The sequence below is a fragment of the Jingyaoa shaoxingensis genome (assembly GCF_014385005.1).
Classification (GTDB): Bacteria; Bacillota; Clostridia; order Lachnospirales; family Lachnospiraceae; genus Marvinbryantia; species Marvinbryantia shaoxingensis.
The window spans coordinates 1-43,205 of record NZ_JACRSZ010000021.1 but is presented as its reverse complement, the minus strand read 5'-3'; the positions used below and the strand labels follow the sequence as shown (position 1 = coordinate 43,205).

The 43,205-nt window shown below is 41.4% G+C and carries 37 protein-coding genes, 5 tRNA genes, 1 pseudogene and 1 riboswitch; of the genes and pseudogenes, 3 read left to right on the top strand and 40 right to left on the bottom strand.

From position 1 onward, the window contains the following. Positions 1-376 precede the first annotated feature (376 nt). Positions 377-1,441 carry a P1 family peptidase gene (locus H8716_RS15410; protein WP_249309887.1) on the top strand — a complete coding sequence of 355 codons (1,065 nt, stop codon included), beginning with the start codon at positions 377-379 and terminating at the stop codon, positions 1,439-1,441. Positions 1,442-1,444: 3 nt separating this feature from the next. On the opposite strand, the gene H8716_RS15405 is transcribed toward H8716_RS15410, so the two are convergent. The 13 genes from H8716_RS15405 to H8716_RS15345 form a co-directional block, all read right to left on the bottom strand. Continuing rightward, positions 1,445-2,827, bottom strand: coding sequence for an ABC transporter ATP-binding protein (locus H8716_RS15405; protein WP_249309886.1), 1,383 nt, complete (start codon positions 2,825-2,827; stop codon positions 1,445-1,447). Between the two features lie 5 nt (positions 2,828-2,832). Then, complete coding sequence (locus H8716_RS15400) at positions 2,833-3,510, bottom strand: energy-coupling factor transporter transmembrane component T (RefSeq protein WP_249309885.1); 678 nt, start codon at positions 3,508-3,510, stop codon at positions 2,833-2,835. Next, on the bottom strand, positions 3,510-4,106 hold the full coding sequence (locus H8716_RS15395; RefSeq protein WP_249309884.1) for an MptD family putative ECF transporter S component: 597 nt from the start codon (positions 4,104-4,106) through the stop codon (positions 3,510-3,512). The genes H8716_RS15400 and H8716_RS15395 overlap by 1 nt, the downstream gene beginning before the upstream one ends. A 15-nt stretch (positions 4,107-4,121) precedes the next feature. After that, positions 4,122-5,882: an ABC transporter ATP-binding protein gene (locus H8716_RS15390; protein WP_249309883.1), complete on the bottom strand. Its 1,761-nt coding sequence runs from the start codon at positions 5,880-5,882 to the stop codon at positions 4,122-4,124. After that, positions 5,867-7,678 (bottom strand): ABC transporter ATP-binding protein, encoded by a 1,812-nt coding sequence (locus tag H8716_RS15385; protein ID WP_249309882.1) that lies wholly within the window; start codon positions 7,676-7,678, stop codon positions 5,867-5,869. The genes H8716_RS15390 and H8716_RS15385 overlap by 16 nt, the downstream gene beginning before the upstream one ends. After that, the gene (locus H8716_RS15380) at positions 7,668-8,660 is read right to left on the bottom strand and encodes a helix-turn-helix domain-containing protein (RefSeq protein ID WP_118050721.1); all 993 of its coding nucleotides are present in this window, start codon (positions 8,658-8,660) and stop codon (positions 7,668-7,670) included. Before H8716_RS15380 ends, H8716_RS15385 begins: the two co-directional genes overlap by 11 nt. Positions 8,661-8,840: 180 nt before the next feature. After that, positions 8,841-9,494, bottom strand: coding sequence for a class I SAM-dependent methyltransferase (locus H8716_RS15375; RefSeq protein WP_249309881.1), 654 nt, complete (start codon positions 9,492-9,494; stop codon positions 8,841-8,843). 40 nt (positions 9,495-9,534) lie between these two features. Continuing rightward, positions 9,535-10,236 carry a transglutaminase-like domain-containing protein gene (locus H8716_RS15370; RefSeq protein ID WP_015527132.1) on the bottom strand — a complete coding sequence of 234 codons (702 nt, stop codon included), beginning with the start codon at positions 10,234-10,236 and terminating at the stop codon, positions 9,535-9,537. Beyond that, complete coding sequence (locus H8716_RS15365; protein WP_249309880.1) at positions 10,226-10,894, bottom strand: class I SAM-dependent methyltransferase; 669 nt, start codon at positions 10,892-10,894, stop codon at positions 10,226-10,228. The genes H8716_RS15370 and H8716_RS15365 overlap by 11 nt, the downstream gene beginning before the upstream one ends. A 57-nt stretch (positions 10,895-10,951) precedes the next feature. Then, positions 10,952-11,140, bottom strand: coding sequence for a ketopantoate reductase family protein (locus H8716_RS15360; protein WP_330606658.1), 189 nt, complete (start codon positions 11,138-11,140; stop codon positions 10,952-10,954). 19 nt (positions 11,141-11,159) lie between these two features. After that, on the bottom strand, positions 11,160-11,534 hold the full coding sequence (locus H8716_RS15355; protein WP_330606657.1) for a ZIP family metal transporter: 375 nt from the start codon (positions 11,532-11,534) through the stop codon (positions 11,160-11,162). 272 nt (positions 11,535-11,806) lie between these two features. Beyond that, positions 11,807-15,013, bottom strand: coding sequence for a hybrid sensor histidine kinase/response regulator (locus tag H8716_RS15350; protein WP_249309878.1), 3,207 nt, complete (start codon positions 15,011-15,013; stop codon positions 11,807-11,809). A gap of 223 nt (positions 15,014-15,236) precedes the next feature. Continuing rightward, a riboswitch (cyclic di-GMP riboswitch) is annotated at positions 15,237-15,327 on the bottom strand. 149 nt (positions 15,328-15,476) lie between these two features. Next, the gene (locus H8716_RS15345) at positions 15,477-17,267 is read right to left on the bottom strand and encodes a flavin reductase (RefSeq protein WP_249309877.1); all 1,791 of its coding nucleotides are present in this window, start codon (positions 17,265-17,267) and stop codon (positions 15,477-15,479) included. Positions 17,268-17,443: 176 nt separating this feature from the next. Between H8716_RS15345 and H8716_RS15340 the strand changes: the two genes are divergently transcribed. Beyond that, positions 17,444-18,079, top strand: coding sequence for a Crp/Fnr family transcriptional regulator (locus tag H8716_RS15340; RefSeq protein WP_249309876.1), 636 nt, complete (start codon positions 17,444-17,446; stop codon positions 18,077-18,079). Here the strand turns inward: H8716_RS15340 and H8716_RS15335 are convergent. The 19 genes and pseudogenes from H8716_RS15335 to H8716_RS15245 all read right to left on the bottom strand — a co-directional run bounded on the left by H8716_RS15335 (position 18,071) and on the right by H8716_RS15245 (position 37,718). Continuing rightward, positions 18,071-19,498, bottom strand: a complete 1,428-nt coding sequence (locus H8716_RS15335) for a P-loop NTPase family protein (protein ID WP_249309875.1) — start codon at positions 19,496-19,498, stop codon at positions 18,071-18,073. The genes H8716_RS15340 and H8716_RS15335 overlap by 9 nt on opposite strands. Before the next feature lie 134 nt (positions 19,499-19,632). Further along, positions 19,633-20,565 (bottom strand): AEC family transporter, encoded by a 933-nt coding sequence (locus tag H8716_RS15330; RefSeq protein WP_249309874.1) that lies wholly within the window; start codon positions 20,563-20,565, stop codon positions 19,633-19,635. 232 nt (positions 20,566-20,797) lie between these two features. Continuing rightward, entirely contained in the window at positions 20,798-23,293 is a 2,496-nt protein-coding gene (locus H8716_RS15325) for an excinuclease ABC subunit UvrA (protein WP_249309873.1), read from the bottom strand. 127 nt (positions 23,294-23,420) lie between these two features. Then, entirely contained in the window at positions 23,421-23,813 is a 393-nt protein-coding gene (locus tag H8716_RS15320; RefSeq protein ID WP_249309872.1) for a pyridoxamine 5'-phosphate oxidase family protein, read from the bottom strand. A gap of 64 nt (positions 23,814-23,877) precedes the next feature. Further along, entirely contained in the window at positions 23,878-24,249 is a 372-nt protein-coding gene (locus H8716_RS15315) for a zinc ribbon domain-containing protein (RefSeq protein ID WP_249309871.1), read from the bottom strand. Between the two features lie 29 nt (positions 24,250-24,278). Continuing rightward, positions 24,279-24,938: a coiled-coil domain-containing protein gene (locus H8716_RS15310; RefSeq protein WP_249309870.1), complete on the bottom strand. Its 660-nt coding sequence runs from the start codon at positions 24,936-24,938 to the stop codon at positions 24,279-24,281. Between the two features lie 93 nt (positions 24,939-25,031). Beyond that, positions 25,032-26,048, bottom strand: coding sequence for a magnesium transporter CorA family protein (locus H8716_RS15305; RefSeq protein ID WP_249309869.1), 1,017 nt, complete (start codon positions 26,046-26,048; stop codon positions 25,032-25,034). A gap of 101 nt (positions 26,049-26,149) precedes the next feature. Next, positions 26,150-26,644, bottom strand: a pseudogene (locus H8716_RS15300) (L-serine ammonia-lyase, iron-sulfur-dependent, subunit alpha); the annotation flags it as partial. 15 nt (positions 26,645-26,659) lie between these two features. Next, the gene (locus H8716_RS15295) at positions 26,660-26,812 is read right to left on the bottom strand and encodes a hypothetical protein (protein ID WP_249309867.1); all 153 of its coding nucleotides are present in this window, start codon (positions 26,810-26,812) and stop codon (positions 26,660-26,662) included. An 8-nt stretch (positions 26,813-26,820) separates the two neighbouring features. Continuing rightward, a complete protein-coding gene (gene sdaAB / locus H8716_RS15290) occupies positions 26,821-27,480 on the bottom strand; it encodes an L-serine ammonia-lyase, iron-sulfur-dependent subunit beta (RefSeq protein WP_249309866.1) in 660 nt (219 codons plus the stop codon). Positions 27,481-27,590: 110 nt separating this feature from the next. After that, a complete protein-coding gene (locus tag H8716_RS15285) occupies positions 27,591-28,358 on the bottom strand; it encodes a sulfite exporter TauE/SafE family protein (RefSeq protein ID WP_249309865.1) in 768 nt (255 codons plus the stop codon). Further along, positions 28,355-28,825: a MarR family winged helix-turn-helix transcriptional regulator gene (locus tag H8716_RS15280; RefSeq protein WP_249309864.1), complete on the bottom strand. Its 471-nt coding sequence runs from the start codon at positions 28,823-28,825 to the stop codon at positions 28,355-28,357. Before H8716_RS15280 ends, H8716_RS15285 begins: the two co-directional genes overlap by 4 nt. Before the next feature lie 153 nt (positions 28,826-28,978). Further along, positions 28,979-30,637 (bottom strand): hypothetical protein, encoded by a 1,659-nt coding sequence (locus tag H8716_RS15275; RefSeq protein WP_249309863.1) that lies wholly within the window; start codon positions 30,635-30,637, stop codon positions 28,979-28,981. Continuing rightward, entirely contained in the window at positions 30,621-31,601 is a 981-nt protein-coding gene (locus H8716_RS15270; RefSeq protein WP_249309862.1) for a glycosyltransferase family 2 protein, read from the bottom strand. Before H8716_RS15270 ends, H8716_RS15275 begins: the two co-directional genes overlap by 17 nt. Before the next feature lie 241 nt (positions 31,602-31,842). Continuing rightward, the gene (locus H8716_RS15265) at positions 31,843-32,295 is read right to left on the bottom strand and encodes a hypothetical protein (RefSeq protein ID WP_249309861.1); all 453 of its coding nucleotides are present in this window, start codon (positions 32,293-32,295) and stop codon (positions 31,843-31,845) included. Positions 32,296-32,346: 51 nt separating this feature from the next. Continuing rightward, positions 32,347-33,798, bottom strand: coding sequence for an Ig-like domain-containing protein (locus H8716_RS15260; protein WP_249309860.1), 1,452 nt, complete (start codon positions 33,796-33,798; stop codon positions 32,347-32,349). A gap of 82 nt (positions 33,799-33,880) precedes the next feature. Continuing rightward, the gene (locus H8716_RS15255; protein WP_249309859.1) at positions 33,881-35,554 is read right to left on the bottom strand and encodes an Ig-like domain-containing protein; all 1,674 of its coding nucleotides are present in this window, start codon (positions 35,552-35,554) and stop codon (positions 33,881-33,883) included. Positions 35,555-35,579: 25 nt separating this feature from the next. Continuing rightward, entirely contained in the window at positions 35,580-37,088 is a 1,509-nt protein-coding gene (locus H8716_RS15250; protein ID WP_249309858.1) for a hypothetical protein, read from the bottom strand. 321 nt (positions 37,089-37,409) lie between these two features. After that, a complete protein-coding gene (locus H8716_RS15245; protein WP_249309857.1) occupies positions 37,410-37,718 on the bottom strand; it encodes a hypothetical protein in 309 nt (102 codons plus the stop codon). A gap of 489 nt (positions 37,719-38,207) precedes the next feature. Here H8716_RS15245 and H8716_RS15240 point away from each other — a divergent pair, with 489 nt between their 5' ends. After that, on the top strand, positions 38,208-39,797 hold the full coding sequence (locus tag H8716_RS15240; RefSeq protein WP_249309856.1) for an AAA family ATPase: 1,590 nt from the start codon (positions 38,208-38,210) through the stop codon (positions 39,795-39,797). A gap of 58 nt (positions 39,798-39,855) precedes the next feature. Here the strand turns inward: H8716_RS15240 and H8716_RS15235 are convergent, their stop codons facing one another. From H8716_RS15235 to H8716_RS15200, 8 genes are all read right to left on the bottom strand, one after another. Continuing rightward, on the bottom strand, positions 39,856-40,620 hold the full coding sequence (locus H8716_RS15235; protein WP_249309855.1) for a type III pantothenate kinase: 765 nt from the start codon (positions 40,618-40,620) through the stop codon (positions 39,856-39,858). A 13-nt stretch (positions 40,621-40,633) separates the two neighbouring features. Beyond that, on the bottom strand, positions 40,634-41,233 hold the full coding sequence (locus H8716_RS15230) for an ECF transporter S component (protein ID WP_249309854.1): 600 nt from the start codon (positions 41,231-41,233) through the stop codon (positions 40,634-40,636). A 100-nt stretch (positions 41,234-41,333) separates the two neighbouring features. Next, the gene (gene coaBC, locus H8716_RS15225; protein WP_249309853.1) at positions 41,334-42,524 is read right to left on the bottom strand and encodes a bifunctional phosphopantothenoylcysteine decarboxylase/phosphopantothenate--cysteine ligase CoaBC; all 1,191 of its coding nucleotides are present in this window, start codon (positions 42,522-42,524) and stop codon (positions 41,334-41,336) included. Positions 42,525-42,652: 128 nt separating this feature from the next. Then, positions 42,653-42,724 (bottom strand) — tRNA-Gln (locus H8716_RS15220). Between the two features lie 19 nt (positions 42,725-42,743). Beyond that, a tRNA-Gly gene (locus H8716_RS15215) sits at positions 42,744-42,814 on the bottom strand. 16 nt (positions 42,815-42,830) lie between these two features. After that, positions 42,831-42,905: transfer RNA gene (locus H8716_RS15210), tRNA-Pro, on the bottom strand. 4 nt (positions 42,906-42,909) lie between these two features. After that, a tRNA-Glu gene (locus H8716_RS15205) sits at positions 42,910-42,981 on the bottom strand. 24 nt (positions 42,982-43,005) lie between these two features. After that, positions 43,006-43,077: transfer RNA gene (locus tag H8716_RS15200), tRNA-Asn, on the bottom strand. Positions 43,078-43,205 lie beyond the last annotated feature (128 nt).

Sequence of the window (43,205 nt, the reverse complement as noted above, 5' to 3'; positions counted from 1 at the left end):
CTTAAACTCTTGTGAATACCTTGTACCTCTTGCCATAACCATTCTCCTCTCTTGATCTATGACTATCATATAATATTTATTGAAAATGGTCATGTTTATTTTGTACTATTTATATTCTAACATCAACCCTGTTACCTCGTTGTCTACGCTTCATGATTCCAGTTACCCAGAATCATGCAAGACTCACTAACGAATGAGGTGGTTATTCTCTTTTCGTGCAGGATTTCGCCTGCTCGGTGAAGTGCCCTTTACTGGGCGCACAGATCATACCCCAATATATTCTTAAACCGCTTTTTCCCACATTCTGTTTTTATTTCTCAAAAACTATGATACAATCATTAGAAATAGCCGACAAAGTTCAAGGGGGGAAAACAACGTGGAGAAAAAACGGATTCGGGACTTTGGAATTGTACCCGGAAGAGTGAAAACAGGAAAAAGAAATGCGATTACAGATGTACCTGGTGTGCTGGTAGGACACTGTACTGTGAACACGGAAGAAAATCATACCGGTGTGACCGTGATCGTCCCTGGTCCGGACAATGCATTTGCAAATCACTATACGGCGGCAGCCTATGTCCACAATGGTTTTGGAAAAAGTGCCGGTCTGGTACAGGTAGAGGAGCTTGGAACCCTTGAAACACCGATTGCCCTTACAAATACATTAAATGTCGGAAAGGTTTGGAATGCACTTGTTGATATCGTGATCGAACAGTGCCAGAACGATGGGCTGGAACCCATGAGCATCAATCCGGTCGTTGGTGAGTGCAATGACTGCAGGATCAACCAGATCCAGAAACGTGCAGTTGGTGAAGAAGAAGTGCGACAGGCTTTTGTGGCTGCTGCTGAGGAGTTCGAAGAAGGGGATGTGGGTGCCGGTGCCGGTACTATCTGCTACGGCATGAAGGGTGGCATCGGGTCTGCATCCCGTGTGATCTGTATTGGTGAAAAGGAATACACCATTGGCGTTCTGGTTCAGTCAAACTTTGGTGCAACCGAGGATTTTGTACTGAACGGAGAAGCTGTTGGTCCAAAAATTCTGGAATGGAAACAGGAAAAGAATGATATGGCTGCATCTGAAGAAGACAAAGGTTCGATCATGAGCATTCTGGCTACTGATCTCCCATTGACAAGCCGTCAGCTCAAACGGATTCTGAGAAGAACAGGAGTTGGCATTGCACGAACCGGTGGCTATACAGGACACGGAAGCGGAGAAGTCATGATCGGCTTTACAACAGCAAACCGGATTCCGTCCGGTTGCGAGGAGGAACTGCTTCAGCTATCAGCAATTCCGGAGTATGTGATCAACCGGGCTTTTCTCGCTGCAGCAGAAGCCGAGCAGGAAGCGATCTTGAATTCCATGACGGCTGCAAAACAGACTCGCGGAAGAGAGGGAGAGCTGTATTACAGCCTTGCAGAATACCTTAACGACAGGGAAGCCTAAAAATTAACTATTTATCCTAACATACCCCTTACAGGTTCGATTCAAAAATTCATAGTCATGTGTTACAACTATGATAATATATTTTTCTTCTGACAATTGTTTCATCAATTTTTCCACCTGACACATATGCCTAAAATCCAACCCACTGGTAGGTTCATCGAAAATGAGCAGCTTTTTTCTTCCCATAACTGCCTGGCAAATAGCAAGCCGCTGTCTTTGGCCACCCGATAATATCATCGGATGATATTCTGCATACTCTTCCAAGTCGAATTTTTCAAGTAATTCCCTGATTTCTTGTTCAGAGGCTTCTTCATTTGCAAGCAGACATTCATTTTTTACACTGTCTGAAAACAACTGATGATTGACTTCCTGCATGACCATCCCGAACAGTTTGGTCCGGGCCTTTTCCGACAGCTTTTTCCCTTGATACAGAATTTCGCCGCCTTTGGGCTTAAGCAGACCGCACAAGCAATTGCAAAAAGTAGATTTTCCGGCACCGTTTTTCCCTGTGATACCGATGATGTCTCCCGCTCTTGCAGATAAACTAATATTCTGAAAAATCATCTGTTTCTTTCTCTTAAAGGAAAGATTGCACACCTTAAGCTCTGCATTTTCCAAGTCACCGGAAATTTCCGGAATCTGTATCTGTTCCGGCACTATACTCCTTAATCCCAACTGTTCCCGCTCTGAATCTGACAAAGTCCTGAACTCCGATGGTGTAAATTCCCGTTCTATATGTCCTTCTTTCATATAAAGAATTCGGTCTGCAAATTGCTGAACCCAGGAAAGTCTGTGCTCCGCCACAACTACCGCATGCCCTTTTCCCTTAATTACCCTCAGTCTTTCACTCAACCGTTTGATTCCTGCCATATCAAGATTTGCCGACGGCTCATCAAGCACATAAATCTGCGGATTCATGGCATATACTGATGCAAACGCAAGAAGCTGTTTCTCACCACCTGACATGGAAAATACATCCCGGTCTTCCAGCTTCTCTATATCTAATTCATTTATTGTATTCTTAATTCTTTTTCGTATATATTCCGGTTCCACGCCTCTGTTTTCCAGGCCAAATGCCATCTCAGCATTAGAATTCGTATAAAAAAACTGGGTTCTTGGATTCTGAAAAACAGACCCTACAAGCTCTGCAATTTCATACATAGGTATCTCTGCAACATTTTTCCCGCAAACCGTAATCGTTCCATCTACGCTGACATCCCTCACAAAATGTGGAATCAATCCATTAATCAATTTTGTCATTGTGGTTTTTCCACATCCACTTTCCCCACATATCAATACGAACTCTCCATCCTGTATCTCCAGATTCACGTCTGACAGAATTCTTTTCCCTTGTATTGTTACATTTACATTTTCAAACTTTATCATTCTCTTTATCCTGCTATCACCACTATAAGAATTCCAACTGTTACCAAAATCATTATCAACCAGTCTGAAATTCCCATGTGAAGTGTTATTTCACTGGTCTTTTTTCCTGGGTTCTCGATTCCTCTTGCCACTGCCGCCGCTGCTATTTCATCCGATGTATTGACTGCAGACACGATCAATGGAACTACCGTACACTCCAAGCGGGATGCCCATGAGATATTCTGAAGTTTCATAGCAGCATTTATATGTACGAACTCCTCTTTCAAAGCTGGAAAATATCGAAGTGTCGTGGACATTGCTATGATAAAACCTTGTGGTAGATGCAGTGTATACATGGCAGCGATCATTTTCTGCATGGACGATGTTCGAAGCAGCAGCAAACCTGCCAGAACACATGGTAGCATACGTAATGAATAATTAATTAAAACTGGAAACACCATATTCATCCATGCGGGGCACTGCGGAAATACATACATTAGTAAAAGGTGGAAAGAAACAAGTAAAACGATACCTTTACCTGCCGCCTTATATAGTCCATGCACCAGCATAAGCAGGAGAAATATGCCTGAAAGCATACTCCCCTGCTCAGAATTTTTCTGACAGAACATACCAATATTTGCCATTAAAAGCAGCCACAGCCCAGCTCTTGGATCAAGATGATTGATGACTGTTATCTTATTCATCAGACAATCCCTGCTTTCTTAAAATGCTTACGGAATAAACCTTTAGCAATCAACGCTCCAATCACGCCTCCTATGACTGGAGAGATACAAAGTATAATCAGCATTGGCGTAGAAATCAATCCCGATAAAGACCGGACATATTCTGCAGACATTCCATTTTGCTGAATCTGCGCCAAAAAACTGTCTTTATACACCCATATTGCCAGTGGAGAGCCAAGCATTCCATAACAGAAAAACACAAACGATATCATCATATGTGTAAAACTGTTATCATACTTTGTCACAGACCTGTACAGTTCCGACAATATACATGCAATAGCAAATGTAATCAGTAACAATACTGTAAACTGACCAGTCACGAAATAAAGCAATGCAGTAATTGTTCCCATAATAAATACTGCCCCTGGTTTTCTCACTTTAGCTGTCATAAGCAGGAATGGGATTCCGGTCACAATTCCTGTCACGCCCGGTAACAGCAGCCACAACACTGGCACAAATCCAGTAAACATAGCTGCTAGATTGAGCACAAAATAAATTGCAGAGAAGATTCCTATTGTAATAAGATCCTTTCCTGATAGTTTTCTTGATTCTTCCATGTCTTTCGTTCCTCCTTAGCCGATTTTCCAGCCTTCCGACTGACTTCTGATATCTACAAAATCCTTATATTTTCCAAGAACAGCCACAAGCTCTTTGTGGGTTCCCCTCTGAATAATCTGCCCATCATCCACCACCAGAATCTGATCTGCCTGCTCAATTGTTGCCAGTCTGTGTGCGATTGTCACTATGGTTTTTCCTTTTGTAAGTTCCGATATAGCTGCCTGGATCAAATGTTCATTTTCCGGATCTACACTGGCTGTCGCTTCGTCAAGTATAATAATCGGTGCATCTTTTAGAATCGCTCTTGCGATGGAAATGCGCTGTTTTTCTCCACCGGACAGGCTCCCACCCCCTTCACCGATGACAGTATCGTAGCCTTCCGGTAATGCCATAATAAAATCATGGCAGCATGCTTTCTTTGCCGCTTCTACCATTTCCGCTTCTGTTGCATCCGGTTTTCCAAAGCAAATATTATTCCTCACTGTATCATGAAACAAATATACATTCTGAAATACCATGGAAATGTTGGATAACAGACTGTCACAGGTAAATTCTTTCACATCATGTCCTCCCACACGAACACTTCCACTGTCTGCATCATAAAACCGGGCAATCAAATTGCAGATCGTAGATTTTCCGCTTCCGGAAGGGCCCACGATTGCAGTCACTGTATGTTCCGGAATTTTCAGATTCACATTATGGAGCACCTGTCTTCTTTCCTTCCCTTCCCCGTAAGAAAAATCTACATTCTGAAATTCGATATCATAGTGTGCAATCTCTATCTGCTGTCCATCTGCATCAATGAAGGACTCTTGGGTCAACGCATCCAAATGCTCCAGGGCGTCATCAATGACAGCCAGTACATGAGCACAGTCTGCAATCGGCTCCAAAGAACCAAACACATGGAATGACAGCAGAATCACAAACATCATATAAGTAAAATCCAACTGTCCAGAAAATCCCAGATAAAACGCAGCGATTACGATACACACACTTGCTGTTTTTAACGCCAACAAATGCAGTGCATTATAAGGAATATATCCCCATTCTATTTTCAGATTAATGTCACGGCTGTCCCTGCATGCTTTTTTCATTGACTCCATAGAAGCTCCTGCTTTTCCAAAGGATTTCACTACAGAAAGTCCTCTCGCGTATTCCAGGGTTGCTCCGGTCAGCTCCTTGTTTGCCGCAGCAAGGATTGGTGCATTTCTTGTACTGTATTTTGAAATGATGAACAGGAATATCAGGGAAACAGCGGCACCCGTTACTGCAATCAGCCCTACTCTCCAGTTCACACAGGTGAGCCACAAAAGGATGCAGATAAAATTCAGATAACCTCCTACAAAGTTATCAATCATACGGATTCCCATTCCTTCCAGTGTATGAAGGCCTGTCGTGATGGAATTAAGAATCGTACCTGTATTCATGTTCTGAAAATATCCTAAAGATACACGCTTCAGCGCATCTCCCACTGCCAGTCTGTCTCTGGCAATCAATTCATAACTGATCGACTCCTGAAATCTTGCCCTTAAATAATCAAACAGAAAACGCAGAAAGATGAAAAGCAGCTGAATTACGATACTTTTCCCAATCCAATTCGCTGAAATAGTTTTTCCCTGCCCCTCGCATTCTACAAACTTTCCGATCGTATATGCCGCCCATATGACCGGCATTGCCGCAAACCAGCCTGAAAAAAAGGAAAAAACAAAACCGATATACAGATTCTTTTTAAAACTGCCACACCAGTCAATGATTCTTTTTACAGTGCTAAACATGAGTCTTCACCTTCTTTCTGACTTCCCACTGCCCAGTGTCTTGCTCCCACATGAGCCTGCCATATTCGCTGATAAAGCTGACAATTCTGAAGCAGCTCTTCCTGGGTTCCCGCCCCTTCTATACAGCCATTTTTCAAAACAACGATTTTGTCTGCATCTGTGATTGTGGAAAGTCTGTGTGCAATGACCAGCAATGTCTTGCCTTTTGTCAGTTCTTCTATACTCTTCTGGATCTTGTTCTCATTTTCCGGATCCGTAAATGCAGTTGCTTCGTCAAGAATGATGATCGGTGCATTTTTTAATATCATTCTGGCAATGGCAATCCTCTGCTTTTCTCCACCGGATAACCGTTTTCCTGCTTCCCCTGCAGGGGTATCATAGCCCTGCGGCAGCTTCTCTATAAACTCCTGGCAGCATGCCTTTCTTGCTGCTTCCCGTACCTCTTCATCCGATGCAGCCGGATTGCCGAGACGTATATTTTCCATGATAGAACACCGGAACAGGAAATTATCCTGTGTCACAAAACTAATCATTTCTGAAAGCTGTGACAATGGCATTTCCCTAATATTTACACCGCCTATGGTAATGCCGCCGGATGTCACATCCCAGAATCTTGAAATCAACCTTGCTACTGTAGATTTACCTCCCCCGCTCGGTCCGACCAATGCAGTAAAACTTCCTGCCGGCATCGTCAGGTCAATTCCATGCAGCACTTCGTCCTTTTCCTCACCGGTATAAGAGAAATGCACATTTTCCAGTTTCACATCATAGCTGTTGATATTTGCATATACAGAAGGCTCCGGCAATTCTTTCATCGTAAGGAAATCCTGTATGCTTTCGATGTTATATTGCATTTCACGAAGATTTTCAGAGAATACCTCTATTTTTGCAAAAGATGTCACCATGGACATGGACAGCATGACTGCCAGCACAAGCTGTGATATGGTCAACTGACCATGCATCGTCAGATACAGTCCCACAGGCAAAGTTCCAAGCAGTGTCGATGGAAACAGGGCGAATGTCATTTTCATGGTGATCCAGGTGGAAGACAGCCATTTCACAACGAATTTCTTATAATCCAGAATTGCTTTTGCATATTTCTCATAAGAGGTTCCTGCCCTGCCAAATGCCTTAATAACCTCTATGCCCTCTATGTATTCCACAATAGTACTGTTCATATGTGCATTGGATTCGTCGTACTGAGTGAAACTTTTTCCGCTGATAATCACGGTAAGTGTCATAAATACCAAAGACAATGGAACGGTTACAAGAGAAGCCAGTGCAATTCTCCAGTCCAGCGTAAGCAAAGCGATAAAGCTGATTACCGGAAGCAGGATATGTCCGCTTCCTTCCGGAATCATATGAGCAATGGGTGGTTCCATATTTTCGATTTTTTCTACCATAATGCTCTTGATTTCACCAATACTGTGCCCTTCCACATCTCCTAATGGTGCTTTCAGAAACCGGTCTGTCAGGCGGAGCCTTAAACCCTCCAATATGTGATAGGCTGCTATATGGGATATCCATGTGGATGCGGAAAAGCTTACGATTTTTATAATATAAAAGAGTAAGGCATACAGACACCATCTTAAAATTTCCTGCATAGGAGCCTGATTCAAATTTCTTATATACAAATCAATTCCACGGTAAATGCAATAATATGGCATAAGTCCACTGATAATACTGATAACAGATAAAATAACGGATATTCCAAGCCTTTGCCCGCTTCCTTCGGTATAGCTCAGTAACACTTTCAGCCAGCTGTCTTTTTTTTCTGATACTTTTTTATTTTCCATCAAAGGTTTCCTTTCTGAATCGGTACTCTGCCGGAGACAGACCCATCACACTTCGAAATGCAGATGAAAATTTCCCCGGATTTTCATATCCTACACTTGCGGCGATCTCCTGTACTTCTTTCTCTTTATCCTGTAACAGCATATTTGCAGCCAGATTCATGCGATACCTTTTCTGATAAGAATAAATAGAATCTCCATAAACATCTTTGAAGCATTTTTTCATAGTTGTCAGTGGAATCTCATACATAGAGGAAAGTTCTTCGATGGTAAACCGTGTCTGAGGATTCCCTGTGATCTGCGCATGAATCCCTTTGATTTTTTCCATCTGAGTTTTGTAATAATATGGTCTGACTTCTTTCCTGTCTTCTACGGTCATCGTGTTTAAGTACAACAATAATTCCACGACTTTTATCTGATAATATTCTTTTGCTTTTGCAAGTTCCGGATGTGCCATGTTTTTCTGGTAAAATCCGGAAAGAATTGACCCAAGTTCCTTATCTCCACGAATTACATAAGGTTTCTCTTCTGAACAATAACGGCTTCGAAGCTCCTCAATAGATACGGAAAATCCATGAAACATTTCATCAAGTGCCTTCTGAACTTCCGCAACTTCCATGAAAATACTGACTCCATGATAATGCTTCAACGGATAATAAGTCGTCCCCTTATGATTTTCTCTGTTATCCAAACGGAGTTCATTTTCCTGCATAATACTGAACACACCTGGCTTTACCTCCATCTCAATTCTTCCCTCCCGGCAGTGGTCAATACAGAATATTTTTCTGTCATTCTTCAATTCAAATTCAGATGCGCACTGTTCCATGTGCATGTCTGAAAAACAAATCATCACACCTGGCATTACTCGGTAAACCGTCATAACGCCCTCTCCTGTCGCATCATTTAACATAAGAACAGAGCAATTCTCATTCTGAATCACAGGCTTCACATTACTTCCAAGTCTTGCAATTTCATTTATATTCAAATTTCTTCTCCTTTCACATAGTGGTATTCCTTTGTGTTAGTTTTATCTAACCTTTTCTATTATCTTAACATGAGAATCGAGCATTATCCAGACCTGAACGGACAGCAATAATCCATTTAGACAAAAATAAAGTTCCAGACTTATTATCTGAAACTTTATTATAAATCCAGCATCATTGCATTACTTCACACAACGGAAATATACCATAGAACCGTCAACATGGATATCCGTTTCTTTATATAGTTTTTGAAGGATATCTCTCAGCTCTTTCTCCGTCTGAAATGGTGGAGAAAACCACCCTTTCTTTGCAAGAATATTTTTTACCAGCCAGTCTGTCCGTTTCGATTTTCCCCTGATATAAAAGCAGGCAATGAAATTGCCGCCTGGTTTCAAAACACGCCATATTTCATGAAATGCTTTTTGCTTGTCAGGAAATGCATGAAAACCATTCATACTGACAACAGTATCAACAGATTCATTCTCCATTTGCAGATTTCCCACATCACCCTGAATACATTTGATATGTGCATGACTACCAAGTCTTTTTCTGGCTTGTTCAAGCATATCCATGCTGTAATCAATACAAGTAATATGTGCATTTTTCAGAGAACTCCATTTGTTTTCCGTAAATACAGCAGTTCCAACCGGAACATCAAGAAGATTTCCTGAAAAGTCATCAGGAACATATGATAAAACTTTTCGTGCTATATCATTATCATCAGTGCCACTCCAAAATAACTTAATATACAGTTTGCTGAAAATATTTCTTTGCGTAAGAACATCGTCATATATATTTTTTGATGTTTCATAAGCATTTTGTATTTTGTCTGCCATATTACCCTCCAAATTTAATTTTAATTCTAAAAGCTTAAAACTATCGTTCTCTAATCTTCCTGACATTACGATTCATGAGGTGTCTTCCAATATGTCTATAAGCAAATGCTTTAAAGGCTGAAATTTCTTGATGATGTTCCTTCAACAGTTCATCTGGACAATCATAAACACCAAAATCCTGATTGATTCCCTCGCTCTGAATATAAGTATTGTTCCTATCAAACTCAATAATGAGATTTCTGAAATCCTTGACTGCTACTCCATAACCGCAAAATGCACCTGTACATTCCGAATTTTGTTCCTGTAACTTCTTTATGTAGGTTTTATCCAAAATGAAAGCTTCCAGTTCGTACCACTGATTTTCGAAATTAATTTCTACCCAGCTATGGAAAATACTTTTTGGAGCATTACGGTAAACAAACCCTGTCATAGCCCCTTTCTGCAATCTTTTATCAATCGTAAAACCATGTACTCTGCATGGAATATTGCAGGCACGTAAAAGTGCCATAAATAAAGTTCCTTTTGTATTACATTGTCCATAACCATCTGCAAGTACTTTTGAAGCTGAAATTCCGTCATCAATATTATATCCAAATAAAACATCATCTCTTACATAGTTGTAGATTGCCTTAATCCTTTCAAATTCACCCATTTCCTTCCATTTCATATTTTGAATAAGTTTTTGAATTGCCGGATTAGAAAAATCAACCATTCGTGTTTCCCTAAGATACTTATCTTTCATTTCCTATCGCCTTTCCCATAGGTTTTCTCACAACACAATGCATTCGCATACCTTTACGAATTTCAAATTTTTCTACTTTTAATCCTGCTTTTTTGCAACATTTTATGACCACATCTCTTGTTGGCACCTGGACATCTCCATGTCCGCATATATTTGCCAACGGCATTTCCAATGTATTCATTAGCCATACCAATACTTTGTTGTCACTGGTCACATCTCTAAGAACCAACCTTCCATTTGGGCGAAGACATCTCTTCACACTGTCAAAAAATGCCTGTGGATTCGGATAATGATGGAAACTCATAGAACAAATAATTGCATCAAATGAATCATTTTCAAAAGGAAAGTTCTCACAGTCTCCTACAACAAATGTTGCATTTGAAATATTTTTCTTTTTTGCCTGTTCAATCATTGCCGGAGTCAGATCCAGTCCTGTATAATGCCGGTCTGGATATTTTTCTGCTAATAAAGAAATCATTGGTGCAGGTCCGCAGCCTGCATCTAATAAATCTCTAAATGGCTCCTTATCTAATTCTTCCAGAATATCCGGATAATCTTTCTTGCACATTTCGTAAATGCCAGCATGGTTACTTTCATATCTTCCTGCTGCTTTTGTAAATTCTTTAATTGACAATTTTTTATATTCTTCATTTTTCATGCTTTTTCTCCAATCACTGTACCTTTTTCGCCTTGCATCCGCATTTCTTCATTTTTTTCATATAAGCATAAAACTGCTTAGTTCTTTCGGATTTATTTCCTGATTTTTCTTATATTGCAATCCATTATTTCTTAAAGCCTCAAGTCTTTTACCTCTGGCATAAATATTTGTATCATAACCGGCTTCTGCAAATAAAGCCGCATACAAGGATCCAATCACACCAGCACCATAAATCAATATTCTCATAAGAATCATTCCTCTCCTCTTACCCCAGTGCCACATCCAAGATCATCATCAAACTAAATCCAAGTGCAAAGAAAAGCGTACCGATATTCGAGTGCTGTCCCTGAGACATTTCCGGAATTAGTTCTTCAACCACGACATATAACATAGCTCCTGCTGCAAAGCTGAGTAAATATGGTAATGCCGGGATTACCAGCTGTGCGACAAGAATCGTCATTACTGCTCCAATCGGTTCAACAACTCCTGAAAGTACACCTCCTAGAAATGCCTTTCTCTTACTTTCACCCTCTGCCCTAAGCGGCATGGATATAATCGCTCCTTCTGGAAAATTCTGGATAGCAATTCCAAGTGATAAAGCAAGTGCACGTTGCAGTAACTTGCTAAGTGTTTTTCTCATAAAAAACACGCATGCTGCACCTAGCGTTGTTCCAACAAATGGAATCAATATACCTTCAAAAACATTCATTAGCATTATGTATTCCTTTCTGTATAGTCAAAAGTACTTTCACATCGTTCTGTTATTAGTTTTAACTAACCGCCATGTATAAAAGAAACCGTGCAAAAAGCATACTGTAATTTCACACGGTTTTCCTTATGTTTAAGTATATCACTTACGAAATCATATAGCAAAAGAATTCTTTCAACAATGCTTAAATTTTTCCTAGACAATTACAGCCAGCTTTCCAGAATATCTTTCAGCTTATTCATATCAAGCGGTTTTGCGATATGCCCATTCATACCTGTATTTTTGGCCAGCTGTACATCTTCTGCAAAAGCATTGGCAGTCATGGCAACAATCGGCAGTTTTCCCTGTTCACCCGGAAGGCTCCTGATTGCTGCGGTTGCCTCATACCCATTCATGACAGGCATTTGGATATCCATAAAAATAAGGTCATACAAGCCTTCCGAAGAAGACTCCACTTTTTCAACTGCAATTTTTCCATTTTCTGCCGTTTCCACTTCCGCCCCTGTCATCTGCAGAATTTCAACAGCAATTTCTCTGTTTAACTCATTATCCTCGACCAGCAGAATTCTTTTTTCTGTGTAATCTGCTTCAGACAGCTCATCCAGATAATTTCTTGCTGTTTTTTCTTTTCTGCCAGAAGTAAACTGCCGCAATGTAGCCGTCAAACGGGAACGGAACAGCGGTTTTGCAATAAAAGCATCTACGCCCGCAGCCTTTGCCTCTTCTTCGATCTCGCTGAATTCATAAGATGTCAGTACAATAATGGTAATCTCTTTCCCTATCCGTTTCCGGATCTGTCTGGCTGTTTCAATTCCGTCCATATCCGGCATTTTCCAATCTAAAATAACAGCAAAGTAATCATTTTTTAGCTCATGACGTGCATAACAGCGCTCAACGGCTTCTCTGCCGGAGAGGACCCATTCGCCTGTAATCCCAATCTCCTTCAATGTGGCAACTGTACTTTCACAACATGTCTTATCATCATCCACAACCAGAACAGGTAGATTCATCAGATTTCTGTCCTGTTCTTTTTCTTTTTCCTGAAGTTCCAGATAAATTGTTACTGTAATTTTAGTTCCCTTATGTAAGGTGCTTTCCACTTTAATATTACCATTCATCAGGTTCACAATATTTCTGCTGATTGCCATTCCCAGACCTGTTCCCTGGACTCCGGTTGTCCGATGGTCATCTGCGCGGCTGAAAGGATCAAACATGATTTTCTGGAATTCCGGTGACATACCGATCCCATTATCCTCAATCGTAAATTCATAGCATCCAAGTTCCGAAAATCCGTTTGGCTTTTCCTCTATGGAAAAAGTAATATTCCCACCATCCGGTGTATACTTGATTGCATTACTCATCAGATTCACAAACACCTGCTGGATCCTCAGGCTGTCACCACAGACATCCTCATGTTCAATGTGATTAATACGTATATCAAAATTATGTTTATGTTCATCAATTCCCTGTTTCGTAAGTGTAATAAGATTATCCACCAGCTCTGACAAGTTAAAATCTTCCTGTGCCAGCGTCATTTTGCCACTCTCAATACGTGCCATATCCAGCACCTCATTGATCAGCCCCAGCAGGTGACGGCTTGATTCTGTAATCTTGCTGAGACATTCAATAACTCTGTCCTGACTCTCAATATTTGCTCCTGCGATTGCCGTCAAACCCACAATGGCATTCATCGGTGTCCGAATATCATGGGACATATTGGAAAGGAATTCTGTCTTCGCACGATTTGCATTTTCTGCTGACCGATAAGCCTCTTTCAGTGCCTGACGGGATTCAATCTCTGCTTTCTTCTCCTGCGTCACATCCATAGATGCCAGCAATACCTTTACCAGCTTTCCATTCTCCCATTCCAGTGGAATATAAGAAGCGATTTTATAAGTCTTTTCATCCAGACTGCAGTACTCAAATTTATAAATATCATTTTCATTTTTCAGTTTTTTCCGGATATTTTCCGGTGCTATCAGGATATTGATAGCTTCCAATGGTTCCAGTGTCTTATACTGTTCAAGAACCTGCATCTGAAAATCATGATAAAATCCCAGAGGTTTATATATCATCTGGCCATTCAGGTTGTAGAATTCATATCTGTCATTTTCCAGATCACAGACAACAAAACGGTCAACCAGACGCACAATGCTCTGGATTAGCTGCTCCATGGAAGCATTGTCCGCTGCCATCTGCAGATGCCGTGCGCTCTCTACCTTAGCCTCCGTGATATCCCGCAGGAAAATCATGGCATATTCTGAATCCTCTATCTCGCCGCGTATGATCACATTACGAACCCATCGTTCTTCTCCATTCAGAGTGATGCGGCACTCTAAAGCCAATTCGGTTTCCAGACCTTTCAGCTTTTCCGCAATATAACCACGGTCGTAAAAAGAGGATACCGCCTTCTTATCTGTCTCCACAACATAGGAATCCACAAAATGCCGAATCAATTCATCCCACGTATAACTCTGTTCAAAGACGGTCATCAGGGACGGTTCAACCTTAAAGGTATCAAAAGTATTCGCTTCCAGATTCACATAATACTCGCACAAATCTGCTTTCGTAAAAGCCCGGTGGAAAGCAGCAGATTTTTGTGCCTGCATGATTTCTTTTTTCTCCGCATCAATGTTAATAAAAATCCCGGCAATCCTGCTGGCAGAACCATCCAGACGGCGTATTACTTCTGCCGATGCCCGAAACCACTGGTATTGATTATCCTTCATTCTCATACGATACTCTACCTGGTATTTTATCTGGTTCGTCTTATCCTTAATTGCCGCCTGAAGCTGCACCATTACTCTTTCTTTATCCTGTGGATGCAGAAGATCTGACCAGGATTCCAGTTTATTCGGAAAGTCCAGAGTGTCATGATAGCCGAGCATTTTTCGGAATTCATGACTCCAGTTTGCATTCACAATCTCACTGTTTTCGTCACAGTCAAAATACCAGAAGCCGGAATAGATAGCCTCATTGAGCAGTGCCAAATTTACATGATCCCAGTTGACCTGTACGGACATAACCCAGATCTGTCTGCCCGCCTCATCTGTCGCATCCTCTTTACAAAGCCGTACATTATTCACTGTACCGTCTGCTGCAAGGATCTGTGCTTCCCCTGTTCCGTGAAGCTGCAAAAAACGGTCCCGGTCCAGTATATCTTCCTCGTCATAAAAGAAGTTTCTCAATGAGCCTTTTGTCTGTTCCATGAAAGTATCGAATGTATGTCCTGTACTATGCAACAGTAGATTACTCACAGACAAAATAGACAGGTTTTGGTCATAAGATCCTGTCATTATACCTACCCCGCCATTATTTTCCAGTGTTTTCTGTATGGCCTGTGACATGGCCTGTGTCTGCCCCGTTACAGTCTCACCTAAGGAATATATTTTGTCTTCATAATTTTTCATTTTATAAAAATCCTCTCTCCGTCTTATGCCTTCTTCATCCTGCTTTTATCTGTATACAAAAAACCTGTCTCTGCTAGTTTTGTTACCCATTTTTGCATACAAAAAGGACACCTGCCCAAATTCAGCCAGTGTCCTTACTGTATCGCTTTATAACCACATATCCATATCGTATAAAAATTATCGGAATCTCTTCCGTTCTCATACCTTCTCCATATATGGAAATGGCAGCAACCGGCTGACATGGTCAAACTTTTTGACTTTAGCCCCATCTGGCTTTGCGTCCCTGCTTTTCAGCAAGTTTGCCTTTAAATATTTTTTTGCAAAGATAAAATACCATGAAGTTTTTTATACGTCAATAATGTCGGATAGAAAATCTGTATTTTTATTTGGATTTTGAATATTTTCAATAACGACAACAGAGCTGCTGCTAAACTGCAACAGCTCCACTATAGTTCATCTGATTTTACTGTATCGGTTCAAAGTCTACTGCTCCGTGTTTGCACAGTGGGCAGATGATATCTTCCGGAAGTTCATCTCCTTCATAGATGTATCCGCATACCTTGCATACGAATCCTTTTTTGCCTTCCGTTTCTGGCTTTGGTTTTACATTCTGCTGATAGTAAGTGTAGGTCATGGTGTCCTGATCACTCATGACGCGGGCTTCAGTCACACTGCAGATGAACATTCCGTGAGTGCCCAGATCTACGTACTGCTCTACTTTCAAAGACATAAATGCATTGATGTATTTGTCCAGGAATATCAGACCATTTCCGGAGCGGTTGATCTTCTGTCCTGCGAATTTGTCCACGGTTCTTCCTGACTGGAAGCCAAACTGCTGGAATACTGAAAATGGTGCATCTACGGACAGGCAGTTTACATTCAGTACTCCGGTCTGCTGGATTACATGATGAGAGTAATTTGCTTTGTTGATATTCACCGCTACACGGTATGGATTATCTGTCAGCTGAGTAACGGTATTGACAATCAAACCATTATCCTTCTTTCCGTCATTGGATGTTACCACATAGAGTCCATATCCGATACGGAACAATGCTGTCATGTCATTTTTATTTGCGAGACTGTCGTCTTTTGCAATATATTCTTTGCAAATCTCATCTGTCATGGCTTCTATCTGTTTGCGGTTTTCTTCTTTTACTGCAGACCAGATGTGTACGTTATTCTTCAGCCATTCTATTTTCTTGCAGCCTGCCATCATTTCTTTCATAATTTTTGCAGCCAGAGGTGCCCAGGTACCATTTTCAATAAGGCCTACCGTACGATTTTGATAATTATGCTCTACCAGTCTGGTAATAAAGTCATTCATAAATGGATAAATACTGGCGTTATAGGTGGTGGTTGCAAGAATCAGCTTGGAATAACGGAATGCATCACTGACTGCATGAGACATATCATCTCTCGCCAGATCATAAACCACAACCTTTGGACATCCCTTGGTTTTCAGTTTGTCTGCAAGGAGATTGACCGCCATCTTCGTATGTCCATATACGGATGTGTATGCAATAACAACGCCATCTTCTTCCGGTGTGTAGGATGACCAGGTATCATAGAGTCCAATGTAATGCCCCAGATCTTCGGTAAGCACCGGACCATGCAGTGGGCAGATCATCTGAATATCCAGTGTTCCGGCTACTTTCAGAAGCTTCTGTACCTGTGCGCCGTATTTTCCTACGATTCCGATAAAATATCTTCTCGCTTCGTCATCCCATGGTTCTTCTACATCCAGTGCACCGAATTTTCCAAATCCATCTGCGGAAAACAGGACTTTTTCGGTGCTGTCATACGTAACCATAACTTCTGGCCAGTGTACCATTGGTGCAAATACAAATGTCAACTGATGATAACCAAGAGACAATGTACCGCCATTTTCCATCTCAATCTTCTTGCCTTCCAGATCCAGTTCAAAGAAGTTGTGAATCATGTTCATGGCTTTTCCGGTAGCTACTACCGTGGTATCCGGATAGACTTTCAGGAAATTTGCAATATTTGCTGCATGGTCAGGTTCCATATGCTGTACAATCAGGTAATCCGGTTTACGTCCTTCCAGAACCTGTTGAATATTATCCAGCCACTGGTGAGTAAATTCTGCATCTACCGTATCCATAACTGCAACTTTCTCATCCAGGATCACATAGGAATTATAAGACATTCCGTTTGGCACTTTATACTGTCCTTCGAACAGGTCAATATTGTGATCATTTACTCCAACATATTTAATTGTATCTGTAACCTTCATCCTCATTTCCTCCACTTCTTATTTATTTTTTCTATTTTGTAGATGTAACCTTGTGTTCCTTAATTTTGTTAATATAATAACAGGTATTTTCAAATTATTCTGTTGCAAAAGTCACAAAATTGTTTTTTATTGTAAAAAATATGCTATAATCGTATCATACGCAAAGGAGAATCACCATGTCCCAGATTACACTTTTTACGGATATTCTTCCCGAAGAACAGGAAAGAATGCGTGTCTGTTTTCAGGCGAAAGAGACAATTTTTCAAAATGGAGAAACAATCATGGAATACTCTCATTCCATGAATAAGATCGGCCTGATTCTTTCCGGTCGCGCCGTACTGTATTGCTGCGATGAAGCAGGCAACCAGTATCTGATCGATGAATTGAAAAAAGATGCGGTTTTCGGAGAACCGTTTCTTCTTCCGGCTGATTCCCAGCACTATTATGTCAATGCGGAAGAAGAAACGAAAGTCATGTTTATAGATTATGAGCACGTTATTAAGCGATGTGAGCATGCCTGTAACCATCACAGCCAGATGGTCAGCAATCTTCTGCAGATGACAGCCCTGCAGTCCAGACAGCAGATGAACCGCATCTATGTGCTGTCCAGATCTACTACCCGTGAGAAGATTCTGGCCTATCTGAACAGTCTCTCTGCCGAAACACACAGTCAGAATATAAAGGTTCCTATGTCTTACACTGCTCTGGCTCAGTATCTCAGCGTAGACCGCAGCGCCATGACAAGGGAGCTGAAAAATCTGGAAAACGAAGGTATTCTGAAAAAAGACGGACGGATTTTAACCTTATATTAGTTCTAACAGTGAACTATAGAGTTTTTCATTCTCCATTACCACCAGTGCCAGTTCTTCTTTTGCCTGATTCAGTGTATGAAACAGCAATCTTACATCTGACATGCCATGTCCGTAGTATCTGGCTGACCTGAGATACCCGTTTCCATCATAATAATACCGCTCATCCAGAAGCACTGCCAACCGCTCTACATCTCTTACTGCTGCAATTTTCACTTCCGGGGCTTCTTCTTTACTAAGATAACCTCGACTGCTGTATCCTAGCAGCAGATTTTCTGCCTCTTTTCTGTTATTGGCGTAAACAATCTCCACATTTGGATAAGATCTGTGATTGCTTTTTCCCGGCAGATGCATCATATTCTGGATAAAGGAAGACAGTTCCGCATTGGTCCGAATACGGTTCGTCAGACGAAATGTCTGGATTGCCGGAAGTCTTTCCAATGTTTTTCCTATACTTTCCCCCAGTTCTTCTTCTGCAATCATATCCTCATAGTCACTGGAGAATATAATCGGACAAACCGCATTCGTTTCCGTAAGGAGTTTTAGTTTTTCCGTTGATAAAAGATGTGCTTCATCAACTAAAATAGCATAATAAGACCTTAAATCTGTTTTTTCTTCTATCTGAGTATCGGATAAAAAATCTATCCTGCGCAGCCGTTCATGCAATATTTTCCACTTTTTGCCGGACTCACCACAATGAATGATACATACAGACCTCCGTCTGGATAATTTCATTGCAATATCATAGAGAAGCAATGTTTTCCCGGTCCCGGGCAGACCACTGAACCAGAAATATTGTCCCTCTTTTGCTTTCATTTTTCTTAAAATCTGCCTTTCTATATCTCTCTGCTGAGAAGTAAGAAAATACTCTTTTCTGAGAAAGCGATCCGGCTCTTCCAATGGTGAGATCAGATACCATTCTGCCTGAAAAAGTTCCTCTATATCCCCCTCATAATCACGACTGTCATTTTGCAAGTCCGCACACAACTCATCCCAGCCGGCATTGACAATGTGATCATGATTCGTCAGGCGCACCAGGCGATTCTGACTGCTGATATAGGTATAAGAGCGAATCGGCCGGCCAAGTACAGACAGATAATAACGATTCTGAATCAGTTGTTTTCGAATAGCCTCATCCGATACTGTTCCACTCTTCAATTCTATATTCAATATCTGGTTTTCTTTTATCTGAATAAGATCAAATTCCTTCCCCAGTCTTGGGATCTGAAAAGAATAGAAAAAGCTAAGAACATATACTTCCTGCATATGAACTTCCAACTGTTTTATCAATTCTCTCATACTGGCCAGTTCCCATTCCCGGATCTTCAGAGGATATTCCCTGCCAGACAGATGCTGCTCTGCTTTCTGCAAAGATTTTAGATTCTGATTCCGTGTAATGGCATATACAGATACTGACTTCACTCCTTCTCCCCTCCTACATCCGAAAGATCTGTATTTCCTATACCGCGTTCTGTATTATATTTACAATTTTCAAAATTAACGCTGTAATTATTTATGCAGGAACCGTCTCCCAACATTCCTCTTTTCTCTCTATTTTACATTACTATCTGAAACAGAAATACCATCACTGGCATGGTAAGTATGGATAACAGCGTTGTTAGCACATATAAAGAACTGGCATAGGCTGCATCTCTGTCATATAACTGTGCCATCGTCGTGATCATGGCACAGGCCGGTGTAATAGATGCCAGATATACTGTCAGCAGGATGTTCTCTGTATCTGCTGCACCGCTTATATTGCAGATGATCTTCATCAATATCAGCACCAGAACCGGATAAACCAGCAGTCTGAGTGCTGCAGACAGATAACTTCTTTTTCTGGAGAATACAGACAGAAGCGACTTGTCCGCTATGACCATTCCCGCAATCAGCATTCCCACCGGTCCGATCATATTGCTCACAGATCCAAGTACATCCTGCACTCCTGAAGGGAACTCTAAACGCAGTAAAAAGAATATAATACCGACTGCTATGGAAATAATATTGACATTCAATACAATCTTTTTCCAGTCTATGGACTGTTCCGCGCAAAGCATATTTTTGCAGTGTGTCCAGAGCAGGATCAGCTGTATGGCAATAAAAGCACTGGAATAGATCACATATTCCTGACCAAGAAGTCTCTGTACCAGCGGAATGACCAAAATACCCGCATTAGGGTAAATCAAAGATGCCCGCTCGATCACATCCAGATGCAGCGGCTTTTTCAGAATAGCCGTAACCGCCAGAAACAAAATATGTACTGCTGTGGCAGCTATACATGCCAGTAACAGCCCTTTTTGTACTTCCGGTGTGGCATCCACCTGAAATGCATTAAGAATCACACATGGATTGATCAGATACGCCATAATAACGGACAGGCTTTTACTGTCTGAAGACTTCAGAAGTCCGGTTTTCACAATCACATAGCCCATTACCATTATGGCAAAAAGTTTGATTATTTCCTGCATCAACAATAAACTCAGTTCCATTTTCTCTTCCTCATAGTTATTTTTGTTTCAATATCCGAATGAATTCTTCGATCAGTCTGCGCTGAATTGTATAGAACTTTTCTGAAATATCCTTCTTTTTCAGAAACATATTTTCCTCTAATGGAATCAGAAGCTTTCTTCTGTCTCAGGTGTTCTGATCACTCCGCTGCGTACACCGATGAATGTGCGGGGTGCTTTTTCCTGCTGCTTAATGGATACCATCAAAGATCTGTCAGATATATCTTCCTGTGATACTCTCTGGATTCTTCTGTATCTGCTCCGGTGTTCCGGCTGCTACGATTCGTCCCCCGGCTTCTCCGCCGCCGGGTCCCATATCAATTATATAATCTGCATTTCGAATTACATCCAGATCATGTTCGATAATCACTACAGTAGCCCCATTCTCGATCAATGTCTGGAACACCTGCAGAAGCGTTCTCACATCCAGAGGATGAAGTCCAATGGTCGGTTCGTCAAAAACAAATACCGAATCCGCTTGACCTTTTCCCATCTCACTTGCCAGCTTCAGACGCTGTGCTTCTCCACCCGACAGGCTTGGTGTCTCTTCTCCCAGAGTCAGATATCCAAGTCCCAGCTTTTCCAGTACTTCCAGCCGCTGATGCACCGTCTTCAGATCTTCCGTCACTTCCAGTGCTGTGTGAATATCCATTGCCATCATCTGTGGCAGAGAAATCTTCTGTCCTTTTTTATTCTCATGATAAACCTGATATGCTTCTTTTCCATAACGTGATCCACCACACTCCGGACATGGCACATCTACATCTGGAAGAAACTGCACATCCAGACTGATCTCTCCTGTTCCGTCACATACCGGACAACGCAATTTACCCGTATTATAAGAAAAATCTCCCGCTTTGTATTTCCATTTCTTTGCATCTGCTGTCCGCGCATAGATCTTTCGCAGTTCATCATGTACATTGACATAAGTAGCCACGGTAGAACGGACATTGATGCCGATGGGCGTGGCATCAATCAACTTCACATGAGAAATGTCCTCTGCTATCACACTTTTCACATGCTCCGGCAGACGCGTTCCATTGATCTGTGCCTGCAGTGCCGGAATCAGACTCTCCAGTACCATGGTTGTCTTTCCGGAGCCTGATACTCCTGTCACTACGGTCAGACGTCCCTTGGGAATATGAACTTCCAGAGGCTTTACCGTGTGAAGTGCTTCAGTCGATAAATAGATCTTTCCAAGTGTAAACAGATTTTGTTCCTCTGTCTGGCTACGAACTCTCTTCTCTGCCTGATCTGATAAAAATGGTCCAATCATAGAATCTGCATTTGCTGTAATCTCAGGAATGCTACCTTCTGCAATTACATATCCTCCACCGTTCCCGGCTTCCGGTCCCATTTCAATGATCCAGTTAGCTTCTGACAGGATCTGTGTATCATGATCCACCAAAATGACAGAATTACCGTCTGCCACCAGATCATGCATCACTGCATTCAATCCCACAATATTCGACGGATGAAGCCCGATCGATGGTTCATCCAGTACATACATGACTCCCGTAGTACGGTTGCGCACAGCCCTTGCCAGCTGCATACGCTGGCGTTCTCCAGTAGAAAGGGTCAATGCTGCCCGATCCAGTGTCAGATAAGACAGTCCCAGATCCATCAGTCTTTTGGCTACCGTCTGGAAGGATTCACAGATACTCTCTGCCATGGGCCGCATCTCTTTTGGAAGAGTACCCGGCACTCCTGCCACCCATTTTACCAGATCTCCCAGTGTCATCTGACAAGCCTGATCCAGACCAATACCTCTTATTCTTGGTGCTCTGGCTTCTTCCGATAATCTGCTGCCATGACATGCAGGGCAAACCTCTTCTTTCAGGAACTTTTCTACCCGTTTCATACCTTTTTCGTCTTTTACTTTTGCCAGCGCATTCTCCACAGTATAAACTGCATTATAATAAGTAAAATCCAGTTCACCAGCCTGATTAGACTTCTTTGCTTTATAAAAAATATGCTTTTTCTCTGCCGGTCCGTGATAGACAATTTCTTTTTCCTGATCCGTCAGTTCCCTAAATGGTATATCGGTCCGTACTCCCATTTCCCGGCAGACATCCGTCATCAACGACCACATCAGACTGTTCCATGGTGCAACTGCTCCGTCATCAATGCTAAGAGAATCATCCGGCACCAATGAATTCAGGTCGACCGTACGAACACTTCCGGTTCCGCCACATTTAGAGCAGGCTCCCTGGGAATTAAAAGCCAGTTCTTCTGCACTCGGCGGTCGAACCACTGCGCCGCATTCCGGACAGATGATTTCTTGTTCCGCTGCCACCTTTAGTGTCGGAGGCACGTAGTGCCCGTTAGGACATCTGTGGGATGCCAGTCTGGAATACATCAGTCTCAGACTGTTCAGCAGTTCCGTTCCTGTTCCAAAGGTACTGCGGATTCCAGGAACTGCCGGACGCTGATGCAACGCCAGTGCCGCCGGCACATATAGCACCTCATCCACCTTTGCCTTGGCTGTACCTGTCATTCTTCTTCTGGTATACGTAGATAAGGATTCCAGATATCGTCTGGAACCTTCTGCGTACAATACACCAAGTGCCAGTGAAGATTTGCCGGAGCCTGATACTCCGGCAATCCCTACAATCTGATTCAATGGCACATCGACATTAATATTCTTTAAGTTATGTACTCTGGCACCTCGAACTTTAATACATTCGGGCACTGTCTGCCTGTCTTTCATAAAAATTTTACCTGTTTTTTATGCATAACTGTTCAGTATCTTCACGATGGGTTCTGAGCAGTTACACACTATTTTCCATTTCTGCATTAATGATATCTTCACTGCCCTGTCTGTTTATTGCCTATATCTAAAACTTTATAACTTCCGGCTCATGCGTAAAAGAACTGAAGGTTGCTGTTGCATTTTTGAAATAGAATACTTCTGTATTTCCGTCATCTGCAGAATACATTTTCTGTAAAGACGGATATGCATCCAGCATAGACTGTCTTGCTTCTCTTCTGTCATCTTCCACCAGTTCACCGGCTACGCGCAGCCATTCACCATTATGAAATGCACAGATCTCCGCTTTTGGATTGGCATGAAGCTGCTTTGATACATCCTTCACCTTACCAGTCTGGATATACAGCTTTCCTTCAAAGATATGAGCTGTTCCAAATGGTCTGACTCTTGGCTGGTCACCTTCTACCGTTGCCAGATAATAAGTTCCTGCATCTTTTAAAAAATTCACTACACGTTCCATACTTCAAATCCTCCTGCACTATTTATTATGTTTATCCAATATGTAATTGGGATAAAATCAAATTCTAGAACCGATTTCCACACTTCGGGCAATATTCAAAATCCTCCTGCGTAGTATACCCACAGTTCACACAGTGTTTCCATCCTCCCTGCTGATACCCATTCATTCTCTCCAGATCCTGTGGATGAATCTCCGGCTGTTCGCCCCGATCTATCCGTTTTCCAACTTCTGGATTCAACCGATATGTAGTATGACAGCAACTGCTCTCAACATAATACTGCTTATTCCACTTCAGGCAGGGAATGAAAAATAATGACAATACGGTATACGTCATGTATACCATGTACCGTCCATACCTTCCACACTGACTGCAAACCACTGTCTGCTGAAAATTCAGTTTCTTTCTGCCTTCTGTAATTCCCATCATGAAAAACATATGCCTACCTCAACAACTCTCGAATGTCCTCATTCATTTGCACTTTTTTCCAAAGATTCCTGATCTTTTTCGTTTTCCTGATCTTCGGATATCTCTTCTGCTTCCACGATCTCTTTTGGTGGGAGAGCAGCCAGTAATTCCATATGCTTGCGGTACATTTTCATGATCTCTGCCTTGAATCCGGTCACATCCATCAGTATCCTGTCATATTCATGCTGCAGGCTGTCACAGCGCAGTTCTGCTTCTGATGTCACACGCAAAGCTTCTGCCTTGGCATCTTCCACCATCTTCTTTCCTTCTTCTTCCTGTTGCTTTTTATCTTTACGGGCTTTCTCACGGATATCAAATGCCTTTTGCTGTGCTTCTACAATCACAATCTCACTCATTCTCTGAGCATTCAGGATCGCATCCTGAATAGTTTTCGGGTCTGCACCTTCTGCCTCCATACGATTGCGGTATTCTTCATATTCCCGTTTCAGATCCTCATATTTTTTCTCAGCCTCGTCTAAACGCTTCTGCTGATCTTCAATCTCCGTTCTCTGTTCCTGAATCTCCTCTTCCAGCTTTCTCTGCTGCTTCTCCTGATCTTCCAGTTCTATCTTTACCCGCGTTATATAAGTATCTACATCAGACTTCTGATAGCCCATAAATCCTGTACGGAACTTTACCTCTTCTGTTTCCAAACTCATTTCCGATTCTCCTTCACATCAACCGATCTTTCCGTTCTAGTATACTCAAAAAACTCCCATCCTGCAATCCGGAATGAGAGTTTTAGCAGCTATTTATAGTATCTTCCTTTTCTTGAAGATAATGATAATCACAGCGACCACCAGAAGGCTTAAACCTATTACAAAAGGATATCCATGGGTCAGCTCCGGCATGTTATCGAAGTTCATCCCATACCAGCCTGTAATTAAAGTCAACGGGAAGAAAATCGTGGAAATAATGGTCAGGAACTCCATGTTATCGTTCTGGTGCTCTGCCACTTTTCCCTGGTAGGTATCACGAACCTGACCAATGTAATCCAGCAGATACATGGTCCGGCCCATGAGACGGTCAGCCCGGTCAGAAATGGTACCGAAATAAGACAGGTTTTTTCCGGAAAAGAAATTATTCTCATTTTCCTCCAGTTGTTTTCCAAAGTCATTCATTTCATCATAATACTCTCTCAGAATCAGAAGTTCTTTTCGAAGTAATGCAATCTCTTCCGTAACCTCATCCAAATCATCTTCGTTGATCTCTTCTTCTATATTCATGATCTTTTTTTCATATCTTCCCAGATTGTCCAGGTCTTCATCCATAAATTTCGCGCAGAAATTATACAAAAAACGTTCTCTGCTCTGTCCCGGCTTGGTTCTGCTGGCTATGATCCGCTTAATGACTTTTTCGGCAAATTCCTCATCATCGATAATCACAATATTCTTCCGGTTTGCAAAAAAGTACATACGGATTTTTTCTCCCAGCACATCATTCCGCCTTGGAATATGAAGGTTCCCGCAGATACATTTCTGCTGTGACTCCACCTTACAGAACTCAATATCATCCAGATCAATTTCTCCTTCATAAGAAATACCTGCGATCTCCAGAGCCTGCAGTGCCGTATCAGATTCAGAGACAAACACCGCACGAAGCTCTTTTTTCTGTTTCTGTTCCATCATACTTTCCGGATCCATCTGCTTCTCCGGGTTCATCTGTTTTTCCAGTTTCTTCCGCTCTTTTAATTCTGCTTTCATTTCCAGATATTCATCCATGGATGATTTCATAATTGACTTTTTCAGAATATATACTTTAATTGCCATCGGTTCTCCCTCTTTATCCGTCTGCCCCGTTTTTTCAACTATTTCTTAATCTTGCCACGTTTTTCTAAACAATTTTATCATAATCCGGCCTGTTTTTTCAATTAATTCTGCATCCGATATTTTTCCCATTTTCTTGTCAGATCGCAGATGCACCACGCAATCGCCATTCCTCCGGCAATTCCCATAGCACATAAAAAAGTCTGGCTTCCATACTCCCCTGCCTGTTCCATATTTCCTTCTGCCAGTGCACTCATACAATAATATAAGGTACTCCCCGGTATCAATAACATGATATCTCCTATCATGATTTTGTCCATATGTAAGACCGGGAACATTCCTCTGAGTATCTTTTCTCTGGCAATGCCACGTTCCTTCATCACGCTTACCAGACAGCCCGGCATAATCCCACAGGAACCGGCCGTAGGTGCAGCTACAATCTTTCCCATTGCTGCGTTGTATTCTGACACTGCCAATGCTCTCGCCATGGCACCAGTCATAAAACTTCCTGTAATACCACCTGTTTTTCCATATTTCATCATTTTCCAGGCATCTCCACCGGTTAATCCGGATGTAGAGCGAAGTCTCGGATCCATACCGCTCTCTACGGCTTTTTACATCACCTGCAGGCTCTCTTCCATCTGTGCGAGAAGACGCTCTTCTGTCTGCTCCATCTGCGCAGCCTGATCCTTCAAAACAGCTTCACCGACACTTATTCCATTTTCCTTTGCAGTCTCCACCAGCTCATTGATTGTTGTATATTCCATAGCCGCACCTATATCACTTTCAGAATAATTGCACTGATTACATGAGGAAGCACTTTCAGCTGCTCCGTCAGCTTTTCCGGTGCTTCTCCGTCAATCTCAATAGTCATGATCGCTTCCCCGCCTTTTTTCTGTCTTGACAAACGGAAGTTTCCGATATTCACACCGGAATATGCCATAAAATTCGTCACCGCGGCAATAGCACCTGGGCGGTCATAATGCCGCACCAGAATCGTGGTACTCTGCCCGGTATACGATACATCCATACCATTGATCTTTTCCACCAGAATATTACCTCCACCCACAGATGCTCCCTGGATATCCACAGTTTTTCCGCTTTTTCCAAGAAGATGTATCCGCGCAGTATTTGGATGACTTTCTGGTATCATCACTTCATGAAACTCATACTCCAATCCCTGTTCTTTCGCAAGATCCAGAGAACAGCGAATCCTCTCATCAAATGAATTCATTCCCATAATTCCTGCAACAAGAGCCTTATCTGTCCCGTGTCCCCGGTAAGTCTGTGCAAATGAACCTGATAATTCAATCACTGCCTTCACCGGTTCATCTTCCAGGATCTGCCAGGCAACCCGTCCCAGGCGTACTGCGCCCGCCGTATGGCTGGAAGAAGGACCGATCATTACCGGACCAATGATATCAAATACATTCATATATATTCATTCCTCCAAATATGCGAAAAAATACTGTTCAGAATATACCAGATCTGAACAGTACTCATTTTATCATGCTTCCAAATACATGAAAAGTGTGGAATTGATTTTTACGAAAATACCATTATTGCAGCTCCCAGAATTACCAGTACCGCACCGGTTGCCCGGTTCAGTGTCTTTGGCTCTGCCTTATTGGCAAAAACAGCTGCGATTCTCGCCCAGATAAAAGTGAATACCACACACAGGATCCAGACTGTCCAGTCCGGTGCTCCTCCAATGGCAAAGTGAGATACTGCTCCGGTCAGTGCGGTAAATGTCATAATAAATACGCTGGTTCCCACTGCTGTTTTCAGTTCATATCCCAGCACACTGGTCAGAATCAGAAGCATCATCATGCCGCCACCGGCACCTACAAAACCACAGATAAATCCAATGAGCATTCCACAGATGACAGACTGTATGGCACGCTTTTTCGCAGACACCGCCTGCATACTCTCTTTCGTTGTCATAACCGGACGAACAATGAATTTCACGCCCAGCAGGAACGTCATGACTGTGGAAAATCCTCCCATGGTCTTCGATGGTACCAGGCTGGCAATAAAACTTCCGATTATCGTAAATACCAGCACACTGCACATCATAATGATTCCATTTTTAATGTCCAGATTTTTATTTTTACCGTAGGTATAGGCAGATACCGCACTTGCCAGTACATCTGATGACAGTGCGATTCCCACGGCCATATATGGATCCATATGAAGAAATGTAATCAACATCGGGCTGATGACCGCGGCAGCACTCATTCCTGCAAATCCTGTGCCAAGGCCTGCGCCCATACCTGCAAAAAATGTTACTAAAACCATAATAACCCAATTCATCTTTTCTTATCCCCTTTTTCTGTCAATTTTGCTTTTGTTTCAGTGTGTTTTGCATCTTCTATATTCTGTCGGATCGTGTCCATGCAGCGCCCAAATACTTCCATGTCAGACGGTGTAATATGGGCTGTCAGGATCTCACGGTAATTCTGCTGCACCGCTCTGCCCTGTTCAACTACTGTCTGGCTCTTTTCTGTCAGCAGGAGCTTTACCTGGCGTCTGTCTCCCGGCACCGGCTCCCGCTGCAGATATTCTTCCTGCACCAGCTTCTCCACATGAAATGAAACCAGATTCGCCTTGATTCCACGAACCCGGCAAATGTCTCTGGCAGTATCATATTCCGGATTATTGGCCAAAAACAAAAGAATGTCCAGCGCAGTCTGCGGCAGATTACAATTCCTGCATACAGGCTGGCACAGACTTTCATATAATTCCAGTGAATTATGTATCATAAAAAGCAGTTGATTCATGACTTCTCCTTTCTAATTATTTCAATATTGAACTATTCGTTTTTGAAATGATAACACTGTTTTCTTTTTCTGTCAATTGAAAACTATTTTGGGTTCTGAATCGTTAAAAAACAGGATATCCCATCTCTGAGATACCCTGTTCTATCATATCTGTTATTGAATCTGATAAATTCCTGTTTTTCCGTTCACTGCCACTTCTTCTGCCTCTGCATCTGCATCATAATAGGTATGCAGATACTCCATAGTTCTGTCGATCTCTTTATCCACCAGATATATCTTCTCATTGCCGATCATATCCCGAAACGGATTGACTACACCATATTTTTCCAGTACTTCTGTATAGACTGGTGTATTAGCTGTCCATCCGCCAAGGGGATACAGATTATCTGCCATACCTTTTGGAATCACATCAAACACGCCATAGGCTTTTGCAAAAGATACGGTTCCCATCTTTGTCAGATACAGATGTTCCTGATCACTGTGAAGTTCCTTGATGAATGCCCTCATTTTCGAATAATCTTCTTTAGCATTTACTCGTAAACGTGAAACCCAGCTGCCCTGTGACACACAGACTGCCAGTGCCAGTACTGCCAAAACAGCCCCTTCCACACAAACATATTTTCCATTTCCCTGATTATAATTCCATATAACCACCAGCGATGCCGCCAGCCATATTCCCACGTCAACTCTGTTATAGAGATATCTTCCCTGATAATACAGGTAAAAATACAACAGCATTATCATCACTGCCTCAAATACCAGCGATAATACAGACTCTCTGCTGAATGTTCCAGTCAGAAAACTGTAAAGAAATACCATCAGAAAAATATTGAATACTGCAATGGTAAAAAACTTCACCGGGAACAGATGAATATACCCGGAAATCAGTTTCTTGTTGACAGTCCTTTCCGGCTTTGCAGAAGCAATACTCTTCATTACCTCTGTAGACATCTTTTCCGAGTCGCCATGATTCCACTGCTTATAGAGCTTAAATGCATTTTCATCAATCTGTAATGCATCATAGGTCTCTTTGTGAGATTCATAATCCGGGAAACCATAATCATACAGTTCTGTTCGGACTGTATTATATGCCAGATAATCCTGCCATACTTCTGAACGGTATGCCAGTTTATCTGCCACAAACAGTCCGCCAACCACAACTGCCAGAATTGCACATCCTGTCAATCCCTGCACCAGAATGATATTCTTCTTTTCCTTTAGCTGACGGCAACAGAAAAACAATACCGGTATTCCTGCTGCTGACATAAGTGCCGCCTCTGCAAAAAACTGCACATTCCGATACATAAACCCAAAAGCACAAAGGAAAATACTGCCTAGCAGTCTCTGCTTAAATTTTTCTTTACTGATCACTGCATAACAGAATAAAAACAAACCTGCTGCTGACAGAATTCCTGCTGTTTTGGTATATTGCAGCTTAATATATGCCTCAAAGGAAAATGCGGTCAGAACCGCTGCAAGTATCCAAATCACATTCCAGCTCTCGATCTTGTTCAGGCATACATAGGTAATTGCCGTAAACGCTCCCAGAAGCACTCCATACTGGATCAGTGCATACCATGGTACACCACCTGCTGCCTGATAACACAATACCAGGAGCTTACCCAGCACATAATTGATGTATACCAGATGAGCATCTGCCCCCAGCTTCACACCGCTGACCATACAGAGAATCCCCATATCATCATTGGTCTCATACTTTGGCCTGAAAATCAGCAACAGTAACAGCAATAACGCACCATTGACCAGCAGGGAAAACCAGAACTTCTTTTTATTCTTATTTATCCAGTTCATTATTTTCCTCCATATTGTCAGTGCGCTTGCTGATAATATAGCGCGGACGGTCCTTCGTCTCCATATAGATCTTGCCTATGTATTCTCCCAGCACGCCCAGACAGATCAGCTGAAGTCCACCCATCAGACAGATAATATCCAGAGTACTTGCCCATCCCGGCACCGTCTGATGCTGAAAATACCGTACAAACGTCCAGATGATCATCAGGAAACTGAGAGCCGATACCCCCAGACCTATTGATGAAATAATACGGATTGGCTTGATACTCAGGCTGGTGATCCCATTCAGAGCCAGTTCCAACATCTTCGTCAGTGGATAATGGCTTTTCCCTGCCATACGTTCATGTCGCTCATAATATACTTCAGTACTGGAAAAGCCAATCAGCGGAATCATCCCCCGCAGGTAAATGTTCACCTCTTTGAAATTCCCCAGTTCTTCTGCCACTCTGGCAGAAAGCAGACGGTAATCGGCATGGTTAAACACAACTTCCACGCCCATCACACGCAGCAACTTATAAAACGCCTCTGCTGTAAAACGCTTAAAAAACGTATCGGAAGATCGGTCATTGCGCACGCCATACACCACATCAAATCCTTCCAGGTACTTTTTTACCATCTCATTCATAGCATTCAGGTCATCCTGCCCGTCACAGTCTATAGAAATTGTGATATCACATTTATCCTTTGATTCCATCAACCCCGCCAGTACCGCATTCTGATGACCACGGTTCCTACTCTGGGCAATGCCGGCAAAATACTTATTATTCTTCGCCAGCGTAGATATAATCTGCCAGGTATCATCCTTACTTCCATCATCCACAAACAGAATCCTGCTGCTGTCCTGCACCAGATTCCGTTCAATCAGTTCCTGTATCTTATTCAGAAACAAAGGCGCCGTTACCGGCAGTGTATTCGCTTCGTTATAACAGGGTATTACAATATATAAAACCGGAATATCTCTCACTTACTGTCCTCCTGAAATTTATCTCTTTTAAAAAATGACATTCAAGTTATGAGCCTATCTTTCTGGCAACCTTGAAAATGCCAGGAGCATTCCTTCTGCCCCTGGCATCCATTATATCGGTTTATGTAAGGTATTTCAAGTTGTCCGTCGCTTTTACTGAATTCATTTGCAGCCTATAGATAGTTCTTGTACTTACTGATTCTGCTCAAAGTAGGCATCTTGGTATAAACATGTGCATTTTTCATTTTACCTCTTCAACAGAAAAATCTCCTATTGCACTTATCAGCCATTTTCCTTTTACTTTTTCCATTTTAATCCCTATTGTTCCGGTAAACATATCTTTATACTTAAAACCTAATATTGCCTCCGAAGATTCCTCTTCTTTCGTGATTTCTACAACAGACCAATCCATTTCTGATACTTTACTTTTTAAGAACCGAACTATAAAATCTGTGGATTTAGCTGATAGTAAATTGGAGATTGCATTATCTTCCGAAATATCTTGAATATTCTTAATCAACTCTATATTCTGGTCTGTAAGATGCTTTTCAAGACCATCCATTCCATCTTTATGAACATCAATGATTGTTTCAACTAATGCCCTTTCTGGTGAATTCCATTTGTTATATACAATTACACCTATGCCAATTCCTATTAATAATGTAACTATTACAATGATACTTCTTTTAGTCATTTTTTCTCTCTGCCAATTAACACTCTTTAGATAAATCCAATTTATTTTCCATTACCAACGCAAAGATTTCATATTTTTCAAATATTTGTCAGATGATTTTATAAAAATTGCTCTTGAACACTTTTTGCCGTTAACACTATACCCCGGAACCGCAACAATACTGCTTGTCGTTTCAAAGAGCTTACAAATCAGTTTCAGTTTACCCTTTTCTATAACGTGTACATAATATGTACTACTCATAGAAGATCCCTCTTGAACGATAAGATATTTCCCTTTGACATAAATTCCTCTAAGAGTACCGTATATTAATGGCGTTACTTTTCCATTATAAAAAGTAAAAAGAGCATTTTCCTCATAATCATTATATAATAAAAGTTCTTTTATGCCATCCTTATTAATATCGTACAAACGATATCTGTTAAACCGGCTTCTATATATCGTGGTTGTCTTTCCATTTAAATACTTTACCCTGTAAGAAGAAGTGGACTTCAGAACTTTGTTATACCAATCTTCTTTTACAGTTATGCGACAGGTCTTTTTTACACCATTGCAGCTGGCTGTGATGACTGCAGTACCAGCCTTCTTAGCGGTAACCACACCATTTTTCACGGTTGCAACTTTACTGTTGCTGGATAACCATGTGATTTTTTGCGAATTTTTATTACAGGTGGCTGTAATTTTCGCGAATCCAGTAACATACATAGAAATATTGGATTTGTTTAATCTTAAAACTGTATTTGAAGTATTACTTTTTGCTACAGCGACTATTTCTACGTAATATGACAATCTTTCCCCTGTCTTTTCGTTCTGAACGATAAGTGTCAGGTAGGTATATTTTCCGTCCACCTTGACTTTCTTTGATTTGGTAAGATCCGTTTTCCCATTTTTTACAGATATCAGTTTCCAGTTCTTTCTCATTCTGATATCCATCTTATGAGTACCCTTCTCCAGTTTGAGACTTGCTGATTCATTATACTCCCGGTCGTCTCCGCCATGATCAATTGCCCCGTCTTCGTACTGTGATTTTATATTCTTATTTCCAATCTTCAGTCTTTCAAATGGATTCTCATAGTTTCGTACAATTACTTTAAATTTGTATTTATAGTTTTTCCCTCTATTTTTGAAACTTAATGTTACCGTCGTTTTTCCTGGATTCGTTGGCTCCAGATTCAGGCTGACATTGGTTCTGTTTTTCGCATCGCGAGATTCCTCAGCAAATGTTTCAACCACATAAGGATCACCAGTCGTCAGTTTTACGTTCTTCCAAGTGTCCGATTGTGTTCCTGTCTGAATGCTATAATACCACTCCAGTGCATTGTCACGTTTTCGTAAATTCCATGTTGCATTTTTCCCATTGAATTTTAAAATCTCATGTTCTCCATATGGGTAGTCTTCGCCCCAGTCCCTTGCCTCTGTTTTCTGCATCGGGCATAAACAAAATGCCAGAACCAAGCATGCTATTGTCATTACGCACATGATTTGTTTTTTTACCAGCTTCTTCATCCTCTTATTCTCCCTCGTCAATTCATTTAGCTTTATTTCCATCAGCCAATGAAGATAAAGCCTTCGCTTTGCTCATTTGGTTCTACAGATAGTTCTTGTATGTTGATGCTGAATATTTGTGCATTGGATATCCTTCTCTATTACCGGATACCTTATTTAACTGCTTCATACAATAACTTTTTGAGACAATTTTCCCATTGATACTCCAGAAGTTTGTCCCCCACCCTCCAACAGCAAATCTATAGGTTGGTTTTGAAGCTAGTATACCATTACTGTATTTGTAAAAAATGTAATCCGCTGGAAGATGTGAAAATCCTCGGTCAATATACTTACAGTTTTTATAAACACGAACGTAATTAACATGTCCTAATGTCGGAGCATAGGTACTGTTCCCCAGCACTTTTTTTACTTTATTGTTCTTGATGGTATAAATGTGTGTATTTTCTCCATATCCGGAAGTACTGGCTGTGGTCTGTTTCATGGTGGAATTTACTGCCCTTACAATCAGTTCATCTGTTCCGTTCTTGTCAATATCAACGAAAGCAAAATATGTCTTCAGACCGGAATCTTCATTCCATTTTTTCGCCCCGTTCTTCATGGACTTTGCATAAGACTTGATCGTGCTCTCGTATAATTTATGTTGCTCTTTCTTAGATAATTTGTTATTTGTTTTGGCTGATGACTGGTTTCCAGATTTTTTTACTGTTACCGAACACGTTGCTGTTTTTCCACCTACCTTTGCTGTAATTTTTACTGTGCCGGCTTTTTTTCCTGTTATTTTCCCTGTAGAATTAACTGTAGCAATAGATTTATTACTGCTACTCCATCGCATCCCACTTTTCCTGCCAGCAATTACTTTCATTTGATATGTTTCTCCAACACAAATCGACAGAGACTTTTTATCCAAAAGCAAATTGTTTCTCGTAACCTTATATGAAAAAATCGGAAAGGTTTTATACTGACTGTCTGTATATTCTACGAATGGATGCGTCAGACCCTGTCCATATACTTTCATATCTTTCATCAATTCCGAACCAGAAATATAGCCATCCTTATTTAAATCTTTTTTTTCGCATTCTGACGTATTTTTCAAAATATCAACCACTCGCTTAGAGAATCGCCCTGACTGAACCTCTTCGCCTTTACTTCCTGCACATACGAACATAAATCTGTTCAAATCTTTTGACGACAGGCAATGTTTTGCAGCTTCAACAATACATCCTGAATAACAGCAGTCTATTATAACAACCATTTTGCCTTTATAGGTTGCCAGTTTTTTCACCAGATCATCAAATGTGATTCTGTCCATTGTATTTTTATTATCGGATATAAACATTCCAAAATGACCAATTGGCAAAGCTCCACGTGATGAATTCTTCTCACTGGGCTTTTCTCCATGCCCCGAATAATAAAAGAAGCTCAGATCCCCAGCAGAGTTTTTCGAAAATGCACTATCCATCGTACTATAAATTTTTTTGATAACTTCCTTCTTTTTTTTCTTATTCCATAATCCAGCGTCTGTATTATAGCTGTATTTATATAATTTGTTATTATTTTTATACTTAGGCAGATTACTTGTCTGTATTATAGATGTTAATTCATCAAAATAATTTTTTCCGACATTACGCCCATTTACCGCCATAACGTGCTTGCTGCTATTTGCCAAAGCAGTTACCGAAAATGTTAAATAAACAAGCACGAACACCAGTAACACACCCAGTCTTTTCCCAAAAGATTTCTTTATTTCGTTTTTCATTTTCATTCTCCCTCATATTTTTTACTTATTTGGATTCCATCGGATACCCGTCTTTTCCTCCGATTAAATGTTTCAGATAACGCTCAAACTCTGCTTCTGATGCCACTGTTCCGGTTTCGTAGGTACCGTCTATGTAATAGACTCCATCCATTCCATATTGACAGGAATATCTCGCCTCACCATTGAGCTCTCCGTCCTGATACGGATAAAAATCATATGATATCAGAGCATGTCCTGATGTATATGCATAGATCATATTCCAGTCCTGATACACATGTATTATTGGATACCAGCCGCTTCCAACCGGCTCCTGTTCCAGAACGATTTTTACCGTATCGTCTTCCACTGTATAGATTTCTGTTCGGATACTGTCACTGGAAATTGTCACAGGATCGTCACTTGAGAACTTTACTATACATTCTTCTACGCCGTTCTGATCAATGTCTGCATAGGCAACATAGGTTTTTCCAGAAATATTCATCTGGTTTTCCTGTATGGCTGTCTGATTCTTTTCATCAAACTGTTCTATATATGGCGCATATTTTTCTCTTGCCGATGTATCAGAACTGCCGGTACTCTCCTGTGCTTCAAGCGCTGTCCCTAAATAGATGATTCCATCGTCTTCCTGATCTGGTTCAATCTCATCCTCCAGTGATTCTTCCTGTATTTCATCTGCTTTATTATCAATAGAAAAATAAAATCCAGCCAATGTGCTCTGCACTTTTCCGTAACCTACTCCATTCCACCACCGCTGAATATCATCCATGGATAGAGTGCTGTTCTTTTTCATTCTCAATATTTCAGACAAACCTTCATTCTGGTCAGCAGTCATCCATTCCTGACTGACTTCACTGCTCTGGAATCCAAGTGCCTGATAGTTCTGCAGTATATCCGCATAGGTATCTGAGCCATTTGAATTCCATATCATCGAAATCGGTGAACCCCAGAACCTCAGCGAATCTGTTTCTTCTATCCAGTCTAACTGATTATTTTCGAAACGATATCCTGTCAGATACCATTTCTGTCCAGTTGCCATGATTCCATCTGCATAACATTCATAGTAGAATTCAAACACACCGTCTTTTTCTCTAAAGGAAACCGATTCCGTAGTAAATAAAAGCGCATCATTCAGTCCACTTACGATTCCAGTCCGTCCATCTGTTTTGGTCTCCAGTATTTCCTGCTGAGCTACCACCTTCCAGTTCTCCTGTTCCTTTTTTATAACAGAAAAATGTATGGCATTCTCTATCTCCGGCTCATTACTTTCCTCGAAGGATACACAGAATATCTCCTGCTGACCATCTCCGTCAAAATCATTCTTATATGCCGACAGAATTCCTGCCGATTCTATCGTACTGATATGGATTTTGCTGTCTTCGGAATACAGTTCCAAATCATAAGTCTGATCTCCTATATAGGAAAGATCCAATGTTTCTTCTGCAATCTGTCTTGCATCCGGCATGCTGTCTTTTGCCTGACATGTGAATGATATCAGGCAGGAAACAGTTACCGCACCCAGTATTTCCTTAAACATTTCTGCTCCAATCTTTCATGCCTTTTCCTCCACACTTTTTCTGCTACATTGTAGATTACTTTACACTATCTGATTTTGCCATCCTCTGGCAGTTCCTTTATTTTTATTATAATAAAAATCACCACAGAGTAAAGTATAATTGTTTATCGTTTCATTATTATTCTTAATTCCCCTTACCAATTCTCTGTACAATATATCTCCCATTTTGCTTTTTCATTGGTTTTTATATTGGTATATGTCACTTTCCTGTTTGTCTTCATTCTTCCATCCTCCCTGTTTTCATAAGTTTTATCATTGTCCTCTGATTAAGGACAAAATAGACTAAAATTGGAAATAGATGAATTCGCTGGCGGAATATGCAGGTCCATAGATTCCATAGATCAATATTCCAAAAATTCCTGCAAGGTAAATCAGCCACCGCAGCCAGATTCCCTGTTTCATAATGAACTGTGATGCCTGAAAACCAACGTATTTACATATATCTGCTCCAATCAAAATGATCAGTGAAAATACTACTACCCAGATACGTCCCTCTGACAATTGCATGACATCTAAGTTGACGCCCCACTTGATCCATCCAGGTCTCCAGAATGCCAGGATTCTCTTCAGAATGACGATTCCCTGTCCCATGGTTGCCCGGAAGAAGATCCAGCTGATGTCGATCAGACCAAATGTGATCAGTGTCTTTAATGCCTTATGGCTGAATTCATTTTCTCTTACATGCAGGATCTGTTTTACCTTTTTTCTTAGAGGCTGAAGTGAATGTTCCTGTCCGGAATACCTGGCAGAATTGGTAAATGATTTAAAAAAAATAGATCCTGAACAAATCCAGCATCTATCCTATATCGTAAAAGGACTGATTCAAAATCATTCCTGATGTGTTGTTATAAAAGCAAACAGCAGATCTGTCTGACCTCTATTGATCAGATAAATCTGCTGTTCTTATTTTTTATTTATTTTTTTCGTAAATGATATAGAGTCCCTTCAGCATCAGTTCCTTCTTTCGATTGTCTTTTTTCTGCAACTTGCCATTTTTCTTCTTAAATGCTAAAATTTAAGCAATTATTGATTCGTTGCACTCTCACTTGATATGCAGCACCAGAAAGGACTTTAAAGCTCATGGGAAGATTCGTCAATCCTGATAACAGTGCGTTTCAGGTAGCCTTAAATTCAAAAATATATGTGGATAAAACAGGGCTACTGGAATATACCAACAGCGTTCTTGGTACTTCTAATGCTTATATTTGTAACAGCCGTCCCCGTAGATTTGGAAAATCTTATGCTGCCAATATGCTCACCGCTTATTACAGCAAGGGCTGCAATTCTGAAACAATGTTTTCTGATCTGTCCATCGGCCAGTCACCTGATTTCAAGATGCATCTTAATAAGTATGATGTCATCCATATCGATATCCAATGGTTTCTTGCCAACTGCTCTAATGCCGATGAAGTCATTGCATTTATCATAGATTCTGTACTGACTGAACTGAAAGGAATCTACCCAGGCATTTTATCTGATAATATAAAGACTTTACCAAACGCCCTCTCCCTGATCAGAGAGACCAACGGGCAAAAATTCATTATCATTATTGATGAGTGGGATGTACTGATTCGAGATGAATCTGCCAATACCGAAGTCTTAGACGAATACATTAATTTTCTGAGAGGATTATTTAAAGGAACAGAACCTACCAAATACATTCAGCTTGCCTATCTCACCGGTATCCTTCCTATCAAAAAGGAAAAAACACAGTCTGCATTAAATAACTTTGATGAATTCACTATGTTGAGTGCCAGCGATCTGGCTCCATATGTAGGATTTACAGAAGATGAAGTGAAAACCCTTTCAGAACAATATCATCAGGACTTTGATAAAGTTAAAAAATGGTATAATGGTTATTTACTTTCCGGTCATCAGGTATACAATCCAAAAGCTGTCGTCAGCGTCATGCTCCGGCATGAATTTAAGAGTTACTGGTCTGAAACAGCTTCTTATGAAACCATTGTTCCACTGATCAATATGAACTATGACGGACTGAAAAGTGCCATTATTGAAATGCTCTCCGGTACTTCAACAAAAGTCAATACTGCATCTTTCAAAAATGATATCACGACTATTCATAATAAGGATGATGTTCTCACTTATATGATTCATCTTGGATATCTGGGGTATGATCAGACACGAAAAATGGCATTTATTCCAAATGAAGAAATTCGTCAAGAACTGACGCTTGCTGTTGAAAGCCGTAAGTGGAATGATCTGCTCAGATTTCAGCAGGAATCTGAGTGCCTGTTAGATGCTACACTCGACATGGATGGTAATACTGTCGCAGCTCAAATTGAAAAAATTCATAATGAATATACCTCCGTTATTCAATACAATGACGAAAATTCTCTGAGCAGCATTCTGGCTATCGCATATCTAAGTTCCATGCAGTATTATTTCAAGCCAGTCCGTGAACTGCCAACCGGACGGGGATTTGCCGATTTTGTGTATATTCCAAAGCCCGAATATATTCATGATTATCCCGCATTGATTGTAGAATTGAAATGGAATCAGAATGCCCACACTGCATTGCAGCAAATAAAAGATCGAAAATATCCCGATTCGATTCTGAATTATACTGGAAATATTCTTCTAGTCGGAATTAATTATGATAAAGCGAAAAAAGAACATCATTGCCTGATTGAAACATTTGAAAAGATATAATGTAAAACAGCAGACCTGTCTGACTTCTATTGATCAGACAAATCTGCTGTTCTTATTTTTATTTATTTTTTTCGTAAATGATATAGAGTCCCTTCAGCATCAGTTCTTCATCCAGGATGATTTCCCGTTTGCAGTGCTGTACAATGCTCTTTGCCAGGCCTCCTGTAGCGATCACAGTTGCCTTGCTTCCCATCTCTTCTTCGATTCGTTCAATCATTCCGTCCATAGCCGCTGCATTGCTGTATACAATACCACTCTTCATACATTCGATCGTGTTCTTGCCGATGATGTGCTTCGGAGCTTCCAGGCTGATGCCGCTGAGCTGGGATGCACGGGATGTAAGTGCATCCAGAGAAATGCGCGGTCCCGGAAGGATCATACCGCCTATGTACTGTTTTTTTTCATCTACTACAGACAATGTGGTTGCCGTTCCCATATCGATGATAATCTGAGGAACCGGATAATAGTTGACTCCTGCCACTGCGTTTGCCACCAGATCGGCACCCAGCTGTGCCGGATTATCGATCTTAATATTCAGTCCGGTCTTCACACCTGCCGCCAGTACCAACACTTCTTTTTTCAAGATCTTCTCTGTGGCAATTTGCACAATGTTGGTGATCTGCGGTACTACAGAAGAAATAATGCCTCCTTCAATCTGATCCGGACGGATCTTGTAGATGTCCAGCAGAAGCTTAATATCTATGGCGTATTCCAATTCTGTCTTGGTACGTACTGTGGAAAGTCTTTCTATAAAATGTGTTTTCTCTTTGTCGATACCACCAACCACGATGTTGGTATTTCCGATATCTATGGTCAAAATCATTGACGTTCTCCTTTTATCTGCTTAACACTTTTGCTCTGAATAAGGCACTTCCTACCGCTCCGGTAATCAGTGTCGCTACTACCATCTCTACTACTGCATTCACACCTACAAATGCGCAGATGAAGACGATGACATTTCTTCCGGCAATCAGTCCCTGTACATATTCGGTGTTACCGAATAACAGTACCAGTGCTCCCATGAAGAATACGGTATTCAAAAGCGCTGAAAAAAATCCGGTAATCGCACATCCTGCATATACGTTTTTCTTGCTGATTGCTCTGAAAATGTATCCAATCAGCAGTCCATCCAGAAGTCTTGGTACAAATCTCTGAATAAATGCCAGAACCGGATTAATTCCTACCAGGATAATTCCCATTCCGCTTGGAATACCGATTCCAAAGCACTGCAGAAAACTTAATAATCCAAAAATAGCCCCTGCCGCAGCTCCTCCTGCCGGACCCATGGCTATGGCACAGATCGCTACCGGTATCATATTCAGTGAAATAGATAATGGACCGATCGGGATCGTTCCAATTGGTGTGCAGGCAAAGATCAGCAGTACCGCTGTCATCAGCGCCATAATTGTCATGTTACTTGTTTTTGTGTTTCTCATAATTTCCTCCTTGTTACTGTTCCCGTCCGGGATACAATACGGTGATGGTCGGACAGAATCTGTCCGAAAATCTGGTTAACGGGTTACTGTCAGGTATAAGTTACATCTTATCCCTGATTGTATCCAGGATCTTATCCGCTACCTCTTCCTTACTCATTAATGGAAGGGCAATTTCCTGATCCTGCGTAATCAGAGTCATTACATTTGTATCCCCCTGGAAGCCTGCACCTTCTACTTTTACATTGTTGGCTGCAACCATATCCAGGTTCTTCTTCTGTAATTTGGCTCTGGAATTACCTATCATATTCTCCGTTTCCATAGAAAATCCGCATAAAAACTGATTTTCTCTTTTGTGTTCGCCAAGATAAGCCAGAATGTCTCTGGTTCTTTCCAGTTCGATTGACATCTGTCCATCCTGCTTTTTGACCTTATTGTCATATACAGTCTTTGGTCTGTAATCTGCGACTGCAGCAGCTTTGATAATAATGTCCTGCTCATCACTTCTGCTGGTGACTGCCTGGTACATTTCTTCTGCTGTTGTAATCTGCACATAATCTACAAACATCGGTGGTGTCAGGGCTGTCTGGCCACTGACCAGTGTAACCTCAGCTCCCCTCAGCATAGCTGCTTTCGCCACTGCATAGCCCATCTTTCCTGATGAATGATTGGTGATATATCGTACCGGATCAATGTTTTCCTGCGTCGGTCCTGCGGTAACCAGTACCTTCTTTCCAGTCAGATCCTTCGGCCCTGCCAGTTCTTTTTCAATATACTGATACAGAGTCTCCGGTTCCGGCATCTTACCTGATCCGGTATCTCCACACGCCAGATACCCACTGGCCGGTGTAATCACTTCATAACCATATTTTTTCAGGATCTTTAAATTATCCTGTACGATTGGATTCTCATACATGGCTGTATTCATGGCCGGAGAAAGGAACTTCGGGCATCTGCATGCCAATAACGTAGTTGTCAGCATGTCATCTGCAATTCCATGTGCCAGCTTTCCGATTACATTGGCACTTGCCGGTGCAATCATCACTACATCTGCCTGTTTTGCCAGTGACACATGTTCTACCTGAAACTCAAAATTCCGGTCAAAGGTATCTACCAGACACTTATGGCCTGTCAAAGTCTCAAAGGTGATGGGATTGATAAAATTCATTGCATTCTGAGTCATGATAACATGTACACTTGCCTGCTTTTTCACAAGCATGCTTGCCAATGAAGCAATTTTATATGCGGCAATACTTCCTGTCACTCCTAAAATAACTGTTCTTCCTTTGAGCATCTTTCTTCTCCTTTTATTTCCAATCGAGGTACCTTGCCAATTATAGAACATTGTGGTCTTATATTCAACTTATTTTGAAAAGTTCTGAAAGAAAAACAAAAAGCAGCGGATCTACCACTGCTTTGAAGCTGGGCTACAAGGATTCGAACCTTGAAATGACGGAGTCAGAGTCCGTTGCCTTACCATTTGGCGATAGCCCATTATATTGTTTTGTTGCAAAGCGGGTGATGGGAATCGAACCCACGTATCCAGCTTGGAAGGCTGGTGTTCTACCATTGAACTACACCCGCATATTTATTTGTTGGATCGGGGTGACAGGATTCGAACCTGCGACCTCCTGGTCCCAAACCAGGCGCTCTAGCCAAGCTGAGCCACACCCCGATAATGACTCCAAGGGGATTTGAACCCCTGTTACCGCCGTGAAAGGGCGGTGTCTTAACCGCTTGACCATGGAGCCTGATATTCTATTTCTTCTTTAAAACTCCCCGAGTTGGGCTCGAACCAACAACCCCTCGGTTAACAGCCGAGTGCTCTACCATTGAGCTATCGAGGAATATGAAGATTGTACCTTCAAAACCGCATACGGTAAATACTTTTCATCCGTGTTTCCCAAACCTTTTGGAAGTTCTGTTCGCTTCGCTCCCAGAACGACCTTCCTGCTAAGTTCTGCCTTCGTCTTCC

What these genes read in the sequence shown, in the direction of transcription:
- H8716_RS15405 (WP_249309886.1), bottom strand. Translation starts at nt 2,827, where the DNA reads ATGATAAAGTTTGAAAATGTAAATGTAACAATACAAGGGAAAAGAATT.
- H8716_RS15400 (WP_249309885.1), bottom strand. Translation starts at nt 3,510, where the DNA reads ATGAATAAGATAACAGTCATCAATCATCTTGATCCAAGAGCTGGGCTG.
- H8716_RS15395 (WP_249309884.1), bottom strand. Translation starts at nt 4,106, where the DNA reads ATGGAAGAATCAAGAAAACTATCAGGAAAGGATCTTATTACAATAGGA.
- H8716_RS15390 (WP_249309883.1), bottom strand. Translation starts at nt 5,882, where the DNA reads ATGTTTAGCACTGTAAAAAGAATCATTGACTGGTGTGGCAGTTTTAAA.
- H8716_RS15385 (WP_249309882.1), bottom strand. Translation starts at nt 7,678, where the DNA reads ATGGAAAATAAAAAAGTATCAGAAAAAAAAGACAGCTGGCTGAAAGTG.
- H8716_RS15375 (WP_249309881.1), bottom strand. Translation starts at nt 9,494, where the DNA reads ATGGCAGACAAAATACAAAATGCTTATGAAACATCAAAAAATATATAT.
- H8716_RS15370 (WP_015527132.1), bottom strand. Translation starts at nt 10,236, where the DNA reads ATGAAAGATAAGTATCTTAGGGAAACACGAATGGTTGATTTTTCTAAT.
- H8716_RS15365 (WP_249309880.1), bottom strand. Translation starts at nt 10,894, where the DNA reads ATGAAAAATGAAGAATATAAAAAATTGTCAATTAAAGAATTTACAAAA.
- H8716_RS15360 (WP_330606658.1), bottom strand. Translation starts at nt 11,140, where the DNA reads ATGAGAATATTGATTTATGGTGCTGGTGTGATTGGATCCTTGTATGCG.
- H8716_RS15355 (WP_330606657.1), bottom strand. Translation starts at nt 11,534, where the DNA reads ATGAGAAAAACACTTAGCAAGTTACTGCAACGTGCACTTGCTTTATCA.
- H8716_RS15350 (WP_249309878.1), bottom strand. Translation starts at nt 15,013, where the DNA reads ATGAAAAATTATGAAGACAAAATATATTCCTTAGGTGAGACTGTAACG.
- H8716_RS15345 (WP_249309877.1), bottom strand. Translation starts at nt 17,267, where the DNA reads ATGAAGGTTACAGATACAATTAAATATGTTGGAGTAAATGATCACAAT.
- H8716_RS15340 (WP_249309876.1), top strand. Translation starts at nt 17,444, where the DNA reads ATGTCCCAGATTACACTTTTTACGGATATTCTTCCCGAAGAACAGGAA.
- H8716_RS15330 (WP_249309874.1), bottom strand. Translation starts at nt 20,565, where the DNA reads ATGGAACTGAGTTTATTGTTGATGCAGGAAATAATCAAACTTTTTGCC.
- H8716_RS15325 (WP_249309873.1), bottom strand. Translation starts at nt 23,293, where the DNA reads ATGAAAGACAGGCAGACAGTGCCCGAATGTATTAAAGTTCGAGGTGCC.
- H8716_RS15320 (WP_249309872.1), bottom strand. Translation starts at nt 23,813, where the DNA reads ATGGAACGTGTAGTGAATTTTTTAAAAGATGCAGGAACTTATTATCTG.
- H8716_RS15315 (WP_249309871.1), bottom strand. Translation starts at nt 24,249, where the DNA reads ATGTTTTTCATGATGGGAATTACAGAAGGCAGAAAGAAACTGAATTTT.
- H8716_RS15310 (WP_249309870.1), bottom strand. Translation starts at nt 24,938, where the DNA reads ATGAGTTTGGAAACAGAAGAGGTAAAGTTCCGTACAGGATTTATGGGC.
- H8716_RS15305 (WP_249309869.1), bottom strand. Translation starts at nt 26,048, where the DNA reads ATGGCAATTAAAGTATATATTCTGAAAAAGTCAATTATGAAATCATCC.
- H8716_RS15295 (WP_249309867.1), bottom strand. Translation starts at nt 26,812, where the DNA reads ATGGAATATACAACAATCAATGAGCTGGTGGAGACTGCAAAGGAAAAT.
- sdaAB (WP_249309866.1), bottom strand. Translation starts at nt 27,480, where the DNA reads ATGAATGTATTTGATATCATTGGTCCGGTAATGATCGGTCCTTCTTCC.
- H8716_RS15285 (WP_249309865.1), bottom strand. Translation starts at nt 28,358, where the DNA reads ATGAATTGGGTTATTATGGTTTTAGTAACATTTTTTGCAGGTATGGGC.
- H8716_RS15280 (WP_249309864.1), bottom strand. Translation starts at nt 28,825, where the DNA reads ATGAATCAACTGCTTTTTATGATACATAATTCACTGGAATTATATGAA.
- H8716_RS15275 (WP_249309863.1), bottom strand. Translation starts at nt 30,637, where the DNA reads ATGAACTGGATAAATAAGAATAAAAAGAAGTTCTGGTTTTCCCTGCTG.
- H8716_RS15265 (WP_249309861.1), bottom strand. Translation starts at nt 32,295, where the DNA reads ATGACTAAAAGAAGTATCATTGTAATAGTTACATTATTAATAGGAATT.
- H8716_RS15260 (WP_249309860.1), bottom strand. Translation starts at nt 33,798, where the DNA reads ATGAAGAAGCTGGTAAAAAAACAAATCATGTGCGTAATGACAATAGCA.
- H8716_RS15255 (WP_249309859.1), bottom strand. Translation starts at nt 35,554, where the DNA reads ATGAAAAACGAAATAAAGAAATCTTTTGGGAAAAGACTGGGTGTGTTA.
- H8716_RS15250 (WP_249309858.1), bottom strand. Translation starts at nt 37,088, where the DNA reads ATGTTTAAGGAAATACTGGGTGCGGTAACTGTTTCCTGCCTGATATCA.
- H8716_RS15245 (WP_249309857.1), bottom strand. Translation starts at nt 37,718, where the DNA reads ATGGGACAGGGAATCGTCATTCTGAAGAGAATCCTGGCATTCTGGAGA.
- H8716_RS15240 (WP_249309856.1), top strand. Translation starts at nt 38,208, where the DNA reads ATGGGAAGATTCGTCAATCCTGATAACAGTGCGTTTCAGGTAGCCTTA.
- H8716_RS15235 (WP_249309855.1), bottom strand. Translation starts at nt 40,620, where the DNA reads ATGATTTTGACCATAGATATCGGAAATACCAACATCGTGGTTGGTGGT.
- H8716_RS15230 (WP_249309854.1), bottom strand. Translation starts at nt 41,233, where the DNA reads ATGAGAAACACAAAAACAAGTAACATGACAATTATGGCGCTGATGACA.
- coaBC (WP_249309853.1), bottom strand. Translation starts at nt 42,524, where the DNA reads ATGCTCAAAGGAAGAACAGTTATTTTAGGAGTGACAGGAAGTATTGCC.